Raw genomic sequence first — 57,484 nt, 5'->3', positions numbered from 1 at the left:
ACGACAATCGAGCAGTTTCAGCCGACCTGCAACCACTCGGCATCACGCACGCCTCTGATCACGGCACGCGCACCGTCTACGAACTGAGCGGTCAAGAAGGCTTGGACCTCTTCGCCGTTGTCGCCAACGGGCGTGCGCTCGATCCCGCGCATTTCTCTGGCCGACTTGTCTCCGTGCCTCTCGAACAAGTCGGGTTCGAAGAACTCACCCTGTCGCCGTGCGTCATCGAGCGGACTCCGAGTCGCATCGCGATGCAGCCCAGCGATGTCGTGCGGTTGAACTATGTGCTCGAGGGCTACCTCGATCTCGAGACGCGCGACGGATCGTTCCGGGCTCAGGCCGGGGAGCTTGTGGTGCTGCCCATGACTGAGCCGTTCCGCTTGACGCTCAGCGAACCGGCGAAATTCTCCGTCATCATCGTGCCCGTGCCGCTGCTCAAGATGTCGCCGGGAGATGTCGATGTGACCCGGGCGCGCGTGCTCCCCTCATCGCCGTTGAACGAATCGTTCATCGGCGTGTTGCGTGGCCTGTCGCAAGAGACACCCGATGATCACACCGTCGATGCCGAGCTCTTGTCACAGGCGCTGATCAACATCGCGATCGGCCTGGTGCGCGCCCGTGGCCGCGAGACAGAGGCGGACTCCGAAGACACGCTCATGCGTCGACGGGTCTACACGATGATTGAGCGCGAGTACGCGTCCGTTGATCTGCGCGTCGAGCAGATCGCGCAACGGCTTCGTGTGAGTGTGCGATACCTGCATCGACTGTTCAGTTCGGAGAACCGCACGATCACTCAGGCGATTCGCGCCCGTCGTCTCGAGGCGCTCCGTGCTGAGCTGTTGCGTTCAGAGGAGACATTCGAGGTCATCGCGAAACAGGTCGGCTTCGGGTCGACCGATGCCGCCTATCGCGGTTTCCGTGAAACCACGGCACTGACCCCGTCGGAGTATCGTCGCAACGGTCGCGCGCACCACTGCGAGTAGGTCGGAACGCGTCAGTCGGTGCCCAGCGCATGCGCGATGAGCACTTCGGCTGCGGCGCGCGCTTGCCGTGCGGCTGCAGGGTCGCCGCTGATCGCCGCGGTGCTCTGCGCACCCTCCGCGAGAATCGAGAGCTGCGCCGCGAGCATCGGGGTGCCACCGGCGTCGCCGACGAGTGCGGCCATATAGGTCTGGAACGACGCCTTATGGTCGTGCACGATCTGCGCGACCGAGGCGTCGGTGCCGCTCAACTCTCCGAACGCGTTGATGAACGCGCAGCCGTGGAAGCTCGGGTCGCGGAACCAGCCATCGAGGTAGTCGAACACGGCGAGCAGGCGCGATCGCGCGTCGGGTGCGGCCCGCGACACCCGGTTCGAGAGCCCGCGCTCCCACTCCGCATGCTTTCGGTCGAGCACTTCGGCGACCACAGCATTCTTCGACGGAAACAGGGTGTAGAGCTTGCGCAACGATACCCCGGCGGCGCTGCGCAGCTCGTCCATTCCGACGGCCGCGTAGCCCTTCGCGTAGTACAACCCTTCGGCTGCGCGCGCCACGCGCTCTCGGACTTCGGTTTCGGACATGCGGCCAGTCTACTTGACACGAGAACGCGCGTTCTCGTACAGTGAACCCCGAAGCGAGAACGATCGTTCTCACTCGACAACTGGCACGCGAGGAGCACACCATGGGCACTATCACCGTCGGCACCGAGAACTCCACTCCGATCGAGCTCTCCTACGAGGATCAGGGCTCGGGTCAGCCCGTCGTGTTGATTCACGGCTACCCCCTGAACGGCCACAGCTGGGAGCGCCAGACCCGTGAGCTTTTGGCCGCCGGCTACCGAGTCATCACCTACGACCGGCGCGGGTTCGGTGCGTCGTCGAAGGTGCACTCGGGCTACGACTACGACACGTTCGCTGCCGACCTGAACACGGTGCTCGAGACGCTCGACCTCACGGACGTCGTGCTGGTCGGGTTCTCGATGGGAACCGGCGAGCTCGCACGGTACGTCGGCACGTACGGCCATGAGCGCATCGCCAAGCTCGCCTTCCTCGCCTCGCTCGAGCCGTTCCTAGTGCAGCGCGATGACAACCCCGAGGGGGTGCCGCAGGAGGTCTTCGATGGCATTTCGGAGGCGGCGCGCGGTGATCGGTACGCCTGGTACACGCAGTTCTTCTCAGACTTCTACAACCTCGACGAGAATCTGGGCACCCGCATCAGCCAGGAGGCCGTGACCAGCAGCTGGAACGTCGCGACCGCGAGCGCGCCGGTTGCCGCCTACGCGGTCGTGCCGACGTGGATCGAGGACTTCCGCTCGGATGTCGACGCGGTGCGCGAGAGCGGCAAGCCGATCCTGATTCTGCACGGTACTGCCGACAACATCCTGCCGATCGATGCCACCGCGCGCCGCTTCTCGAAGCTGGTTCCTGATGCGCAGTACGTTGAGGTCGAGGGGGCGCCCCACGGCCTGCTCTGGACGCACGCAGACGAGGTCAACGCGGCGCTCGCGGCGTTCCTCGCTCAGTAGCCGGGGTCAGCTCGGAGCGAAGGGCGGGTCGATCAGCAGGTCGACCCGCTCGGTCAGAAACGCGTCGAGGGTCGGCGCCCCGGAGAGCGGGGCTCCGGCCCGCCACCGCACGCGCACCTCGCCGGAGTCGAACCCGACGGGCAGCTCGGAGGCGAGGGCGAGGATCGCCTCGGGTGACGCTGGGTCAAGCGGGATCGGCACGGCGTCGTAGTTCACCTCGGTGCCGGCCGTGTAGCCGCCGCGCAGCGCTGCCGCGGCGATCTCTCGTCGCTCCTCGCGCGAGACCGACTGGTAGCCCGGCCGGCCGCGCTCCGCGGCGCGGGTGGCGTGACCGAGTGCGAAAAGTGCGCCATTCGCGTCGAGCAGGAGCGCGCCGAGTCGCCAGACCGAGCCGAGGGGGCGCATAGTCGGGGGCTTCATCCGCAGGAAGCCTCGACGCGACGGCACGTACTCCGCCAGCTCCTCCGGCGCGATTGCGGCGTCATGGAGTCGAGAGGCAGCGTCGCGAGCCGCCGCTTCGGCGCGTTCCGCCGCCGCGCGTACCTCCGTCACTTCGACCACCGGGCCAGTGTAGCCCCGCTCACCCACTAAGCTCGGCCTGATGAGCAGTTCTTCGACGGCGCAGCGTTTCACGCGGGGCGCCATCATTCGCGCGATGTTCCTCGTGCTGATCGGGGCGACGGGCGTGAAGCTCTCCGCCGTGTTCGCGGTCGGCCTGTTCGAGCCGCTCGGGGTGCTCGGTACGAGCTCGATGCGTCTCGCGATCGCCGCGGTCTTCCTCCTGATCATCTTCCGCCCGAAACTGCGCGGCCGCACGCGCGCCGAATGGCTGGGCATCGTGCTGTACGGCATCGCGATGGCCTCGATGAATGCGCTGCTCTACCTCGCCGTCGACCGGTTGCCGCTGGGCATCGCGACGACGCTTGACTTCCTCGGCCCGTGCGCCGTGGCGCTGCTCGCTTCGCGACGCCTGCGCGAGGGGCTGCTCGCCGTTGTCGCGCTGCTCGGAGTCGCGCTCGTCGCGGGGTTCGGCGGGCCGCTCGATCCGCTCGGCATCGTGTTCGGACTGCTCGCGGGCACCGCCTTCGGCCTGTACACCCTGCTCGCCGCGCACGTCGGGCAGTCGGGCGGCGGGCTGCCGGGAGTCTCATTGTCGGTTGCGGTCGCGGCGATCCTGACTCTGCCGTTCACCGTCCCCACGATTCCGCTGATCCAGGCGCCGCACCTGCTGCCGCTCGTTGCGTCAGCGCTGCTCGGCACGGCACTGGCCTTCACCGTCGATACGCTCGCCGGCAAGCTCACCTCCGCGAGGGTGCTCGGCGTCTTCTTCGCATTCGACCCTGTTGTTGGCACGATCGTCGGTGCGATCTTCCTACACCAGCTGCTCACGCCGATCGCGGTCGGCGGCATTGTGCTGGTCGTCGCGGCGGGTGCCGGGATCGTCTGGCTGGCGGGCGCGGATGCCGAACGCCGTCGCCTGGAATACGAGCGAGCCGAGGGGAGCGCGGGGGAGCCGCCGCCCAGCGACGGGTCATAGACTGGCAGCGTGAGTCACGTAGCCGGTCAGGAGTCGCTCGAGGTCGAGCGCAAGTACGAGGTTGCCGCCGATCTGCCGCTGCCCGCAGCGGAGGCTTTCACCGCAGTCGGACTGACGGCTTCCGCGCCCGTGACCTACGCACTCGCGGCGATCTACTTCGATTCTCCGGAGCGCGATCTCGCCAGCCGGGGCATGGCGATGCGTGTGCGGCACGGGGGCAAGGATGCCGGCTGGCACATCAAGCAGCGCGGTTCCGATGGTGTGCGCGAGCTCTTCTGGCCGCTGAGCGATGAGATGCCGGCGGGGGTGCGCGAGGAGCTTGTGGCGCGCATCGGCGAGGCAGCAGGTTCGGTAGTTCCGGTCGCCGAGCTCAACACGGAACGCGCGGTCGTGGTGCTTTCCGATGAATCGGGGGCCGAAATCGTCGAACTGGCGGACGATCGCGTCGAAGCGCTCGATCGCGTCGCCGATGTCGCTCGGGTGTGGCGCGAGTGGGAGGCGGAGGTGCTTCCGGGCGCCGACGCCGCAGTGCTCGACGCGGTTGAGCCGGTGCTGCTCGCCGCGGGAGCGCGAGTCTCGCTCAGCCTCGCGAAGATCGCGCGTGCGACCGGAGCGCTGATCTCGATGGCTCGCGCGCACGGTGCCGACGCGTCGCAGATCGCTGCGCTCGAAGACCTCGACCGTGCCGACCGCGCCGCAGCGCGCGCGGCAGGACTCATCCCATCGTCCTCGGACGCCGAAGAAGGAGCATCCCGTTGAGCCCGACCCCTCCGCCCCGCACGCCTCGAGGCGCGGGCAAGCGCTCGCCGGGCGACTCCGAGCCGCCCTCGCCCCGAGCGCGGCGCAAGCAGATCATCGTCGGCCTCGTCATCGGGGCAATCATGGGTGTGGTGCTGGGCGCGCTGACGCAGTTCTGGCTGTGGCTGCCCGCCGGTCTGGCCATGGGGCTCGCGACCGGCGCCATCATGAAACCGCCTGCCGACGAACGCTAGCGGCGTCACGTGACGGTGCTGATTCCGCACGTAAATCGGGGCTGAAGTGGTGGATTCCGCTCACATTGCCTGAAAAGTGCGTGTTTTCGTGTCATCTGACCGACTGGATCCATGTACAGAATCCGAGCAATGTGCAAGGATCGAATCGGACATCGACGACGAGGACGACATGCACCCCACTATTTTCGAAACCCATCGACCCGACGAGCACGTGATCGATGCGTCGCTCGCCGACACCCGTTTCTCCTGCTTTTGGACCGACGATGTCGAGCACCAGGCACCGCATCACCCCGAGCTCAGCGGGGAGCAGCGAGTCGACGACGCGGTCGTCGGTGGAGGGTTCGCCGGGTTGTGGACGGCGATCAAGCTGAAGACCGAGCACCCGGAGCGCCGTGTGGTGCTCATCGAAGCCGTGCGCGTGGGCTGGGCGGCGTCGGGCCGCAACGGCGGATTCTGCGAGGCGAGCATTACGCACGGCGAACCGAACGCCGAGTCGCGCTGGCCTGACGAGACCGGCACGCTGCGCCGTCTCGGGTACGAGAACCTTGACGCGATCGAAGCATTCATCAGCGAGCACGGGCTCGACGTCGATTTCGAGCGCAATGGAGCCCTCTCCGTGGCGAACGAGGCCTATCAGGTCGACTGGTTGGGCGAGAGCGAAGACGAGCACGTCGTCACGCTCGATCGTGACGCGGTGCAGGCGCGCATTGCCTCGCCGACCTTCCTCGGCGGCGAGTTCTCGCCGTCCGAGAATGCGAATGTGCACCCGGCGAAGCTCGCGCTCGAGCTCGCCCGGCACGCCGCGGAGATCGGCGTCGAGATCTACGAGGGCTCGCCGGTGAAGAATCTCGAGGGTTCGGCCGAGTCTCCGATTCGCCTCACCGTCGCGAACGGCAGCACGGTGACCGCTGAGCGCGTCGCGCTCTGCACCAACGTCTTCCCGTCGCTGCTCAAGCGGTACCGGTTTCACACCATCCCGGTGTACGACTACGTGCTGATGACCGAACCGCTGACCGATGAGCAGCTGGCGTCGATCGGGTGGGAAGGACGCGAGGGGCTGTCTGACCTCGCGAATCAGTTCCACTACTCGCGGCTCACGAAAGACAACCGCATTCTCTGGGGCGGCTACGACGCGGTGTACCACGCAGGCGGGCGCATCAAGCGCGAGTACGAGGATCGGATGGAGAGCCACCGCAAGCTGGCGAGCCACTTCTTCACGACGTTCCCGCAGCTCGAAGGGGTGAAGTTCTCGCACCGTTGGGCGGGAGTCATCGACTCAAGCACACGGTTCTGCGCGTTCTTCGGGCAGGCCCACGGTGGCCGGGTGCAGTACGTGTCGGGGTTCACCGGTCTCGGGGTCGGGGCGACGCACTTCGCAGCCGATGTAATGGTCGACCGGTTCGAGGGCCGCACCACGGAGCGCACGCAGCTGCAGATGGTGCAGCAGATGCCGCTGCCGTTCCCGCCCGAGCCCGCTGCGTCGATCGGGGTCAACATGTTCCGCTGGTCGTTTGATCGCGCGGATCACAACGGGGGCAAGCGCAACTTCTTCTTGAAGGCCATGGACGCCGTCGGATTCGGGTTCGACTCGTGAGCGCCCTGCTGCCCGGCGGGCGCAATGCCGCGGTGCCGGGGACGCGGGTCGAGGTGGAACTCGAAGCGGTCGACCCGACGGACGTGGTGTCGGGCGCTCCCGTGCAGGGCATCGCCGAGCTCGGCGCCGTCGGCGGTGCAGAACTGGGCATCTGGGAGCTGCGCGACGGCACCGTCACCGACACTGAAGTCGACGAGATCTTCATCGTGCTGAGCGGCGGGGCGCACATCGAGCTGCTCGAGGTGCCGGGTGCGCCCGAGGAAGTCGGAAGCGTTGTCGAGGTCGCCGCCGGCGACGTGATGCGCTTGGTCGCGGGCACCCGCACACGCTGGACGGTGCCAGATCACATTCGCAAGGTGTACGTCGCGGGGGAGTGATTCCTGAGCGTCAGCTGAGCGCTAAGATGTGAGATTGGCTGTGCGCTCGAAGGGGTGGCCGTACGGCTCCTTGCGATCCGGCACCCCGAAGGAGCCCGCGATGGCATTGACCTGGAAGCAGCACGGAGACGGGACGCACGTCGCGCCCGACGCGATCGTGCTCCCTGAGGAGCGGCTCAGCTGGCTCCGCACGATCGGCTTTGGCGCCCAGCACGTGGTGGCCATGTTCGGTGCGACGTTCCTCGTGCCGCTGCTCACCGGCTTCAGCCCGACCGCGACGCTGTTCTTCTCGGGTCTCGGCACGCTGCTCTTCCTGCTGATTACGGGCAACCGCCTGCCGAGCTATCTCGGCTCCTCGTTCGCCTTTATCGCCCCGATCATGGCGGCGACGGCGGGCGGTGATCCTGAGAACCCCGATCTCGGCCGCGCCTCGTTCGGCATCCTGGCGATCGGCGTGCTCATGGCGATCGTCGGCCTCATCGTCAACCGCTTCGGCACGGGGTGGATCAACGCCCTCATGCCGCCGGTCGTCATGGGCGCCATCGTCGCGCTGATCGGCTTCAACCTCGCGCCCGCGGTCAAGAACAACTGGAATGCGACGGAGCTCTCGGGCTGGGTCGCGCTCATCACTATCACCGCGGTGCTGCTCATCACGGTGCTGTTCCGCGGGCTCGTCGGCCGCCTGTCGATCGTGCTCGGCATGGTCGTCGGCTACATCGCTGCGGCACTCATGGGCGAGGTCGACTTCTCGAAGGTGGGCGACGCCGCGTGGATCGGCTTGCCGTCGTTCCACGCCGTCGGCAACCCGTTCGCTGACCCGACGCTGTGGGGGCTGCTGCCCGCGTTCCTGCCGGTCGTGCTCGTGCTCATCGCCGAGAACGTCGGCCACGTGAAGAGCGTCGGGCTCATGGTGAACCGCGACCTCGACCCCGTCACGGGGCGGGCGCTGCTCGCCGACGGTGTATCGACGATGCTGGCCGGCTTCGGCGGCGGATCGGGCACAACCACGTACGGCGAGAACATCGGCGTCATGGCCGCGACTCGCGTCTACTCGACGGCGGCGTACTGGGTGGCCGGCATCTTCGCCGTGCTGCTCAGCTTCTCCCCGAAGGTCGGCGAGATCATCTTCTCGGTGCCCGCGGGTGTGCTCGCCGGCGTCACGGTTGCGTTGTACGGCCTCATCGGCCTCATCGGTGTGAAGATCTGGATCGACAACAAGGTCGACTTCTCCAAGCCGATCAACCAGTTCTCTGCGGCGGTGCCGCTGATCGTGGGCATCGCGGACTTCGGTCTGCAGATCGGGTCGGTCGTCTTCAACGGCATCGCGCTCGGCACGATCGCCGCGGTGCTCGTGTACCACGTGATGCGCGGGCTCGCGAAGCTGCGCGGCGGCGAGGTGCAGGTCGTCGATCCGGTGGTGACCGGCAACACCCGCGACTGACCGTCCCTGCCTCGGTCGATGCGGGGCTGAGCATTCGCACCGAAGGCACGCGGCGCGCCGCGAAACTCCGGGGAATCAGCGCCGATTCCCCGGAGTTCGGCCTAGGGTGGCGGTGTGTGGAGTGTAGATCGGTTACGGCGACCTGAAAAGGGACGCGGCGCGGGAAGCGCCGAGTCCACGGCAGCGCGCGCGAACGGCGCCGATGACGCGTCGGCCGACGCAGCACGCAACAGTTCGTCGCCCGACGCCGGCACTGCCGCGGTGCAGCCGCGCAGCGAAGGCGCGCTGGCCACGGTCCCGAAAGCTCAGCCCCAGCCCTCAGACGTTCTCGCATCGCAGCCCGTCGGCCCGGTGTCGCTCGTCGATTCGTACGCCGACGAGCACGCCGAATGGCGACGCGAGCTCGCGAGTATCGGCGGGCGCAACCCGCTGCTGCACTTCGAAGACGAGACGGCGAACCGCATCGAGCTGTCGACGACGCACCCCGGCGGGCTGCCCCAGTTCATCACGGGCAACAAGATTCTGCTTTCCGCGTTGATTCGCGACGACTTGGCGCTGCGTCACGCTCGCGCCGCCGCGGGCCGCGTGACCGACAAGGCGATCGAGATGCGCACCGTGCGCGGTCTCGAGACCACGAACCTCGGCGTCGGCATCGCGAAGTGGAACTTCGAGGGCGAAGACTTCTGCGCCCCGATTCTGCTGCGCCCCCTCGCCATTCGTCGATACGGTCGCGACTTCGAGCTCAAACTCAAGCAGTTCCCCGTCGTGAACTCCGAGCTGATTCGCGTCATGCGCGAGCAGTTCGGCATCAACGTCGACGCCCGCGCACTGATCGAGTTGTCGCAGTCGGAAGGCGTCTTCAAGCCGCAGCCCGTCATCGATCGACTGCGTCAGATGGCCGCGGGTGTGCCGGGGTTCGTCGTGCAACCGCGGCTCGTCGTCTCGTCGTTCCACAACGTCGGTCAGTCGATGGCGGCCGACGCCAAAGACCTCACCTCGCCCGTGCTCGCTGCCGTCTGCGGCAATGAGCCGGCGAAGCGTCAGCTCGACGCGGCGTATCGCCCCGTGTCGGCGACGCCGCCAGACGACCGCTCGCCCGACACCGACCGCGCGCTCTATGACGCCGACGCCGAGCAAGACGATGTGCTTGCGCAGATCGACGCCGGGCACTCCCTCGTCGTGCACACGCTCCCCGGTACCGGCGGCACCCAGACCGTCGTGAATGCGCTCGGCAATCTGGTGCGCGCCGGCAAGCGCGTGCTGGTCGTCTCACCGCGCCGCGCCACACTCGACGGCATCACCCATCGGCTTGCGCGTGTTGGTCTCGCCGGCCTCTCGGTGAGCCCGCGGCGCCTGCGTCGCAACCTCGTCGAATCGATCAGCCGCAACGAAAATGCGCGCGGTGAGCAGCTGCGCGATGTCGATGAGGCGCTGACGCGTCTGCGCGGTGTGCTGCTCGACTACCAGAGCGCGCTCGCCGAACCCGACCAGCGTTTCGGCGTCTCGCCGCTCGAGGCGCTCCGCACGCTCACGACGCTCTCGCTCGACGAGCACCCGCCGACCACGACGGTACGCCTCGACGATCAGGCACTCGGCCAATTGACCCTCGACCGCTCGGCCGTGGCCGAGTCGCTGACCGAGGTCGCGCGCCTCGGTCAGTTCCAGTACGGTCCCGAGGATTCGCCGTGGTACGGCGTCAGCTTTGCGACGACCGAGGAAGCGCGCACCGCCTACGGCACCGCGGTCGACCTCGCCGAGTCGCAATTGCCACGCCTGATCTCGATGTCGAACGAGCTCGTGGGGCAGACGTCAATGCGCCCCTACGAGACGATCGCCGAGCTCGGCATCTACCTGCGACTGCTCATGGGCATCCAGGAGACGCTCGACCGGTTCACCCCCGCCGTGTACGACCGTTCGCTGACCGAGGTCATCGCCGCGCACGCCCCCCGCGGCGACGAGATGTCGACGGCGAATAAGCGACGCCTGCGCAAGCTCGCTCGCGAGTACGTGCGCCCGGGTGTGCACATCTCTGACATGTACTCGCGGCTGGTGCAGATTCAGCAGCAGCGCGTGCTGTGGCAGCGGTACACCACGGTGGTCGGTGCTCGCCCCGAGGTGCCGCTCGGCATCTCCGACGTTGTCGTGGCGTACCAGTCGGCGTACCAAGATCTGGACGGGCTCGACCGCGTGCTTGGCACCACCACTGACGCGAGTCGCCTGAAGAACCAGTCGCTCGCGCAGCTCGCCAGCCGTGTTTCAGACCTCGCCCGCGAATCCGAGGTGCTCCAGAACATTCAGGAGCGCACGACGATCGTCGAGCAGATGCGCGCCGCTCACCTCGAACCGTTGCTCGAGGATTTGTCTGCTCGTCACGTGCCGGCAGAGGACGTCGCCGCCGAGCTCGAGCTCGCCTGGTGGCAGTCGGTGCTCGAGCGCATGCTGCAGTCGAACCCGGCGCTGCTGAGCGCGAATACGAGCGTGGTCGATCGACTCGAAGCCGACTTCCGGCTCGTCGACGACGCGCACTCGGGCGCGAACGGCGCGCTGCTGGCCGCTTCGCTCGCCGATGCCTGGCGCGTCGCGGTGCTCGACCACAAGCAAGAGGCGCTCGCGATGCGTGAGGCATTGCGCAGCGGCTACGTGTCTCCGATTTCGCTCGCGCAGCGCGCACCGCATCTGCTCGGCGTGCTTGCGCCGGTGTGGACGATGTCGCCGTACGAGGTCGCGATGCTGCCCGATTCGATGCGCTTTGACGTCGCCCTGGTGGTCGATGCGGGGGCGACGACGCTTGCCGAGAACCTCGGGGCGATTCGTCGGGCCGACCAGGTGGTCGCGTTCGGCGACACGATGACGCAGACGCCGTCGCACTTCGAGATCTCGGTCTGTGCCGATGCGGGGGCGGATCGCGGGGCCGACGATGCCGATGCACTGCATCAGCGGTCGGCGTTCGCCCAGTTGGGTGCGGTGCTGCCGACACTGACGCTGACCCGCAGCTACCGGGCCGGCGGTGAAGACCTGACGAATCTTGTCAACACCCGCTTTTACGATGGTGCGATTCACTCGCTGCCGTGGGCCGGAAGCTTCTTGGGGCACTCGAGCCTGACGTACGAGTTCGTGCGCGGCGGCCAGGGGCTGCCGGATCAGCAGACCGGTGCGGTCGAGAGCACCGATGCTGAGGTCGAGCGCGTCGTGCAGCTCGTGCTCGAGCACGCGAGCGACCGGTCTTCGGAGTCGCTGATGGTGATCACCGCGAGTGAGCGCCACGCGGTTCGGGTGTATCAGTCCGTGCTGCAGGCCTTCTCGAAGTTCCCGCAGTACCGCGACTTCCTGCTCGGTGAACGGGCGGAGCCCTTCGCGGTGCTCACGCTCGAACAGGCGACCGCTCAGAGCCGTGATCGCGTGATCTTCTCGATCGGATTCGGGCGGACACCGCACGGACGTGTGCTGTCGAACTTCGGCGGGCTCGGTCGCCCGGGCGGCGAACGACTGCTCGCCGTTGCGATGACGCGTGCGCGCCGCGCGATGACGATCGTCAGCTGCTTCAAGCCCGAAGATCTCGATCGCAACCGTCTGAAGCACGGGGTCGTCGAGCTCGCGGAGCTGCTCGGATTCGAGCACCCCGAGCCCGAGGCGCCGGCACTTCCGGCGGAGCGCGATCCGATGCTCGGCGAACTGGCGGATCGCCTGACCGCACTGGGCTTGACGGTCGCCATGGATTACCGCGGGGCGATCCCGCTCGTTGCCTCACTCGGTGAGCGCGCGATTGCGATCGATCTCGACCTCGGCGCTGCAGGTGAGTACCGTGGCGACAGCTTGCGCGACACGTTGCGCTTGCGGCCCGCGGTGCTGCGACGCCTCGGGTGGCACTACCACCGCGTGCAAAGCTTCGATCTGTTCGCCGACCCCGATGAGGTCGCGCTGCGGATCGCGCGCATCGTCGGCTACGACGCGGGGGAGAGCGCGACCGCGTCGGAGGTCGGGTGACCCCGGAGCGCGACGCCACACCGCGTCGCGCTTCGCGCCGAGCGTCGCGCCCGGCTCCTGACGGAGTCGACCCGCGCCCGTCAGAGCATCCGCTTGACGCTCGCGCGGCGGAAGACCGCCCCGAGGGCTGGGGTGAAGACGGTGCGCAGAAGCCGGGTGCGCCGAGTTCGCGCGACGCGGCGTTGGTGCGGGATCGCCCACCGCACTGGGGGTAACCCGCGTCGGCAGCCGCCGACAGTCGGGGCTACGAGCCTGAGCCGGAGGACGTCGAGGTGCTGGAAGACGAGGAGCCCGACGACCCCGAGGCTGATCCGGAACCGGAACCGGTGCCCTGCGAACCGGCACGTGAATCGGTGCGATAGAACCCCGACCCGTTGAAGGTCACCCCGAGCGACCCGAAGACCTTGCGCAGTGTTCCACCGCACTCCGGGCAGACGGTCAGCGCATCATCGGAGAACGACTGATAGATGTCGAAGGCGTGGCCGCACTCGGAGCAGCGGTAAGCGTACGTAGGCACAAGTAGGTATTCTACTCGCCATTACTCCGTGCCGAAGCGTCGCAGCGACGTCGCTGTCACCACCCCGTCGACCGGGATGTCGTGGGCCTCGCGGGGGAGCCAGGGGTACAGGTCGTCGTCATCGACGACTGCGAAGATCGGGGGCCGTGGAGTGATCACTTCGAGCGCGCGGTCGTAGTAGCCCAAGCCCCACCCGAGTCGCGTGCCCCGATCATCGACGGCGCACGCCGGAATGAGCATGAGATCGACCGCGGCGGCCGCAGCCGCTTCGAGCCGGGGTCCGTCGGGCTCAGGGATCCCGTGCAACCCGTTCACGCGATCGCCGGTGTCGACGGCCCACGCGAGCCGGTGGCCTGGCAGTGAGACCGGCAGCAGCACGCGCACCTCAGACGCCCGTGCCCACGCAAGGAACCCCTCGGTGTCGGGCTCGCTGCCCAGTGGCGCATACGCGGTCACCGAGCGAGCGCCGGTCTCCGCGATGAGCGCGGTGAGCTGCCGAGTGAGGCCGTCGCGGCGGCGGCGGCGCTCAAGCGGAGTGAGTGCATTGCGCCGCGCACGCACCTCCGATCGGACCTCGATCTTGGCTACACGCGTGTCGCTCGACATAGCACTCAGCATAGGCGCCGGGCGACGGGTGATATCCGCGGCTTTGAGTGCGCAGGAGGTACGGATAGGCTGGCGGTCATGACTGATACGCGCGCGACGCAGCAGAGCACGGTGACGAAGGCCGTTGTTCCGGCCGCCGGCCTCGGCACCCGTTTCCTTCCGGCCACGAAGGCGATGCCGAAAGAGATGCTCCCGATCGTCGACAAGCCGGCGATTCAGTACGTCGTCGAAGAGGCCGCTGCCGCGGGCCTCGGCGATGTGCTCATCATCACGGGGCGCAATAAAGACAACCTGCTGAACCACTTCGATAGCGTTCCCGAGCTCGAGTACACGCTCGAGCGCAAGGGTGACGAGGGCAAGCTCGGCAAGGTACACGAGTCGAGCGAGGTCGCCGAGGTGCACTTCTTGCGCCAGGGGCAGCCGCTCGGGCTCGGTCACGCGGTCGGCCGCGCACGCAGCCACGTCGGCAACGAGTCGTTCGCCGTGCTGCTCGGCGACGACCTCATCGACCCCCGAGACCCGCTGCTCGATCGCATGATCGCCGAGCACGATGCGCGCGGTGCGACGGTCATCGCGCTCATGGAGGTGCCGCCGGAGTCGGTGCACCTGTACGGCTGCGCAGCGGTCGAACCGACCGATGACCCCGACGTCGTGCGCATCACCGGCCTCATCGAGAAGCCGGCCCCCGAAGAGGCGCCCTCGAACCTCGCGGTGATCGGTCGCTACGTGCTGCGCCCCGAGATCTTCGACATCATCGACGAGCTGCCGCCGGGGCGCGGTGGCGAGATTCAGCTGACCGACGGGCTCAACTACTTGGCCGAGGGCAAGGGCGAGGGGCCGGTGTACGGCGTCGTCTTCCGCGGCCGACGCTACGACACGGGCGACCGCGCCGACTGGATTAAGGCGAACGTGCTGCTCGGTGTCGACCACGCGGAGCTCGGTTCGGAGATCACCGACTGGGTCATCGAGTTCGCGGATCGCCTCCGCGGGCAGCGCTCGGAGAGCTGACCGCACGTGCCGCTCGGGCGGGTGATCGAAGATCCAGGCGTCCTGTTCGCAGGGAAGGTCGGCGTACGCATCATCCGGTGGGGTGATGCCGAACCGCTGCGTCGCCTGCTCACCGACAATCGCGAGTGGCTGCAGCGCTGGGAGGCCACGCACCCCTCGGGGCGCAGTGTCGTCCCGGGTTCGGTGTCGATGCGGCCGACCGTGCGCGTGCTGCGTAAGCAGTTGCGCAGTGGCAGCGGCATGCCCTTCGTCGTCACCTACTATGGCGAGGTCGTCGGGCAGCTGAGCGTCTCGGAGATCAGTGGTGGGGCGCTGCAGTCGTCGCAGATCGGGTACTGGGTCTCGCAGCACGTGGCAGGCCGCGGTATCGCGACGACCGCGGTCGCACTCGTGATCGATCACCTCTTCACCGAGTTGCAACTGCACCGCGTCGAGATCTGCATTCGGCCGGAGAACGGCCCATCGCTGCGCGTGGTCGAGAAGCTCGGCCTGCGGCACGAGGGCCGTCGCCCCGCGTACATTCACATCGACGGCGCTTGGCGCGATCATGAGAGTTTCATCGCGCTGCGTGAAGAGGCCGGAGCGGGCTACGTGGCTCGGCTGGGTGCCGCCTGACGTTCGCGCCTCGGTGCTCGGGCACTCTGCACCCCGCTCCCTGATCGGAACCCGATTTCGACCGCAATCGCGGCGCGGCGAGGAGATCGCCTGCGGCGAACGCCGTACAGTGATCCCCATGACTGGCGGAGTACTCGGTGGGGGCGTGATCTTCGTGGTCGCTGCGCTCCTCTGGGGAGCCGTGCTCGTTCCGTCGTGGATGCGGCGACGCGAGTTCCGCGCCGCCGAGAAGAACGCACTGCGGTTGCAGCGCACGCTGCGCGTGCTGGCCGAGGCGAACGAAGTGCCCCAGGAAGTGCGGCTCGAGGCGACAGCGCGCGAAGCGCTTGCGCACGAGAAGATGCTGCGCAGTGCGCAGCGACGGCAAGACGCGGAGCGCGATGCGGCGCTCGCGGAAGCGGAGGCAGAACAGGTGCGAGCCGAGATCAGGGCGCAGCAGATGCGCCGCAAGCAGGCCGCCGCACAGCGCTCGGCGAAGGTGCGCCGCCCGATTGCTCGCCGCGTGCGTGCGACCGCGGCGCTCGGCGCACTGCTGGGGGTTGGCGGGGTGCTCGTCGGAGCCGGTTTCGCGGTTGCCGGGAGCGGTGCCGGCATGCTGCTCGGTGCGCTCGCGCTCTTCGCCGCCTCGAGTGGTGCGCTGGTGCTGCTAGCACCGGGTCGCAACCGCGTGCACACGATTCCCGCTGAGCAGGTGACGACGGCGATCGCGACCGCGGTGGTCGAGTCGGCCCCGCAGCCCGCACCCGAGGTCGACCCGTCGGTCGCCGCGGCTGCGCACGCCGAAGCGCAGCGCGCTGCTGCTGAGCGCATCGAGCGCGCTCGCGCACTGGCTCGCGCTCGCGCCGAGCGCCCCGCGCAGAAGGTGAACCAGACGGATTCGATGCTGCTGCGCGAGGTGCGGCAGCAGCTGGCGCAGTCGGCGGCTGAAGCGTCGCCGGCACGCGCTGCGGCGACGGCCGCCGCTGAAGAGCACCAGCGCCAGCAAGAGCGCGCCCGTGACGAAGAGCGCCAGCGCGCCGCGGTTCGGGCGCGTGAAGTGCAGGCGCAGCGCGACGCGGCGAGTGACCGACTGCGCCGCATGGGCGTGGTCGGCGACACTGCCGAGGGCCTGCCCGATCTCGACGCCGCGCTGCGTCGCCGTCGTAAAGCGAGCTGAGGCGCCCGAGATCCTCATCACACGTATGTTAGGTTGAACTTACCTGCACACGTGCTCCTTGAGGTCTCCATGGTTCTGCTCTCCGCTCCGTACGCGCCCCCCGCGCCGACCACTCCGGTGACGGCTCCGGGTCAGTTACTGGCGCCGGCAGCAACTCCGGCTCGGATGCATCGCGCGGCACCCCGCGATGCGGCGCGTGAGGTCCCGAGGCACTTTCTTCTCGCCACGAGCGTGCTGCAGCCAGACCACGGCCTCGCTTGGCCCCCGCACCGCCACGTCGAGCACGAGCTGCTCTGGACCGACAGCGGCGTCGCACACATGGTGGTCGATGGGCGGCAGTGGACGGTCACGCCCGGGGTCGGCGTCTGGATCCCGGCAGGCGTGGAGCACGAGGGCTCAACCCGCGACCGCACGGCGGTGCGCGCCACCTATTTCGCGCTCGACAGCTGGACGAAGACGTGGCCGACGACGACTGCGGTGCGCATCCATCCTGCCGTGCGGCAGCTGCTGATGCATCTGAAGCACGCGGCCATGAGCGACGTGCAGCGGCTGCGCGCTCAGCAGGTCTGCATGGACATGCTCGAGGCGACGGAGTCGGTGCAGCTCGACGTGCCGTTGCCGGGGGACGCGCGGCTCGCCCCGTTGGTTGCGCGCGTCATCGCGGACCCAGCCGACGATCGATCGCTCGAACAGTGGGCGAGCGACATTAATCTGACGGCGCGCACCGTGAGTCGAATCTTCGCTGCCGAGGTGGCGATGAGCTTCGCAGCCTGGCGCCGGCTCGTGCGCATGCAGGCGGCGATCGGCGCCCTCGCTTGCGGTGTTCCGGTGAAGACGGTCGCAGGGCAGGTTGGGTATCGCACGACGAGCGCGTTCGTCGCGGCCTTCCGCAAGGTCGTGGGGTCGACCCCGGGCGACATCGCGGGCCAGTTGTGAGGTGCCCGATGGGTGTCCGGATCGCGACACCGCCTGTCTCCCCGCACCCTCCGGGGCCGCGTAGCGTCGAATTCGTGCGCTGACGCGCGCCCGGGTCGCCGCGCCGCACGGCGTTCCCGCGCGATCCTGCGCCGAAGCGAACAGCATCTCCCCCACCACCAATCCGCACGGAGCCCGATCCACGTTGAGCGACACCCTCACCCGCCCGAGAGCGACGACCGTGGGCCTCGCGTCGGGCAACGCGTCGCGGGCATTCGTGCTCTGCGTAGCACTGGCGGTGCTCGGCGCGGTGGCGATCCTGAGCATCATGGTCGGGTCGCGCGACCTCGGGTTCGACGTCGTGCGCGATGCCGTCTTCGCGCCGAGCGGCGATGAAGCGCAGTTCGTGATTCTCGACCTGCGCATTCCGCGCACGGTGGTCGCGATCGTGGTCGGGGCGGCGCTCGGGGTGTCGGGCGGGCTGATTCAGGCGCTGACCCGCAATCCACTGGCCGATCCGGGCATTCTCGGGGTGAACTCGGGCGCTGCGTTCGCGGTGGCCGTGGGCATCGGCGGCTTCGGCGTCGCATCGATCTCGGGCTACCTGTGGTTCGCGTTCGCCGGGGCGCTCGCGGTGTCGGTCGCGGTGTACGCCATCGGTGCGGCCGGCCGCGGGGGAGCGGACCCGCTGCGACTCGTGCTCGCGGGCGTCGCGCTCGGCGCGGTGCTCGGGGGACTCACCAGTGGCCTCACGCTGCTCGACCCGAAGGCGTTCGACGCGATGCGCAACTGGGGCGCCGGCACCGTGGTGGGGCGCAGCCTCGATGTGGTGCTTCCGGTGCTGCCGTTTCTCGCCATCGGGTTCGTGCTCGCCGCGGTCGTGGCGCGCTCGCTCAACGCAATCGCCCTCGGTGAAGACCTGGCGGCCGCGCTCGGGGCCAACGTGCTGCGCACCCGCATCATCAGCATCATCGCGATCACGCTGCTCGCCGGCGGCGCCACTGCGATCGCCGGCCCGATCGGGTTCGTTGGTCTCATGGTGCCGCACGTGGCGCGCTGGTTCGTCGGCCCCGACCAGCGCTGGATTCTCGCGTACACCGTGGTGCTCGCGCCGATCCTGCTGCTCGTCTCCGACATCGTCGGGCGCCTCGTCATGCGCCCGGCCGAGATTCCGGTCGGCATCGTGACGGCGTTCGTCGGCGCCCCGTTCTTGATCGCGCTGATTCGGCGCCGAAAGGCGAGTGGGCTGTGAGCGAGGTGCAGGATCGCGTGGACTTCGGGCGCACCGTGCACCGGTGGCAGGCCCGCGGCGTCTGGCTGTGGATCGACGTGCGCTCGGTCGTCATCGGCGTCGTGCTGCTCGTGGCGTGCGTGGTGCTCGGCGTGCTGGGCCTGGTGTTCGGGGAGTACCCGCTCAGCCTGAGCCAGGTGGGCCACGCGCTGTTCTCAGGTGTCGACGACTTCACGCGCACCGTGGTGGTGGAGTGGCGCATGCCGCGCGTGCTCGCCTCGATCGTGTTCGGCGCGGCACTCGGCGCGAGTGGTGCGATCTTCCAGTCGCTGACCCGCAATCCGCTCGCGAGCCCCGACATCGTGGGCTTCTCGGCGGGCGCGTACACGGGCGCGCTCATCGCCATCATCGTGCTCGGTGGCACCTACCTCGAGGTCGCGGCGGGGGCGTTCGCCGGTGGGCTCGCGACGGCGCTGCTCGTGTACGTTCTCGCGTTCAGCCGCGGCGTGCAGGGCTTCCGACTCATCATCGTGGGCATCGCGGTGTCGGCGATGCTCGGCTCGGTGAACACGTGGCTGATGCTCACCGCCGACCTCGACCAGGCGCTTATCGCGGCCGTGTGGGGTGCCGGGTCGCTCAACGGCATCACGTGGGCGCAGGCCGGTGTCGGCAGTGCGCTCGTGATCGTGCTGCTCGCCCTGGCGCTCGTGCTTTCTCGCCCACTGCGGCAGCTCGAGCTCGGCGACGACGCCGCGCAGGCGCTCGGGGTGCACGTCGAAGCGGCCCGCCTCGCGCTGATGCTGGTGTCGGTGGCGCTCATCGCCGTGGTCACGGCGGCGGCCGGGCCCATCGCCTTCGTGGCGCTCGCCGCGCCGCAAATCGCGCGTCGCGTGACCCGCGTTGCCGGCGTCTCGATCGGGGCATCCGCACTCATGGGCGCCGCGCTGCTCGCCGCCTCAGACTTCGTCGCGCTCCACGCGCTCCCCGCGATGCTGCCGGTCGGCATCGTCACGGTCGTGATCGGCGGCGTCTATCTCATCTGGCTCCTCATCCACGAAGCACGGAGGCGACTGTGACGTCCCCAGACTCTGCACCTGCCCGCCTGCGCGTCGAGGCGGCGCGCATCGGCTACGACCGGCGGGTCATCTCTGATGACCTGACGGTCGCGATCCCGAACCACTCGTTCACGGTGATTGTCGGGCCGAACGCCTGCGGCAAGTCGACGCTGCTGCGCGCACTCTCACGGCTGTTGAAACCGCAGCAGGGCGAGGTGCTGCTCGACGGCAAAGCGATCTCGACCTACAAAGCGAAGGAAGTCGCGAAGCGCCTGGGGCTGCTGCCACAGACCTCGCTCGCGCCCGACGGCATCACGGTCGCCGACCTCGTCGCGCGCGGGCGCTACCCACACCAGGGGCTCATTCGTCAGTGGACCGACGACGATGAGCGCGCTGTGGTCGAAGCGATGGCGGCGACCGGGGTGACCGAGCTCTCGCCCCGACTGGTCGACGAGCTGTCGGGCGGGCAGCGACAGCGCGTTTGGGTCTCGATGGTGCTGGCGCAGCAGACTCCGCTGCTGCTGCTCGATGAACCGACCACGTTTCTCGACATCTCCCACCAGATCGAGCTGCTCGAACTCTTCACCGACCTGCACCTCGCGGGCAACACGCTCGTCGCGGTGCTCCACGACCTCAACCACGCGGCCCGCTACGCCACGCACCTCATCGCGATGAAAGACGGTGCGATCGTGGCCGAGGGCGCCCCCGCAGAGATTGTGACGGCCGATCTCGTGCACGAGGTGTTCGGGCTCGAGTGCCGCGTCGTACCCGACCCGGTGACGGGCACCCCGATGGTCGTGCCGCTCGGCCGCGATCGCAGCGGCACCCCGTCTGCGCGTCCGGAACGCGACGCGTCTCGTCCGCCCAGCGTCGCCGCGGCTCCCTAGCGTGGATCGTGGCGCTCCGCGCCGGTACCCCGTCTCCGAACGACCAAGGACTGACATGACTCTCGCTTCACCCTCTGCGACCCGCACTACCGCGCGCCCCGCCGTGCGCCGTGCGATCACCGCCTCGCTCGCCGGATTGCTCTCGGTCGGGCTGCTCGCGGGCTGCTCCGCGGAACCGTCTGCGGAAGCCGCAGGGTCGGGCGGATCCGCCGAGACCATCGATTTCTCGTACGAGGGGTACGAGGCCACGATCCCGGCAGAACCCGAGCGCGTGGTCGTGCTCGACAGCCGCAGCGGGCTCGAGATGTCGCTGCTCGCCGACTACCCGATCGTGGCGACGGCGTTCGATGACGACAGCCCCCTGTCGCCGCTCGTCGGCGACGATGCCGCGCACCTCAAGAACACGGCGTTCGACCTGAACCGCGAAGAGATCGCCTCGTACAACCCCGACCTCATCGTCGTGGGCTCGGGCTGGGCGAACTACTACGAGGGCGAAGACTTCAAGCTCGACGAGATCGCCCCCGTGCTCGCGGTGAACGACGGCCTCGATGTCGCGGGTGCGTCGGCCGACGACCCGTTCGTGTCGATGACGGATCAGCTCACGCTGCTCGGCCGAACCGACGAGGCCGACGAGGCGATCGCGGGCTACGAAGACGCAGTGGCGGATGCGAAAGAGCGGATCGGCGATCGCGTCGCGGGCAAGAGCTTCGTCGCGATCCACACCCCGACCGACAACTTCACCGTCGTCACCGGCGACTCGATCTACCAGGTGGTGCTCGCCGACCTCGGACTCACGGAGTACGAGAACGCCGAGATCACCGCCGCGCCCGCGAACCAGAACGGCGACGGGCACATGCTGAGCTTCGAGAACGCCGTCAGCGCGCTCGGCGGCGCCGACATCGTGCTCGTGCTGAAGGCGGAGGAAGACATGGAGCTCGATCCGCTGCTCGCCCGCGTGCCCGCCGTGGAGGCCGGCCACTGGATCGACGGCAACCTCGCGCAGCGCTTCGGCTTCGCGCTCACCTACACGAGCTTCGTGAACGATATTGCCGATAGCGTCGAGGCATTCGACAACTTCTGATCCGGGTTGCGCGGCGGAGCGCCGCAGCGCCCTGGCCCCGCCCTGAGAGGACCCCATGACCGACACCGCGTCACCATTCCCCGCATCGTACGTGCCCCGCATTCACCGCGCCGAGGTGGTCGAGGTGCGGCGTCTCGGGCCGGGAATGGTGCGCGTGGTGTTCGGCGGCGACGACCTCGTCGACTACCCGACCACTGGCACCGGTGACGAGTATGTGCGCATGTTCTTCCCCGACACCCCCGACGACGAGGTGCGGCTGCCGTTCATCACGTCGCTGCGCGGCTGGGACTACGCCGAGGGGGTCGAGCCGTCGGAGATGCGCGTCTACACGATCCGCGCGCATCGGGCGGGGCAGGTCGACGTCGACTTCGTCGTGCACGAGGGCGGGATCGCCGCCGCGTGGGCGCTCCAGGCCAGGCCCGGGCAGGCGGTCGGCATCAACCCACCGTGTGGGCTGTACGAGCGGCCGGATGATCTCAAGCGACAGATCCTCGTTGCCGACGAACCCGGCCTGCCGGCCGCCCTCCGCCTCGCCGAAGAGACCCCCGACGACGTCGAGACTGTGCTGCTGCTCGAGGTGGGAGACGCCGAGCGGCGTCTCGTCGCGGCCGCCGAAGAGGTCGAGTACCGCTGGCTCGACGGCTCGGGTAACGGGCACGCCGACAGCCGCGTGCTCGACGCGCTGCGCGAGCTGAACCCCGACGCGTCGACGTACGTCTGGGTGTCGACCGAAGGCCGACTGAACCGCGCCGTGCGCAAGTACCTGCGGCACGAGCAGCAGTTGCCCGCTGCGAACTACAAGTGCGTGGCCTACTGGCAGGAGCGCGCCGAGGCGTGGCGTGCACGTCTCGACGCGCTCGGGCCGGCATTCACCGAGCGTGTTCAGGCGCTGCGATCTGACGCAGATAGCGACTCGGAAGAGGTCGTCGACGCGGTCGAGGCCCTGTACGAGGCCGCAGGCCTGTAACTCGGGTGGTGCCTAGAAGCTGACCGTGAGGTACTGGCCCATCGCGTACGAGCTCACCTGGACCGACTTCGAACCTTCTGCGGCACCTGCCCAGTCGTCGCGCCAGTTGGTCGCCGAGATCGTCGCCGTCCAGTTGCCTGCGATGTCAGCGGTCGCGCTCGTGCCGCCCAAGCCGTAGATGAGGTTGACCTGCGTGCCCGGCGTCGCGGTACCCGAGATGACGGCACGCTTCGCCGCGCGATCGACCGATGTGGCCTGTGCGGTGAACTGCACCGTGCTCTGCGCGCGGTCGATCGTGACGCCCGTGTAGGAGCGTGCGTCGTTCGTCGGAGCGCCGACGGTGCGTGCGCGGAACGTATTGTCGCCGTAGGTGCCCGTCGCCGTTGCGCTCCAGGCGCCCTGCGCGTTCGACTGCACGGTTGCAACGCGCACGTAGCGACCGGCTGCCGCGCGTTCGACGTAGACCGTCGTGCGCGCCGCGGCCGTGCCCGAGAGCTGCACCTGCTGGGTGTCGGGCTGCACGGCATCGACCTGGATAGTCGGGGCGCCGGTGGTCGAAGCCACCGCCGAGATGCCAGAGGTGGCGGTGCTCGGCGCGGGCGCGACGGCGTTCGCAGGGAGAGCGATGCCGCCGGCGAGCGCGGCTGCGAGGACGCCGGTGGCGCCGATACGGGTGATCTTGTTCACGTGAGATCCTTCGGTCGTGCCGCACCCAGTGCGGCGATGGTGACGTGAGGAGGAAGCGGGCGGGGTGCCGCTTCCTCGCTCTCGAAGGTATGGTTCAGCGTGCGGCCGTCGAATCGACCAATTGGTTGATGTTTTGAAATTTCAGTTACGAAAGTAGGGATTTGGCGTGGGCGAACCTGGATGTGACGCGAATCCAAAACTCGTCATTCTTTGGATTTGAAAATTAAGTATTAACAAATTGCATAGCGTGAACTATGCTCAAGTTACCCTCTGACGGTGCGGGCACAGCCGCAGCGTTTCAACTGCCGGAGGTACGCCCTGGTCCCAGCACGAGCGGCGAGCCACCCGAGCAGTTCTGGGTGGCTCGTTTTGTGTGATCCACCACCTGTCTTGCGCTTCGCCCAGATGCGCGTCTATCAGCGCTCCCACGGAGGCGGCACCGGCGTGCGAATCGTGCTGTATCGCAGCTCGCGATCATCGAGCGCGACATTCTTCAGCCACTCCGCGCGCCCGCGCTGCGAGAAGCCCGCGTCGCCGGCACGATCGTCGCTCGTCGAAAGGAGGTATCCGCCGCGGCCACCGCCCGAGACATCCACGGGCACGCCACGGTAGGAGCCACGCGTGCTGACGTGAAAACAGGTGAACTGCCCGTTGCGCTCGATGGGGTGGTAATAGCCAGTCTTGCCGGGTCGTCGGGTGAAGCCGGGGGCCGGCGTGAGAGACCACAGCGACCAGCCGAATGTGCTGGTCACCTGATACTCAACGCCATCGAGTCGCGAGTGCAACCCCGATTGCAGCGGGCGAGGGGCATCGGATCGGCGGGTCACCCGGCTGCCGATCGCGCGGCTTCGGTGAATTGCGCGGAGCGACTCCGCGAGCGCATGCGATAAAACTCAAAGGTGCGGGTGCCGCGCGTCCAGCTCGGCCTGGTGTGGGGGGCGGGGTCGGTGCGTGCTCCGAGCGATTCCTCGAGGTACGCGAGCGTCAGTTCGTAGGCAGCGTCGTCTGACTTCGGCTTTGCGCCCGTTGGCACCGAACTCGCATCGAGATACAGGTGCGCCCGCACCGTGCCGTCGGGGAGAAATCGTGCCAAGGTGCTTTGCGAGTAGCGGGCTGGTTTGGGCCAGAACTCGTTGCTCTCAGGCTCGGTGCCCGAATCGATGAGTTCGTGAGCGAGCAGCCACGCGACGCCCGGATCGCCGGCAAGCCAGTCGGCAGCCGCCGCCCGCACGGCCGCGAGTGAGAACTTGCGCTGGAAGTCGAGAGTGAACTCATCGCCGCGGCATCTCATCTTGAACTCGAACGAGCCGAGATCCCAGTGCTTATCGGTGCCGACGGCTTTGCCGGCCGATCGCGAGATTGCGGCACGCAAACGTCGTTCACTCGCCGCATCGTCATCACGACCGGTCACCTGGAACCGGGTGCTCACGCGTGGGCTTACCGCATCGTCGTCGTCGAGACCATCGTTGTACTCGATCTTGCGAGGAAGCCCCGAAGACTCGAGCAGGTCGCGCAGATCCTCCTGCGACGACACCTCGTCGTGCCAGATCGTCGCCGCAAGTGCTGGCAACGCGGTCAGTACGTCATCGAAAGCCACCGTTTTCCCCATGCACAGCAGGTTACCCGCGTGCGGGGAGGCGCAGGGCGATTCCTTGGCTCACCGCGAATGCGGCGACGTCGATGGCGAGCACTGATGCGGCGAGGGCGAGCACCCACTCGCCCGCGAAGAGGCCCGTCGCTGCGAGAGCGAGGCTCGCCGCGATGTTGGCGACCATGACGAATTGGGTGGCCTGTCGAATTGGGCGATGCACGTGCGACCACCAGACGTATCCGCCCCACGCAGCGGTGAGCGCGCCGATGGCGACGAGCACTGGGAGGGGGAGTGCGACGCTGCCGGCGGTGAATGGCGCCGTGGCGGCCACGAGTACTCCCAGAGCGATGCAATAGATCGCGTCGATACGCAGGCTGAGGCGGGCGAGGCGGTGACCGGTCATAACTCGATTCTGCCTCAGACGCGGGCTGGGTGGCCATGCGGTGAACGAGGAGGTGCATCGGTCAGGATTCGAGAAGTTGCCCGCCGGGCGGCCGGTTAGCCTGGCATCACCAACGTTGACCGAAGGGGGACCGAATGCCGAACACAACCGAGACGCTTTCCGCCGAAGAGCGAAAAGCGATCAGAACGCGCGCCGCAGAACTCAAGAAGCGAGAGAACGGCGACGCCGAGGTGCGCAAGATCATCGAGGCGATGACGCCCGACGAGCAGATCATCGCGCTCCGACTGCACGAAGCGATTCTCGAGGAGGCGCCTCGGCTGCAGCCGAAACTGCGCTACGGTCAGCCGGCGTACTACCTGGACGGCAAGGTGCTGTGCTTCTTCATGGCCGCATCGAAGTACCAGACGGCCACGTCGACGTTCGGCTTCGAAGACGCGACGCTCATTCGCGATGGTGGCATGTGGCCGAGCGCATACGGCATTCTGGAGCTCTCTGACGCGGACGCCACGCGGCTGTTGAACCTGGTGAAGCAGGCGGTGGGGTAACGTTTAGCGCCGGCGAATGTTCAGGCACTGGGTAGCCTGGCGGCTGCATGCGATGGCGATGGTGTTTCTGAATGTCAGCGCCTGGCTAGGGGGGAATTGGCGAGGAGTTCGCGTTCTTCGGCGGCGGTCAATCCTGCGCGGCGGGGGCGATCGCGACCCCGCGAGAGCTCGTCAGCGAGAACGCGGATGAGCGTGTCTTGCAGCGATCGCGGTCGACCTCCGGTAGCGATGAAGGCGGCTCCGTCGCGCTGTGCGAACCCGGCAGCTTCTGTCGGCAGCCACAGCGGAAGCGACCGTGAGCCGGCCCAATACTGCACGCCATCGTCGAGAAGCGTCTTGTCGTCCACGGTGATCAGACTGCCGTTGAACTCAGCAACGCGACCTGCCGCACGAAAAAAGTCGTCCATCGTGTGGGCCGGGCCGACGGCATTGACGGTTCCGGTGATCCGGTTGGCGCCGGCCGTCACGATCCATGCCGCGAGATCGGCAACGTCGATGTACTGCACGAATCGCCGATCCGTCGTCGGAACGAGTACCCGCCCGCCTCGGTGCAAACGAGCGGGCCAATAGCCGAACCGGTCGCTGGGGTCGCCGGGGCCGGCGATCAGGCCAGGACGGGCGATGAGCAGGCGGTCCTGGAGGAGCGTACGCGAGACGCGTTCAGCGTTGACTTTGGCGTCCGCGTAGCGTGTGAGATCCCGGGGCTCGACCACCTCGGCCGACTCGTCGTCTCCGGGTGTGCCGTCGTCAGCATACACGGACACGGTTGAGACGAGCGTCCAGTGCGCCGCGCGGGGCGCCAGCGCGTCGAGTGCGGATTGAACGAGCTGCGGTTCTGACGCGAGCTCCACGACGTCATCCCATTCACCCTTGACCCGGTCATAGGCACCCGGAAGACTGCGGTCGGCGCGCACGAGCTGTGTGCCGTCAGGAACGTCGCCCGATTCGCCGCGCGCGAGACACGTCACTTCGGCTCCACCGTCGCGCGCCGCCCGCGCGACCTCGCGCCCCAACCATCCGGTTCCACCCAGTACCAACACGCGTCTCATACGTACGAGTTCACGGCGTTTAGCAGCTTCGCACAACGGGCTTCGCTCTTGGCGCAGCGCAGCGGGCGCGCAAAGATTGAAAAAAGGCCCGCTTCGCGAGGAAACTGAGGCGCTATCTAGTGGCTCTGAGGGGAATCGAACCCCTGACCTTCCCATTGCGAAGCGGTTCGCGCCCGGGGGCCTTTATGATTTTCCGGTTCGAGCGGTGAATGAGGTGTCACTGCGTGGTGATTGTGCCTGTCGCGGGCACGATCCGGGCATGGGCGAAGATCCACCGTCTGAAGCGCACTGGGTTTAGTTCCGACCTTTATACGAGGATAGGAACACGATGCCCAAGAAGTATGACCCAGATTTGAAGGCCCGTGCGGTTCGCATGGTGACCGAAGCGCTTCCAGATCACCCGAACCCGACCGGCGCGGTCCGACATGTCGCCGCGCTTCTCGGTATCGGTGACGAAGCCCTGCGCACCTGGTACCGGCAAGCCCAGATCGATACTGGCGCGAAGCCCGGCGTGAGCTCCGATATCGCTGAGGAAAACCGTCGCCTGCGTCGAGAGAACGCCGAGCTGCGCAAAGCGAACGAGGTCTTGAAAGCCGCGTCGATATTTTTCGCGAAGGAACTCGACCACCCACGAACGAAATGATCGCGTTCATCGACGAGCATCGTGATCGTTTCGGGGTCGAGTTCATCTGCCGTGTCCTGCGTGCGGCGGTTCGTGGATTCCTCACCTCGCGTGGTTATCGAACAGCGAAGCGGCGGCCAGTGACCGACAGGTGCGGGACGAGTGGCTGGTGCCCGAGATTCGGCGTCTGCATGCTGAGAACTACAGCGTGTATGGAGTGCGGAAGATGCACGCTCTGCTGCAGCGTGCGGGGTGGGTGATCGCTCGGGACCAGACTGGAAGGTTAATGCGGGTCGCCGGTGTACAAGGGGTCACCCGACGCGCGAAGACGTACACGACGAAACGTGATGCTGCGCAGGATCTGCCGGGGGATCTCGTTAATCGCGCCTTCACGGCCGGTGCACCCAGATGTTTGTGGGTGGCCGATATCACTTATGTGGCGACATGGTCTGGGTTCGCGTACGTCGCGTTCATCGTTGATGTCTTCTCCCGCAGGATTGTGGGTTGGAACGTCGCGTCGACGCTGCGAGCTGATGTGCTGCCTTTACAGGCGCTTGAGATGGCGGCGTGGGCGGCGGGCGGGGATCTTGCCGGAGTCACGCATCACTCGGATCACGGGTCGAATTACATGTCGATCGTGTACAGCGATCGGGTGCGGGAACCCGGCGCGATGCCCTCGACTGGGACGGTCGGGGATAGTTACGATAATGCGCTCGCGGAAACGGTGAACGGGTTCTACAAAGCAGAGCTGATCCGCCGGCGCGGCCCTTGGCGGACTGTCGAGGAAGTCGAACTCGCGACGCTTGAGTACGTGTGGTGGTGGAACCACCGGCGGCTGCACGAAGCGCTCGATTACCGGACCCCGGTCGAGGCCGAGGAGAACTACTACGCTGAAACCCGTAATCCCGCGATAGCGGTGCGCTAACCGGAAACCGGTGCGGAACTAAACCCAGTGCGCTTCATCCAGCTGCTCACCTGCCGCGAACATACCATGGACGATTCCATTCTTGAGCGCGATGTAGGCGTCCTCTCGCAGCGTACGGCGGGCAAGGTGACGTTCTGACCCGTTATCTATAGGCGTTGGTACTCCATATCTAAATGTGAAATGCTTACCGATGCTCGCTCCGGCACATTCGCACGTGGCCAGCGGCATTTCTTGGCGTGAAAGCAATCCAGAGGTATCTGTTTCTGCTGCAGGTGACAGCTCAGGGCCCATACACCCGCCTCGCTATGCGCCTAAGCAAAATCGGCATTCCCAAAAGGCGATTGGGGTTCGAAAACTCGCGATAAACCAGCATAATCTGCGAGAAGAAGCGCATCGGAGGAGGCATTAAAAGAGCAACGAACAAATGAAGGTCCATCAGAGTCGGTGTTAGCCCCAAAGCGCGCCCATTGAAATCATTTGACTTCAAACCGCCAGCTAACTCGGCTTCCTTTGATCTGTCTCATAAGTGAGTCGTGTTGGCGCAGATATCGGAGGCAACGGAAAATTGTCTATCCTAACCCGCAGTACGTAGTCGTAGAGGTCGTGCACCAGGGATACTGCTTCGAAACGATCGCGGGCGCTAATGGCCGCAGATAGTTCTTTAAGTGTGATTTGAAGAGTTTTCGGGTTTCTTCGGATGCGGAGATAGGTGAACCCTAGGGCGACTGCGGGCCACTTCTCCGAATGCGCGCGTTGAAGGTCCGAGTTTCCAGCGACGCTTGCGAGCCTCTCGAACAGGCCCCATACTGCAACGATTGCCGCACCCTGCTCTTTGTAGGAATCCGTCCATGAGGCGCTCGCGTGGTTAGCGAGCTCTGCTAACTCTTCGATCTGCGCGTCGGTGGCTTTGAGGACACCTAACTCAGTCGCCACACCAGAAAGACCTGCAAGTTCAGCGACGACAACGAGGAACCATCCTGAGTTCGGCGTTATAACTTTGGGAGCGTGATTGCGCTCGATCTTCACAAGCCGCTGCAACCGCAATAGGCCAACCACTTCTCGAGCTGTCGCTGCAGCGATCTCGTATGTGCGTGAAAGACGAAGTGCTGAGACACTTTCGCCGGGTTTCAGTTCACCACTCAAGATCTTCGTCAGAACATCACGGGCGACCTCATCCGTCCGCGAAAAAGATGGATTGCCTGTTACCATTGCCCCTCCCGCCCCCGTTTCGCCGATCATTGACGTGAGAATAATGCGAGGTGTACTCACTGAACAAGCGTAAATTCTCACGGGTGATGTAGTCCCGTTTGATTTACGTGTTCCGAGACAACAGGAGGGCTGGGAGGTACCGATCCCATGGGAGGCACCTCCCAGCCCTCCTTGCCAGACGTTAGGAATTGTCCTCGGACAGAGAACCGACTTCGCCCTGCACGGAATCGGTTGTATCTTCCTTCCGACGCCGAGCGATGAACATCACTCCGGCGGCGATCAACATCAACGCAAGGAATCCTCCGCCCATAACGAGCACTCCGTTGGAGCCGGTGGTCGCCAGTTGTCTCGCTTTATCACCCCCTCCGGTTGGGGTTTCTGAAGTCTTCTCGTCATCTCCCTTTGAGGCACCGGGAGCTGGGTCGATGTTGGTGTCGAGCGCGGGAACACCGGACAGCCACGACAGCGCATGATCAGTTACCAGCGTTTGGGCAGTTGCGCCGTCCTGATTATTTTGGGCCGCGTCGTCGGCTTGCACGGAGGCGTTGACTTCGAGCTGTCCGACCTTTACGACGTCCTGGTGGTTGATCGTGGTGGACTCGCCCGGAGAGAGCGGTGCCTCAAGAGCGAACTGTTGGTGACCGGCTTGATCATCAGAGATCACCACGTTGTGGAGCGTGCGCGATCCTGTATTGGTGACCAAGTAACTCCACGTCACTTCCGCTCCCTCGGGATATTCAGGACCTGGGGAGCTCACCACCACTTCCTCGTCCAGGAAGATCGAAATACTAATATCGCTGAGTGACGGAAGCAAGACCTCTGCGGTGTCAGTTGCGGACACGATGGCGCGATCCACTGGGTGCTTCCCTTCTGCCTGAACATTGAGTTGGACGCTGCCTGAATCAATATCTGCTTGGGAGAGTATGGTCTCAGTCCGTACCGCTCGCATCGCACCGGGTGCCAACGTTGCCCATTGTCCAATGCTGTCCTCGGCGTCTGAAAGGACGACGTCCTGAAGAGTCACGATGCTGTCGTTCTCGACCGTGACGGTCCAGTCAACGACCGCACCGGCCTCAATATTTCCTCGGACGGCACCCTGCGCACGTACGTGCACAGACGCTTGGGATCCGATAAATATCTCCACAGAATCGCGTGCTTCTACCACAGAGCCTGTGATGTCAATCCCGGAGGCAAATGCATTAGTTTCAATGAATCCCCGATCCACGTCGGCCTGCGTAATGGCGTATTCCACGGTTGCAGATACTGTTTCACCGACTTTTAGCTCTTCCGAGGCACCTGGCCATACGATCTCAGGGTCACTCATCCCCTCGAGTAGATCGGCGATCTGCACGTCCGTGAGAGTGGTGCCATGGCTCGTATTCGTTGCCGTGATCTCAAAGGGGATCACGGTCCCGACGTCAAGAACTTCCTCGGGCAAGACGGGCGTTTCGCTCAAAGTGATGGCGGAGGTAACTACACCGCGGTACCAACTTTGATCCGTCGCAGAGACCGGACCGTGTGGGCGCGGCCCCGCCTCGGTGCCGACCACGTTCGCTTCGACCGTTTGCTCGTTGAACTCGGCCACGCTGTTCACGAGGATGTCGACGCTCTCGCCGGGGGTAAGACGGTCGATGGTCTCCACCGGGTTGTTACCGGGAAGGTTGTCACCGACCTCAATATCTGTCAGCGTACGGATACCGGTATTGGTGACACGGTACGTCCATGCGACCTCATCGCCCGTCATCACGTCCGGACCCGGCGGAGCCTCAATTTTCTGGCCTTCAAGCAGGATCTGCAGACCAAGCTCGCCGGCAACCGGAAGGAGCACCTCCGCGGAAGCCGTGTCGGATACCACGCCACCATCAGCGTGGTGGAGGCCGGAGACCGAGACGGTGCGCTTCACCGCTCCTGCGTCGATGTCTGCCTGCGTCAGCGTGGTCTCAGAGCGAACAATGCTCTGGGCACCCGGCGCGAGCGCATCCCACGAACCCAATTCGTCGTCATCCTCGGTGAGCGACACATCGCGGAGGGTAGGACGTCCGGCGTTCTCGACCACGATCGTCCAGTCCACATGCGCACCGACGGCAATCTCACCGCGCACGCTTCCCTGAATGTCCACCTTCACCGCAGCAGCCGACTTGATGTCGACCGTGACGGTGTCTTGGGCAGCGACATTTCCGAGAACCTCATCCACGGCTGTCACGGAAGCAGCGTTCGTGATGTGACCGCTGTCGATGTCCCGCTGGGTCAGCGCGTAGGTGGCCTCGCCTGTCAGGCTCTCACCCGCTGGGAGGATTCCATTGTCGCCTGGCCACGTGAGGGTCAGTTCGCCCAACCCTTCGAGCTCGTCAGACAACGTCACATCGTTCAGCGAGCCCGCTCCGGCGTTCGTTGCAGTGAAGCGGTAAGTGAGGGTCGATCCCACTTCGAGGTCTCCGGCTGGCAGGCCGACCTGCTTGTCGAGCTCGATCTTTGAGTACACGGTCTGGTATCCAAAGAGCAGATCGTCGCGGTCGCCACCCAAGGGTAGTTGCATAGGGCCGGCGATGTTATCACGACGATCTTCCCATCCCACAGTCTGACGGTGCGAGTTACCCGGCAGCGTGGTTGGGTCAATGATCACTTCGTAGTCAACGGTCGAGACGAGATCGCCCACGAAGAATTCACCGTCTTCACTGGTGCGCACCGATGTCACCTCGTCGCCTGCAGCCGTGCGGACTGCGACATCGACGTTGCCGAACCCCGCTTCATTGGGCTGCCGCACGCCATCGCCGTTTCGGTCATTGAACACCACGCCACCGGCGCCTGACGCGACCACCGACGTTTGAGAAACCTCCGTGTTCAACCGGACGGAATCTGCACCAAAGTACGCGTCCGCTGAGTTCCGGTATACGTCGCCGGCCTCTTGACCAGCGATCCGCAGTTCCATGCGGAGCCCTCCGGCAGCCGCTGAGACAAGCTTCGGATACTGTACCCGAACGGCGGTTACCGCCGATAGATCTATCGAATCTTGCAACGTCGACCACGTGACTTTGTCTCCGGGTGCAAGACCGATCAGCGAGGGGTCGTCAGTGGTGACCTGGATCACGCCATCATCGCTGCCCAACAGGCGCAGACTGTCCAGCACCGCGGTGCCGTGGAACGAGGTTCCGGAGTCATCGCCGACGTGTGGAAGCACATTGAGGAAGGTAACCGGGCCGTCAAAGTTGCTCTTAGTGAAATTGTACCAATACGTCGTGAAGTCAATTAGCTCTGTGGCTCCATCGACCTCAGCACGGCCCGCATCACCGGCGACGGTCAGCGTATCAACCTGAAGAACATTGACTGAGACGTCTTTCGTCAATGAACCCGACTTTGCGACGCTCTGCACCGTGCCATCACTCGCATTCGACCAGTGGTTGGGCTTAACTGGTTTCTGGAAGGAAACCTTGGTCGTGTAATTTGCCGGTTTCGTGGCTGCTGGACGGTCCCCAGGCAGCTCGACAGCCTTCTTCGGGGCCAGAACCAACTGCGCGGGCGCCGCATCGTCCTGCGTACCAGGCATGCCGTCCGCACCATAGTCTGGTTCTGTAAACGACACGACATCCCACGATTCGCGCACTGCCGAGAAATCGATCGCCGTCGACGCGGAATCGATCTCCAAGGTCAACTGGATATCGTCCAGAACGATGGGTTCAGCGTCAAGTCGGGTTCCGGGAGCACGACGGAACGACAACCCTGCGGTGAAGTCAACGGAACTGCCACCGGCAACGGTTGAGGGGTTCGCGGTGTGCTCGATCGCGGATGAGTACAGTTCTACGCACGCGCTTGCGGAAGTTGCCACCTTTCCGGTCTCTGCTGCCGTCAAGAACTGGTTCACCACGATACATTCTCCGGCACCGGCGACACCAGTCAGCGGCACTTGGACATCGAAGCGGAAATCATTATGGTTTGCACTTTCGGTGCCCTGCTTCCAGGGGCCATCGAGGTACAAAACACGCACGCCGGCAACAAGTTCAGGGCCACCCGCGGCAGTCACGGTATCTTCCCACAGGTTCGCGTCTGGACTGTCGTGATTGGTTCCGGCAGTGTACTGAACACGGTACGAGGATGAGGGAATACGGCCAAGCGATTGCCCGGAACGGGTGCCCACGCCAATCGCGGAGGAGTCGAGCACAAACTGCGCCTCCTCAGGGTTCCAGAACTGGTACGAAACCAGATCGGTGAGGCCCTCGCTTCGCATCTTTCCAGTCGCCGTGTTGTACATCACACGCGGACTGAAGCTCGCGTGAGCAAGCATCTCTGCTTGTGGTGCGACCATGGCCCCGGTCACATCCGGCCATGACGAATCATTCAGGACTGGGTAGCTGGGGACGCCAAGTCGGTAGTCGGCAGCTTTGAGTCGCCCCTGCGCAGGCCGGACTTCCCAGTTGTCCTCCTGCTTGTTTTGGGTCAGCAGGGCGTAGCCGCGACCATCGATGTTGCCCGTGATCGGCTCGCCACCGTTCGTCGTCCACACTGGGCCGGTGAGCCAATAGTTCACGCGGACCGCGTCTGCCGCTTTCTCCGGGACCTCATCGCGGGGGTACCACAGTAAGGGTCGAAGCCAAGTTTGAGTCGTCGCAGTGTCCTTCACTGGAAGCGAAGTCACCCGAATCGTAATGACTTTCTCTGTCACATCTACGATCTCAGCATTGGGGCTGTCCAGAGTAACGTCGCTGGCCTTAGGGCCGTCATATGTCATCTGCACGTCGAAAGGCACGTCGATATTCATCGGGCGTCGCTGCCCCGGCTCAAGGTGGGAATTGAAATAAACGTAGGTGAGCAGTGGAATCGCGGGCTCCTCACCCGAGCCGAAGTCATGCGTCGTCTCGCTCTGCGAGGCTCCGTTGTTCATGCTCAGCCGAGCAGAGTACTCGCCCACGAGGGTGAGAGCACCCCCGTCAACGGAGTGCTGCCCGGTTCCATCGGTGTACAGCACACGCGCGTCGTAGACCTCACCGGGTGTTGCCGTGTAGCCGCTCGCCGTCGCGGTGAGGCCGTCGAGGGTGACGAGCGAACCGGTCGGGATCGACATCGTCGCACGAACCGTGCGGCCGTCATCGTCTAGTGCATAGCTGGATGAGAAGTAGCTCGAATCATTCACGAGCTTGATGAGCGACCGCTCGTCCCACTTCCACCCCTGAGGGAGTGTTTGTTCCACAACAGCGTCGTTCACGCCCTCACTGCCAATGGACCAGGTGAACACCGCGCTACCTGCTGTCGCGATGAGGCCATTGGTGTTAGAAGGATCGACGGTGCCGGCTGCGCCGTCATCGGTGATCGTAAGCTTAAACTCACTGATCTCGCCGGTCGCGTCCAGCGTCTCCGCAGCGGCCGCGAGCGGTGTCGCCAAGAGGCCGCCAACGAACACCGCCAACGTGGTGATCGCTGCGAGCGCGCGGCGCGCGCGCTTCTTGGGTGGGCAAGTTGTCATTTGTTCCGGTTTCTGTTCTCGAGGTGTGCGCCGGGTGCGCAAGCTTTTCGGAGTGTTGTCAGTTACGTTGCTCATTGGGGTCCGTCCAACGTGTTGCCAGGAAACATCTCTTCCGAGACTGAAATTCCTTCTTGCCATACGACATGGTTTCCGCGGCCCTCGATATCCATAACCTCGATCTGATCGAGAGTGACCCTGTTCTCGCTGCCACGCAGGATGAGGGACTCCGTCCCGTCACCGGTCACCTCAATTGAGGAGGCCGCCACAGTCACACTCGCGCATGAGCCCACGAGGTTGACATTCGTTCCCGCGTCCTCAAGAAAGACATCGCGGTTCGCGCAGTGCACAGTCGCGGGTTCGGAGATGGGAGGCGTGGGCGGGCTAGATACGCTGCAAGAGGTGAGCCAACCTGCCGCCACAATAGTCATAGCTGTGTGACGTCGTTTCATTATATTTCTCTCGAGTAGCATGCAGAACTAGTGCGATACATAAAATATTTCAGTCAGTTTCATGCTAAATGCCCGATAGCCCGGACGTCGAGCCGGTCAGCCAGGATTACCTAGCAATCCCCGCGCAGGCGTACGCGCATCGCACCCCTCGGAGCGCGAGCCAGCGTCTCGTACGAGCCGTATGCCCGTGCGGTTGACATTCAACATGGCTGATTTTTGCTGGCTGGTAAGGCTGAACCTATGCCCCCTCGCCGCCCCAGAGGGTTCGTTACTGACCGGCTCCGCCTCTCTGCCCACGGAGCCGCCTGAGCCGACCACCCCACCAAAAGAAGGAGCCAATGCAGCGCCTGGTCTCAGTCACGGCCCCAGCCTCAAAACGGCAACTGACGCACTCCCCGCTACGGGATCGTCGGACATTGTGCAATCTAGTGCCCTGATGCCATCGCTCGTCGCCGCCGCTGCGGGGGCGACGCTCGCCGGCGCCCATTGCTTTCGGGTCTGACACCCCAGGGGTGATCTCGCGCTCTTAGCTCTATTTTGTGGTCTCGATCGTGAACAGACCGGGGGCAACTACACGAGCTTGAGCAGCGGGGGATCGGGTTTAAGGCAGTCACGCAGGGCATCGACACGACGACGCCCCGTGGTCGCCTGTTCTTTCATGTGCTCGCGGCGATTGCGGGGTTCGAGCATGACCTCATCGTCGAACGTACTCAGGAGGGTTTTGCCGCTGCGCGAGCTCGCGGCCGCGATGGTGGCCGGCGTCCGAATATGACAGACGCGAAGATCAAGCTGGCCCGCGCGATGTGCGGCAGTCAGGAGTACACGGTGCAGGAGGTCGCTGACACTTTCAACGTGACGCGGCCGACCTTTTATCGGCGCCTTGAGCGCATCTGGCCTGGACTAAGCGGGCTACTGAGGCATGGGGCACATGGTGTTGCAAGGTGGGACAAACGTCTGAAGGTCTCCGGTGAATGAGAGCTTCAAGCGGTCCATTCATTAAAGACCTTCACGGTTGGTATCACGCCGGCGGCGTCAGGAGAGTGATGCCTAGCAGTAGCGCCACTCGCCTGTGAGGATCAAGACATTTCCCCAGGTCTTCTGCTGGCAGGGACTCAACGTTGCGCGTCCGAACCATTGGGGAACCGCGCTGCCCCTGACCTGGATGCGAACGTTGGGGCTATTGCAATTCTGTACGACGAAGCCATCCTGGCCGCACCAAGCGTTTATTCCGCTTGGCTGGCTGCTGCACGGACCCACAGGTGCGGAGATCGTTGCATCTGTCCCACAGGTGCGGAGATCGTTGCATCTGTCGCGTTTTTGCATGTCTTCGCACGCGAGCTCCGCTGCGATTGCGTCACCGTCAACGATCGCCTGGTGCATGTGCCCCCAACCGTGAGTGAGCATTTCCCAGTTGGGTTCACGCTGATCGACGGTAATGCTGTATTTGAAACTGAGGGACGTGACGGCCCAGTCGGCGACCAGCTTCAGCGTGGGGTTCTGGCACCGCTCGATCATGAGCCGGTAGTACTCGATCGTGACGTTCATATGGGTACGTGCGTCACCCGCAGTGATTGCCGCTTTCGCGCGCTTTACGAGCTCGACGATCTGAGCTCGGGTGGGGTCGTCGAGCTCGGGCACGATCGAACGCAGAACGCCGCCGAATACGGTACCCACGGTCTGGATCGCGTAGATCACGTCTTGCGGTGTTGGGTCGACCACGCGAGTATGCGTTTGCGCGGCGATTTCGACGAACCCTTCAACCTGCAAGGCGATGATCGCCTCGCGGATCGGGGTGCGGGAGATCCCGAGCCAATTCTGCAGGCTCGCGTCATCGAGTTGCTCGCCGGGCGCGAGGGTGCCGTCGAGTATCGCGGCGCGGATCAGATCGTGCGCTTCGTCGCGGAAGAGTCTGCGGGCGATCTTGGGCTTCGACGCAAAGGGTTTGGGCATATCTCAAATCCGAATGTGCTATATCGGTTAAAGCTTCAGGCTCGGCTCCGATGGAGATACATAGGCCAGTGGCGATCGCTCGGACACAAAGAAAGCCCAAAAATGATCGTTTTTGGGAAGGTGGACCGGGCTCGGGGGCGAGGAAGTGCACTCGGAGATTGGAATAGGGATTCCCAAAATGCCTCCCGAAACCATTTTGGCCCGAAACTCACGTTCGGTGGTTTTTGGGAAATCTGGTAGTATTGGGATACCCGCTCACCCGCGAGAGGATCTGATCATGGCATCTCAAGTCTCACCTGCAGCTGCAGAAACCCGGCGCCGGCGTCGCGTCGACGAAGCGATCCACAGCGGGGAGATGGAAGGGTTGAGTGTCGACGCTGACACTCAGCGTGACGCGGGGGAGTACATCGCCGGGAAGATCGACTCGAGCGAATTGGTCGCCCGAGCTCGAGCCCGCTATGGCCTCGCCGGAATTCGTAGACCCGTATCTGGATCCAGCGACGGGGTTTCTCAAGCACCTCACGTCCGCACGCACCGCGGCGGAGCTCGCACAAGCCGAAGGTGCGCTGACGTTCACCTGTCTAATGGAACTTGGCGATCATCCGTCGGCGCCCACGAGCGATCTCGCTGAGTTCCAAGCGATCCACCGCCACCTCTTCCAAGACGTTTATGCCTGGGCAGGGAAGCTGCGCACGGTCGACCTCTGGAAGGACGCCGACGGCGAACCGTTTGTTCCGAGCTCGCTCATCGAACGAGCAGCAGATTTCGCCGCAGGGGAGCTGCAGTCGGAGGGGTCACTGCGTGGACCCGAGCACGAGGCCTTTGTGTCACGGCTCGCGTTTCACTATGACCAGTTCAACCACATCCATCCGTTCCGGGAAGGCAACGGGCGCACCCAGCGCGTGTTCTGGGAGCGAATCGCGAATGACGCCGGCTGGCAGCTTGATTGGCGATCGGTGCAGGGCAGCACGAACGACGAGGCGCGCCGGATCGCAGCAGAGCGTCGAGACTTTGCCCCGCTCGAGAGCATGTTCCGCGGCATCGTGTCGCCGTTCGCTACCGATGCCGGCGCTGCAGACGGAAAACAAGCTGAACAACTCGCTCGTCTCGCATTTCCGGTCGCAGCAGCGCGGATGTTCGACGAGGACCGTACGGAATCGTCGACCGCTTCGCCGCGCAGCGCGAGCTCGATGGCCGTGATCAGGACGAAAGGAGCATCGAGCGATGAGTAGCATCATCGGTTACGCCCGCGTCTCTCGAAAAGACCAAGACCCGGCTGCGCAAGAGGCTGAGCTCCGTGCTGCAGGTGCCATCCAGGTGTTCGTCGACCACGCCGAATCGAGTCGCACCAAGGACCGCCCTGAATGGGTGGAGTGCCTGAAGTGCTTGCGCGACGGCGACACCTTGATGGTGCGACGGCTCGACCGACTCGCAGGCACCGAGAAGATGGCCATCGAAGTCATCACGGACTTGCACGAGCGCGGCGTAAACATCAAGAGCCTGACCGAGCCCGACATTGACACTACGACCCCGATGGGGCGCGCACTGTTCGGGATCGTCGCGGTGTTCGCGCAGCTCCGCGTTGACACGATTCGAGACAACACCCGCCGTGGCCTCGAGCACGCCCGCTCCGAGGGGCGTATCGGCGGCCGGCCCACGGTGATGACGCAGGAACGTATCGACGCGGCGATCGCCATGCGAGCGAACAAAAAGAGCATCGTGCATATTGCGGGAGTGCTTGGCGTCGGGAAATCATCGGTTTCCCGGGCGTTGGCGAAGGTAGACGCGGATAGCGCGGCAGCTTAAACCGAGTACGAATCGGATCCTGCGGGCATGAGTGCAGCTTTCCTTTCGGGGGTCGGGCCGCGGACTTCAATCCCTATGCATGCGTTCTCGGTTCCCGGCGCATTGGTGTGTGTGGGATCTCATCCTCGAGGAATTCCTCGCCGTGCTGTAGGAATCCGAAACGGGCGTACCATTCCGTCAGGTACGATTGCGCATCGAGAACGATCGGGCGGTCAGGCGTCCCTTTGTCATGGGCAGTTACGGCCGCTCGCATGAGCGCTGCAGCAAGGCCACGACCCCGCCAGGCAGGAGCGGTTGCTACCCGTCCAATGCGCGTGGCTTCATCTTCTTGCAATACGCGCAAAGTTGCGGCTATGCGTGCGTCAGCTGCGGCTCCTTCGACCTCGGCCCAGAACTGCTCGGCTCCCGGCTCTAAGTCGCTTCCGTCGAGATCAAGATACGGACACGCTTGTTCGACGACGAACACCTCAGACCGAAGCCGCGCAATCGCGTACAGCACAGTGGCCTCGAGTTGCGCAGCGTGAGCACTGCGTTGCATCAGGCCGGGAGGGAGCGAAGGAGTGGCAGTGTCAAGATTCGTGTAAGTCATTTTGGGTCCCTCTCGTTCAACGACGTCAAACCAATTCAAACTGCGCCTAGACATTAAACGCTAGCATTTTGTATTGGGTTCGCACTCACCTTCCTCCTCCCCGATTTTGTTCGTGATCGGTACCGCAACTTAGCGCCAGGAGCGCGAGACTGTGCCGGGGGAGCGTCGCGTCTGAAAGCGACGGGCGCCGGCAAACGACACCCCCGAAGCGGCGACGAGAGCTGCGATAAGAGCACAAAACTGAGTGATGCCCTGCGATCCCGTAGCGGCGAGTTCCTGCGGGGGAGCTGCGGGACTGGCTCCGCGACCGAGATTCGCGGCCACACCGCCTCTTTCTTCAGGTGGAGTGATCGGCGACGGCGGTTCCGTGGGCAGGTAGGCGGAGCCGGTCAATCTGGACTGCCGCAGGCCGGTACCTGGGTGCTGGGCATCGATCCAGTCCACCGTCGTGAAGGTCGACGTATTAACCGGGGTGGCGGGGGACCAGCTCAGCGCGACAGTAGCTGATTCTCCGGGGGCAAGTTCAATCGACTCCCGTGCAGCAGTCACCCCGCGGCGGTTGAGGTTGTCTACATTCGTGATCTGCGCAGTAGCGGGCAATTCGGAAATGTTGCGCACGGTCACGCTTCCGGGAATGGTGTCGCCTACGAGAACACTTCCGAAATCGAGATCGCTGACTTCCAACGGAAGCGGTTCGATCAGGGGCTGCACCCCGGTTCCTGACAGTGTCCGAGCGAACCAGCTCGTGCCGAAACCTGGCACGTCGTAGTCGATTCTGAGACCCCAGAAGTCTTCGATCGGGCCGACCTGCTGCGGGGCGAACGTGATCGGCAGGTCGTACGTCTGGCCTGCGGGGACGGTGACTGGGAGCTCCGCCGCTTCTGCGAGCGTGAACTCCGGAGCGGTAAAGGTCGCGCCGGAAACCGTGATGTCGATGGCCGTTGGATTGCTGAGGGTGAGACTTCCCGTCCCTGAATCACCCACCGCGACTTCGCCGAAACTCAGTTGTGCCGCTTCGAGCGCCCGGATGCCGACGAACAGGTACACCGGTCCCGGGACGGTGACGCCAAATGGCACTCCGGCTTCATCGATGGCGCGTGCGCTCGGCGTCCACTGCGCAGCCGAGTTTTCGAATCGTTGCGGGGTGTACGTGTAAGTCCATGTGCAGGAGTCCCCGGCTTGCATCACGAAAGTATCGACATCCGTGCCGCTCCAGGTAGCGCATACTCCAGCGAATCGTGACCAGAACGGATAATCAGGCCCGCCTGACTCGAGCTGACCCCATGGCTGAGTCACCTGGATCCGGGTATGAGCAGTGAGGGTGGTCTCGGTCGTGCCGGAGTACCCGAGCGGCACCGAAAGTTCAGGTCTGGTCTCACTGATCGAAAATAGCTCATTTTCGAGCGGGACGGCTTCTGCTCGATCCGCTGGGATCGTCACGCCTACCGCCGCGCACACGAGCACCGTCGCGACCACCAGTGAATTCCGGAATCTTAAGTTCATTCGCCAGCTCCCTGGGAGTAGTGAGTGCTCATTTCGGATAAAGATACCAAGGGCCCGCGAGCGGAGGACAAGTAGGCAGCTTGCTGGATCGTGTAGATATCGTCGCTAGCGATCGGAGTAACCTCAGGTGTGTGCGTTTGTGCGCTGATTTCTCAGAGGCGCCGACGGGGCGCCATTCGCTTCCAGGCTCACACCTCGCTACTACTTACTGCGCAGAAAAGAGGACAGATCGTCGCGCCGACGCCTGCGAAGTGGCGAAGCGTGCTGCAAAGAGAGCACTACTTTGAATGTTCAAAACTGAGAAGGTATCCAAGTGCTTCTTTGACAGTCCCCGTTCAGGCCTTGGTATCGATGGTTTGATTGGGCGTGCCGACGCCAGTGATCGTACGCTGTCGTGTGAACCGGTAAATGTTTCGTTGCGCTCTCAATTTGCTGCGGCAAGGCACTTGTCGACGATTTCCGGCGGGGCATCGACGGGCATCTCCGCAGGCATGCCTGGTTTTGGATCGGCTACGTCGTAGCCGGAATCGCGATAACACTGAGCAATCTTCCGTCTGGTGTCCTCGGACCGTGGAGTGCCCAAGTTACGGGTTGGAGGGTTGCCCACCTCTTTTATGCAGGTTGGCGCGGCCTCGGAGAACCCGTCGTCCGGGTTGAGTGACATTGTGGATGGCGGGGTATCTGGGACGTCAACTCCTTTTCCCCTCATGCATTTTGCAAACTTGAGGTACCAGTCGTCGTATTCCGAGGTGGATTGAGGATTCGCGTTCCGGTCGGTGGATGTGGCGCCATTTTGTGAATTGGTCGAATCTGACGCGGGAGCGCAGCCAATCAACCCGAAGACGAGGACTGGGATTGCGGCGCATGCGACGGCGCGTACACGCGGTGATGATGGGGCCATTGTCTCTCCTAAAGATTCGTGCTGAGGTTTGCCGAGATGTGCCATCTCACTCCGAAGCGCTGTTTCGTTTCTCTATCGTGTGAAGGTCGCCGTTCGCAGGGGCGAGTGATTGAACCTGCGCGTATTCGGCTGTGGACACGATAAGGCCGTCACCGGGCAGCCCGGCTGTCTAACATCTGCCGAAGTTGGCCGTTAGGCACTTCGGTGCCAGATGTTCGATCGCCAGAGCAACAGAAACGTCACTTATTCGCGCCGATTTCGCAGAGGAAGTGACGGGGTGCCAATCGCTGCTAGGTTCACACCTCACTACTACCTACTGCGCAGAAGGGCAGATCGTCGCGCCGAACTCAGTTTCGGGGTGATAAAGAAGCGAAACCCGCGGCTGTATTGAACTGGACTTGCCGCTGATCCGGCGGCCCTAAGCTAAAGGAATTCTCGTGCGGTTAAGAGGCATCAAGCTCGTTCTCGGTATGGTCGCGATTGCGTGCGTCAGCGCTCTCGTTCTAGCAAATTTGCAGAGTGGGCTCAGTAGAAATGCGCTTTCACCTGCGCAGAATCGGGAGTGCTTCGGGTGCTCATGCTTGGCCGTGTGCACGGAATCGAATACCGCACGATGATCACACCGGAGAATCGCTCGTCGGAAACGCAGTGGCCTCAGCGCGTTCATGAGCTCAGGACAAGTGCACCTCGGGAAGGTCTGGCAACGCCATCCAAACTGTGGCAGCTCGAAGTTACGCATGCCGCCGGGCATACCGATCTGACGCTGCGGCGGCTGCGCCGAAATCAGCGGCGCGCCGTTGACGCGGCAATTCGGTACGCCGATGAAGCCCTCGGCAGCGGTGACATCGTGCGTGCCGTATCGTTCATCGAACTCGCGTGCGCTCTCGCAGATGACTCTGCGGGGTGCTGATCGGTGACCAATCAGCAACCCGCAGCTGCTCGCTATGCCGGGCAGTAGTTCAGGTCATCACGGCCCGGAATTGTCGCGACGAGGCAACCGGCAGCGACGCCCGCTGCCTCTTGCGTGCCAAAGTTTGCCGTCACTACCAACGCCCCCTTGCCGAATGTCGTGCGCTGTACCTGGTCGGTTACTCGCTCGAAAGAGGTCAGCGGCTGGGTGCCCGCTGCATCCTGCAGCTGCGCGAACACTTCCTGCATCTCGGCGAGCTGCGCACCATGCTCTTCGAGCACACGACCGTCGAGAGCGATCACGGCTGGGGTGTTATAGAGCATGTTCGTCAGAATGCGTTGTTCCGTGAGCCCGGCGAACTTGTAGAGACCCATCTCCCAACGATCCGTCGAGACCACCGAGTCGTGGAGCACGGTCTCGTACAGCGGGACGCGGTACTCAGGCGCGAACATCGCAGTCGCGAGTGCTTCCGGGAGCTCAGTGGGCTTGAAGAAGAATCCTGGCCGTTCTTTCGGCCAGTACCCTCCCCACTGCTCACGGTTTTTTTGGAATTCCCATATCGCGTTAGTCAACGACGTGCTCGATCCGTGTGAATAACTCAGCGATCCGTTTGCCCACGACGCCGCGGTCTCTGAGCCCAATACGAGCGGTGAGCCCGATGAGTATGTTCCCTGCGCGAGTGCGAGCATTCGGGCCTTTCGGCGTTCGCGATCCTGAGCTTCGGTCTGCGGATGCTCGGGTGAGTAGTCGCGGAAGAGTTGACCGACGGCGTCGACGTCGAGGAAGTACGACGAAGCTCCATTGCTCGTGAACTCCTGCACCCGCTTCGAGAGCGCACCGTCGGACTGCTCCGCAGTTTCAAGCGCCGCGGTACTGACATAGCATCCCCGGCCGCCGAACCCGGTAACGGGCTCACCGTTACTGTCTCGCACGCAACCATTCGGCCAGATGTCTCCGGGCCAGATCGACGACTCGGTGTCCGCGTCTTTGGGATCCTGCGCGTTGTCCCATGTGTCGTATGGCGCGACCAGGTAACCGGCTCGCTCCGCAGCAGCGACGGTCTCGGCACTCATCGGTGAACCGTCGGCGTCGTAGCCGAGCCAAGCCCGTTCAATACCGAGCTCCTCGAGACGAGCGACCAGCTCCGCGTCGCGTCCGTCCCCCCAGGTGTAGGCGTGAATCGCACCTAACAATCGCTCCGTCTCAGGGTTGACGGCGATCTTCGAGTCGAGCGTGACGATTCCCTCACCGTCAAGCAGATGCTCCCGATAGTCCTGAGCTGCCCCAACGGGATTTCCATCATTCGCGCCCATCGAGATGGAGTATTTTCCGGTGCCACGATCCACGTCGAATACATGTGTCGCGGCCGCATGGATGCGTCCGTCCTGCGTAGTGAAGTCGAGACTCGTGCCGATATCGGAATCGACGAAGTAACTCACTCCGGAGTCGGCGTATGTCGTTCCCCAGAACGGCATGGTGAGCCCGCCGGCAAAATCCCAGGAGCTGCCCACCAACCCGGTATCAGCGTTATTCCAGAAGGCATCATCAACGGGAATCGACTGCCCTTCACCGTTAGGAAACTCAACCGACTGAACCTTCGGGTCCCCCGCCGATTGAGGCCAAGTGAGTTGCTGCGTCCGATCCGATTCCAAGGAAATCGATGCACGCCCATCAACCTCTGAGACCCGCACGTGCATTGCGGCGTCAGGAAAGTCCCAAGTCGCTCCCTCGGGTTCGAGTTGGGGGCCAGATGCCTTCCCCAGTGATCCAGCAGCAGGGGCAGACCAGGTCTGTTGTTCCCCATCATGTGACGTGAAGAACACCTCGAGTGAGTCGGGCACAATCTCTGCGACTCCAGTGTCGAGCTCAACACGTACTCTCTCTCCGTCCCAACTGACGCGGGCGGCCTCGTTTCCCGCTTCAGGAAGCGCACAACTAGTAAAGGCGAGGGCTGCGGCGCTGCAAATGACGGAGAATTGAATAGTTCTTCGGTTTCTCATACTCCAGGCTTGCACGGATGAGTATAGAAATATGCCAAAATTTCATCCGCATCTTCTGTGACGAGACAACCATGCCTTCGGGGCGCGATGGAGCCACGACACCGTGGAGTTTCAAACTTTGGGTACCAAGCGGGCGGTCACGAGCATTTAGTCAAATGCGGGTGACAGCCCGCTTGCTATAGGGACCGAACGGGATGAGTTTTTGATGCTTCGCGTGCGGTTATGACTTTAATCCCGTGTCGGATGCCGCTGTGGGGAACCGCGTTTCTCCTATCGCAGCCATCCTCGTCGCTTGATGTACCAGAGCGGGCTGATCGCGGCGACCAACGTGAGAATTGTTGTCACGAGGAATCCGTGTTGTGTGTTGAGTTCGGGCATCCCGGTGAAATTCATGCCGTAGAACGTTGCAATGAGCGTCGGGGGATCGAGGCCGTGCGCTCGACGAAGGTGATCGAGCCGCCCCCGCCCTTCTGGTGACACTTGAATCCAGTGGGCTTGTAGTTCGTTCGTAGTCTCGAAATCTGTTTTCGTGCTCATTCTATATCTCAATTCTTTTCGTGTGGAGTGATGGTGACAGGTATTAGCAGGGGTTGAACGGGGAAATGGAAGAACTGCCCGCGCAATCCCATGGAGCAGTGGGAACGTCCTCGAGGAGAGGGGCGGCGTAGTGAGAAGCGAGGAGCGCGAGGCAAATGAATAGATATAGCGACACGGTGAAGCTGATGGCCTGCCATTCAAGCGTGGGCTTCCGCCGACGCCGGCTGTTCATTGCCTGCTGCATGAATTTTTGGGTCACGAAATGTCCTTTCCCATGCTGCGCGAGCGCAGCGTGAACGATCTGCCGGTATCGGCCGGCGGAGAGAGGTATCGGCGCCCTGACGTTCCCGCACTCCACGGACCCCGCTAAATCGAGGATCCTCTCAAGTGCCTGCACGAAGGCGAGCGCCCCCGTGTGCGCGCATACGGGCATAGCGAGCGAGGATGCTCACATACCGTGAGGGTGAGAAGCGACCGTTAAACGGCGCGCCAGCGCGAGACAGCGCAGCCGCGGCCGTTGCAAGAATGAGGAGGTTCAGCAGCCATGCAACTCACCTCCCGCTGTCGAGTGCGCGAGTATCAACCAGAGATCAGAACGCGGCCGGGCAAACCGCTGTCCTTGAGGCTGCCGGATGCGAGAAAGTGTTTGTGGATCACGCGTCTGGAAAGCTAGCGCGGCGGCCGGCACTCACCGAAGCGCTCGGTTACCTCCGCGACGGTGACTCTCTGGTGGTGACAAAGCTCGATCGCCTCGGACGCTTGGTGAAGAATCTGAAAGAGATCGTCGACGAGCTCGAGCAACGGGGGATTGGGCTGAAAGCCGTCACCCAAGGAATCGACACCACGACTCCCGGTGGCAGACTGTTCTTCCACATGCTCGCCGCAATCGCAGAGTTCGAGCACGACCTCATTGTCGAACGCACCCAGGAAGGGCTAGCCGCTGCGCGAGCTCGCGGCCGCAACGGTGGCCGGCGCCCAAAGATGACGGACGCGAAGATCAAGCAGGCGCGGGCGATGTACGACAGTAAGGAGCACACCGTGCAGGAGATCGCTGACACGTTTAACGTGACCCGACCCACGATCTATCGCTACCTCGAGCGAGACGCCCGGTAACTCGTTGCATCAGATGCGGCTCCTTTAGTGGGTATCATTCCGGGCAGGCTATTCGTGCACCTCCACTTCAGTTGAGAACTGAGGCCGCCGGCCCGGGGCTGGTGCTCGTTGAGCGATCGTCTAACGGGCACGAGCTTGCAAAGCATTCGTAAAAGGTGATGGGCGCGAGACTCAAGCATCGTGAGGTCCTGGGCAAGTGACGGACCGGTGTGAGTCGGGTGCCGAGTTTTTCTAGAGCAGTCAGCAGTGAGTTTGGCAATCCGCCGATCGAGGCGCTGGCCCATGCGGGTCAGCTGGTAACCGCGACCTATCGGTAGCTAGCTTGGGGATGAAGCCCGCTATCCGAGAGGAGTAGCAGAGCTGAACAGTTCCCGCGCAGCAGCAATAACGACATCTGCTCGTTCATGTGGCAAGTAATGCCCGGCGTCCTCGATCGATGCAATGTGGACCGATGGCGGCGCTCCTGCGAGCAAACCCATCGGAATGCGGGGATCCTTAGCACCCGTGAGTAGTTTGATCGGTACGTCTGAGGTTTCGGGTCGCCGCTTCAACATACGTGGCATTTCTCTCAGAATGTACTGCCACAGCACCTACTGTACTGCTCGGGCACTATGCGCAGCTGCCGCTGACTGTTCCGCCAATTCCTCTTCGCTCCACGCGTTCGGCGACCCCGCTTCATATCTTAAGAGGGAGCGAGTAAAAGCTGGACAGTGCCGACCTACCCACTCGCCCACGTACGGGTACTCCAGAAACGCTGTATACCAAAATCTCCACGCATGAAGGAAATAACGGCGACGCAGCATCCGAGGATGGAACATGTTCAGGGCGAGCAGCGCTTTGACGCGGTCCGGCGCTCGTTGCACCAGGCGGAATCCAACCTGCGCGCCGAGATCGTGGCCAATAATTCGAATGTGCGTCACCCCGCGTGCATCCAACAGCATCAGAACGTCTTCAGCAAGACCGTCAAGATCGTAGCCTTTTCGCGTGACAGTCGAACCACCGAAACCGCGTATGTTTACGCTCAACACTCGGTGATCGGCGGCGAGAGATGCCGCGATTGGATCCCATGCGTGAGCATTTTGTGGCACGCCGTGCAAGAGGAGCACCGCCGGACCTTCGCCCCGTTCGATGAGGCGCAGGGTTGCGGCACCACCATGACGGTTGGTGACAGAAATCGAATGCACGGATTCCGGCGTAGCTGGAGTCAGCATGTTTCTAGTGCGCTATCGGGACGTAGTGGTCACGTTCATAAACCATCACTATTCGTTTCCAGGCACGGCAATGATTGTTTTTCCGGCAACGCGCGAGACCGGATTGAACGCCTCAGCGGCTTCCGTTAGCGATCGAACCTGCGCAATATTTGTTCGTAGTCGCCCGTCGGTGACGCGGCTCGCGATCTCTGAGAGTTGAGTGCGGTTCGCCTCGACCACGAAGAGAATTGCGCGACCATCTGCGGGCTGCCGAGAAGGCGGGCCGGCGATTGTCACCAGGGTCCCGCCTGGGCGCAATAAGTCGAGGGACCGGTCGCCGATCTCGCCACCGATCACATCGAAAACTAGCCCGACGTGTCCCGTGTCCTGGAGGTCATCAGCACTGAGGTCAAGAAATTCGTGCGCACCGAAACCGAGTGCATTTTGGCGGTCAGTGGTTCGCCCAGTTCCGATGACGTGCGCACCTGCCTCACGAGTAAGTTGCACGACGATCGAACCAACTCCGCCTGCCGCTCCGTGCACGAGAACACTCTCCCCGGTACTGATGCGGCCGTGGTCGAAGAGGCCCTGCCACGCGGTAAGCCCAGAGATCGGAAGACTCGCTGCGGTGGCGTAGTCAAGATCCGCGTGAAGGGGTGCGAGGTTCCTGGCTTTGACTGCAGCGAACTCGGCAAGAGTCCCATTCCGGGTCCAGTCTGCGAGTCCAAACACCCGCTGACCTACGCTCAACCCTGTCGTGCCGTACCCGAGCTCGGCGACCACGCCCGCCAATTCGTGGCCAGGAATACTGGGCGTTCGGTCTCGTCCTGCCCGATCAGTCCAGGTCCCTGGCCATTCCAATTCCCCGGGCGTAAACCCCGAAGCATGGATACGAACGATGACGTCGTTCTCCGACGCGTGCGGATACGGTTGCTCCTCAAGTCGCATGTCAGTCGTTCCCGCGTTTCGATCATTCACAACGATTGCCTGCATCGTGCGTCCTATTACTTGGACTCACTAGTTAGACGACGCAGGCACCATCCTTGTCAGGTTGAGTGCCATGAACGAAGTTTTTCAGGGTTCCATTGGATGAGTACCTCAGTGGCTACCGCCCCTGAGTCGCTCGGGACAAGTTAAAGGACACCGCTGGTTGTTCCCTCACTTACAAACTCGGCGAGGTTTCCGGCAGGGCCGCGCGTGATGACGAGTGTGGTCGGAGCCTGTCGAGCAAGTACCCCGATGATGAAACGTGCGACCTTGTCGGGCCCGTAGATCGGGTTTCGTGCGGCACGCACGATGCCGCCTCCATCCGAGCGCAACACAATGTCCGGATGTAACAGCTTCACAAGTCCGGCTACATCACCAGTAGTGGCTGCTCGCTGGAACGCGATGAGGAGGTCATTGTTGGCTCGCGCCGATGGGCGCGGTTTGCCTGCGACCCGGGTACGAGCTGAGGAAGCGAGCTGGCGTACCGCTCCAGGGGAACGATCTCACACTTCGGCGATGTCCGAGATGGGGTAATCGAACACGTCTCGAAGTACGAACGCGACGCGCTCGGCGGGTGACATTTCCTCCATGATCGTTAGCAACGCCATCCCTAACGACTCATTTTCCAGAGCTTTCTCGGCGGGATCCGCCGCGTCTATGCTGGTCGATGAAAAGCGGTGTGCGGGTACTGGCTCTGGCAGCCACGGGCCCACATAGAGGTCGTGCCGGCGGGACGCGCTTTTCATGAAATCGAGGCAAATCCGGGCTGTGGTCTTTGCAAACCATCCGACTGGGTTCTTCACGGCAGCACGTTCAGCGTCGAGGAGTCGATACCACCGCACAAAAGCTTCTTGAACCGCGTCTTCGGCATCGGAGACGCTGCCGAGGATCCTGTGCTGCAATTGCTGCTGCGGTTGTGTCATTTCTTCTGGTTTCTGGCTGTGCAACAACGGCTAGCGAGTCAACTGCCAGAGACACCGCTGACGTCATTGAGGAAGCAACTGATTCGCATGTTTCGTTGGAGCGGACATGTGCGATCATTTGGGATGGAGACCAGCCCCTTCCGCGAGCGATCGCGGAACTTGACGGGTTCGACATTCATACGATGAGTGAGGCGCAGTCCGATGACCTTTCTGAACTTAAAAACGAGTTCGACAGCATCAAGACTGACGCTGAACCAGTACTCGAAGAAGTAGTCAACCAACTAGCTGTGTATCTAGCCATGATCAACAATTCGTCATGGCCGAAGGACAGAAAAACGACATCGCAAGCAGCGCCCGCGGTCTCGTTGTGCAGCTTTACTCGCGGTGTGCCGCCGTGCTCGACGTTCCACAGCTGCCCGCGTGGGAGGAACTTGCAGAAGGAGAGCGTGTGGCTGGAATGTCGACATGCGACGCAGCTTTCGAATTCATCGCAGGTGGCGACCCAGCCTTCATCACGACGGAATCGTTCGAACCAACGATGATCGATTGTTCGGATGAGGGCGAGTGGCGCGAAACTCTCGAGAAGTACCCACGGGCGGTAGAGAAGAGCCATTTGACGCGGTCTGAGATCGACCTGGCATATGAATCAGTCTGCAAGGTCTACCCGAGTAGCAAGGTTTGCTAGGCATCGCCATGATCGGTCCAGGGCTGCTCAGTTGACGCCCCGGAAGCTTAAAGACGACGTTTATCTGCAGGGGCAAGAGTTATGGTTGGGCGGATCGAATGTCTCCGCCTAGGACTTCGCTCGAGTCGACTTCGACGATGTTGGTCTGACGATTTACCTAGAGGTGCACGACTGACGGGTACTCGCAGACCGCGCAATACACGCCCGCGCAGACGAGCGAGATTGCGAAGGCTGTCGCGCCGATAAGAAGCATGCCCATTCCGGGCCGTCGGATAAGCGCTCCGGCTGTTCGAATCATGCGGATGCTCCCGAGTCCGACTTCCAAGACGGCGGCGCCCAGTCGGTGCCAGAACCGGGGAGAAGATGCATGTCTTCGCAAGCGAGCTCCGCAGCGATTGCGTCACCGTCAATGATCGCCTGATGCATTTGCTCCCAACCGTGTGTGAGCATGTCCCAATTGGGTTCACGCTGATCGACGGTGATGCTGTATTTGAAGCTGAGCGACGTGACCGCCCAGTCGGCGACCAGCTTCAGTGTGGGGTTCTGGCAACGCTCGATCATGAGCCGGTAGTACTCGATCGTCGTGTTCATGTGCGTGCGTGCGTCGCCCGCAGCGATCGCCGCTTTCGCGCGTTCCACGATCTCCACTATCTGTGCTCGAGTGAGGTCGTCGAGATCGGGCACGATTGAACGCAGAACGCCGCCGAATACGGTGCCCACGGTCTGGATCGCGTAGATAACGTCTTGCGGGGTCGGGTCGACCACGCGAGTATGCGTCTGCGCGGCGATCTCGACAAAGCCTTCGACCTGCAGAGCGATGATCGCCTCGCGGATCGGGGTGCGGGAGATCCCGAGCCAATTCTGCAGGCTCGCGTCATCGAGTTGCTCGCCGGCCGCGAGGGTGCCGTCGAGTATCGCGGCGCGGATCAGATCGTGCGCTTCGTCGCGCAGGAGTCGGCGGGCGATCTTGGGCTTGGATGCATTGGGAATGGGCACATCCATCACTCTACGGTGCCAGCGGCGCCTGCGTCTGGAGAGCTCTGGCATTCATGTGGGCCGATAAGCCCCCATTGCGAAGGGCACGAAGCGAAAGAAAACGGGCCCCGTTTCACGAAGAAACCGAAGCCCTAACCGGTGGATCTGAGGGGAATCGAACCCCTGACCTTCTCATTGCGAACGAGACGCGCTACCAACTGCGCCACAGACCCTAACAGCGCTTCACTCTATCAGTCGTGCTGAAGCGATGTGAAATCGCAGTGCCCCGTGCGGCCCTACACTGACGGGGTGGCCCCTGCGATTTGGCTTTCCCTGCTCACGGCATCGGTGGTCATCAGTTTGACGCCGGGAGCCGGCGCGATCAACACGATGTCGAACTCGATGACCTTCGGTTGGCGTCGATCGATCTGGGGCATCGCGGGGCAGCAGCTCGCTCTGCTGGTGCATCTCGTGATTGTCGCCGCCGGAGTCGGGGTGCTGGTCGCCGGCAGCCCGGTGCTGTTCAACGTGATCCGGTACGCGGGGGCCGCGTACCTCGTCTACCTCGGCGTCCGGCTCATCCTGACAAAGCCCAGCGAAGCCGTCGACACCGGCGAAGACGCCGTCGATTCGGGTGGGCACTGGCCCATGCTGCGTCGCGGGTTTTGGGTCAACCTGCTGAACCCCAAGGCGATCGTCTTCTTCCTCGCGTTCGTGCCGCAGTTTATCCGGTCGGATCTGCCGCTCGCACCCCAGTACGCGCTGCTGGCGGCGACCGTGGTGTGCGTCGACATTGCCGTCATGTGGGGGTTCTTCGCCGTGGCGGCCCGCCCGTTCCGACGGTACTCGGCGACGACGCGCGGTCAGCGCGTACTCAACAGCGTCTTCGGTGCGCTGTTCATCGGAGTCGCCGCGCTGCTGGCCTTCATTCACTGAGCCGTGCGTGCCCGTGTCGCCGGGGCGACAGCGAGCCCGCGCGATCCGCTAAGCTTGATCGGGTTGGCCCCTATAGCTCAGCGGTAGAGCTACGGACTTTTAATCCGCAGGTCGTAGGTTCGATCCCTACTGGGGGCACCAACACCACACGAAACGGCCCCGCTCCCGGATGGGAGAGCGGGGCCGTTTCGTTGTGCGGCGGTTCAGTTGCCGAAGGCATCCTTCGCGGTGTCCTTGGCCTTCTCGCCGGCACTCTTGAGGTCGCCCTTCGCCTGGTCGAGCTTGCCTTCGGCGACCTTCTCGTCATCGCCGGTGACGCGACCGACGGCTTCCTTCGCGTTGCCCTTCAGCTTGTCAGCTGCGGCAGAAATCTTGTCCGATGCACTCATACTGATCCTCCTCAGGAGTTCGGGAACATTCTCGGTGCGAGAACACCTTCCACCCTGCCATCGATCGGTTCACAGCCCCAGGGGGTTGCAACCCCGGCGACCTGTCTGCAACGCGACGCCGTTCTGGTGCGAGTTGTTCCTTCCAGGATACCGCTCAAGCCCGCGTGCGACATGTGCGCACGCGCGACAACGGCGGCGTAGACTCGCGTGGTCTGTCACCCCTGAACTTGAGAAGAGGCCGATGTCCCGCGATCACCAGCGCCCCGTGCTGCAGCCGAGCTTCACCTTCGACTGGATCATCGGTTCCGATGAACCCGGAGCAGCTCAGCGCCTCGCCCAGGAGACCTCCTGGGCGCTGCTCGATCGGGTGCGCCGCGTCGCTGACCCCGAAGTGGTCGAGCGCGTCGTCGGCCTCGCGGCGGGCTCGGGCCTCGACGACATTGCGGAGCTGTGGGCGGGGGAGAGCGCGCACTCGCTCGCGGGCCTGCTCTGGCGCCTGTACCTGCTGCGTCGCGTGGTCGATGCTGATCCTGCCGGATCAGCCGACCTCTTCCGTCGCGGCGCCGAGGTCACCGTCACGATCGACCCCATCGTCGCGGGCGCCGTCGAGCCGGTGACGCCCGACTCGATCTCGCACCTGTGCGACACGATCTTGCGCGGAGTCTTCGCCGGTGATCTCGGAGGAGCGCTCGATCGCGCCGCGAGCTACTGCCGCATCATGTCGCTCGGCGCCGCCGATCTCGCGGACGCGCGCGACGTGCTTGACGACGCCCACGCCGAAGAGCTGACGCGGCGCGCGCTGCGCTACTCGACGCTCGCCCACGATCTGCACGGCGGTGCCCGCCGGTGGCGAGACGGCACGCTCTCGTAGCGCCGCAAGTCGCACCCCGCACGCCGCTCCGCCACCCATCCGGATCGGGGTAACTTTGGGCCGGTGCGGGCCGCGAAATTCGCCGCTGTACTGGTCCGAAGTTACCCCAATCGCAGCGTTCGCCCTCCGCTGACGCCGCGCCGACGCGGCCCAGAGCCCGTTTGATAAACTGATGCACGCCGGGCCGCAGTAACCCCGGGCTCCAATTTTCGCCGCTTCGAGCGGCCTTCCGCCGAGAGGCGTTTCTGCGGCTCGGTCTTTGCTGCCAGGCGCCGCTCGTCATTGCGACGGCTGCCCGCCGCAAACCGGTCGCGATCTCGAAACACGCGCGTTCTAAGCTCGGGGTATGAGATCTCCGCTTCAGCACGCAGACGGCATCAACTTCTCAACGCGCAAGTGGGTGCGCCCCGAAGACATGAACGCGAACGGGTCGCTCTTCGGCGGCAGCCTGCTCAAATGGATCGACGAAGAAGCCGCGATCTACGCCATCATTCAGCTCGGCAACCCGCACGTGGTAACGAAGCTGATCTCGGAGATCAACTTCGAAGCGTCGGCACGCGAGGGCGACCTCATCGAGATGGGGCTCGTCGCCACCGAGTTCGGTCGCACGTCGCTCACGATGCGCGCGGTCGTGCGCAACATGATCACGCGAAAGACGATTCTTTCGATTGAGCGCATCGTGTTCGTGAACATCGGCCCCGACGGCAGCCCGGCGCCCCACGGTTACACCGAGATCACCTACGATCGCGACCGCATGCCGACCGCTGACGAGATGCCGAACCGCGGCGACAACTGAGCGGGGAACGCGAAAGCCCCGGTGCAGCCATCGACTGGCGTGCACCGGGGCTTTCGCGATCCCGAGCTCGGATTTACCCGAAGCGGCCCGAGACGTAATCTTCAGTGGCCTGCACCGACGGGGTCGAGAAGATCGTCGAGGTGTCGTCGAACTCGATGAGCTTGCCCGGCTTGCCGGTGCCCGCGATGTTGAAGAACGCCGTGCGATCCGAGACGCGCGACGCCTGCTGCATGTTGTGGGTCACGATCACGATCGTGTACTCCTGCTTGAGCTGATCGATGAGATCCTCGATGGCGAGGGTTGAGATCGGGTCGAGCGCCGAGCACGGCTCGTCCATCAGCAGCACGTCGGGCGACACCGCGATTGCGCGTGCGATGCAGAGACGCTGCTGCTGCCCGCCCGAGAGGCCTGAGCCCGGCTTGTCGAGGCGATCCTTCACCTCGTTCCAGAGGTTCGCGCCGGTGAGCGACTTCTCGACCAGTGCGTCAGAGTCGCTCTTCGACATGCGGCGGTCGTTGAGGCGCACGCCGGCGAGCACGTTCTCGCGAATCGACATCGTGGGGAACGGGTTGGGGCGCTGGAACACCATGCCGACCTGGCGGCGAACGAGCACTGGGTCGACGCCCTGCCCGTACAGATCTTCACCGTCGAGCAGCACCTCGCCCTCGACGCGAGCGCCGGGGATGACCTCATGCATGCGGTTCAGCGTGCGCAGGAAGGTCGACTTGCCGCAGCCCGAGGGGCCGATGAAGGCGGTGACGCTGCGGGGCTCGATGTTGATCGACACCCCTTCGACCGCCAGGAACTTCGAGTAGTAGACGTTGAGGTCGTTGACCTCGATGCGCTTCGACATGGTGATTCTTTCGTTCGGGAGTCGGTGTGGGTCTGCAGGGCCGCGGGCTAGCGGCCGAACTTCGGGGCGAACCAGCGGGCGATGAGGCGGCCGAGCAGGTTGAGTGCCATGACGATGAGGATCAGCACGAGGGCGGCGGCCCAGGCGCGGTCGATGAACGCTTCGGCCGGGTTGCCCTGGTTCATGAACTGCGTGTACACGTAGACGGGCAGCGACTGCATGCGGTCGGAGAAGAGGTTGTAGTTCATCGATGCCGTGAATCCGGCGGTGATGAGCAGCGGGGCCGTCTCGCCGATGACGCGTGCGATCGACAGCATGATGCCGGTGGTGATACCCGCGATCGAGGTGGGCAGCACGACCTTCATGATGGTGCGCCACTTCGGCACACCCAGCGCGTATGAGGCCTCGCGCAGTTCGTTGGGCACGAGACGCAGCATCTCTTCGCTCGAACGCACGACGACCGGGATCATCAGCACGGAGAGCGCCACGGCGCCGACGATGCCCATGCGCACGCCCGGCCCGAGGAAGAGCGCGAACAGTGCGTAAGCGAAGAGACCCGCGACGATCGAGGGGATACCCGTCATCACGTCGACCAGGAAGGTGATGGTCTTCGCGACTTTGCCGCGCCCGTACTCGACCAGGTAGATCGAGGTCATGAGACCGAGCGGCACCGAGATGATGGTGGCCGCCAGCGTGATCAGCAGCGTGCCGACCATCGCGTGGAGCGCGCCGCCGCCCTCACCGGTCACGTTGCGCATCGATGAGTTGAAGAACTCCGAGTCGAAGCGCGCGACACCGTTCGAGATCACCGTGAACGCCACGGAGACGAGCGGCACCATCGCGAGCAGGAAGGCTCCCGACACGATCGCGGTGATGAAGCGATCCATCGCCTGGCGCGAGCCCTCGACGGTCGCCGACATGATCGTGATGACGATCACGTAGGCGATAGCGCCGACCAGGATCGCCCCGACGGGCGAGAACTCGGCGCCGCTCGCCGCAGCGAGCAGGCCGAAGAGCGCGAGCGAGGCAGCCAGGCACGCGGCGAGCACGACCCACGGCGTCGAACGCGAGAGCCGGTTGCCGGCGAGGGAAGACCCTGCACGGACTGGGCGAACGGTGATGGCCACGGAAGTGGTCCCCTCTTGAGTCGGTTCGGTCGTCTGAAGCATCAGTTCGCCGCCGAGAACTCGGCGCGGCGGCTCACGATCCAGCGAGCCAGCGCGTTCACCAGGAAGGTGACGACGAACAGGATGAGGCCGGTGGCGATCAGCACGTTGATGTTCTCGCCGTAAGCCTCAGGGAACGACAGCGCGATGTTCGCGGCGATCGTGGAGGGGTTCTCGGAGGTGAGCAACCGGAAGGTGACGAGGCCAGTCGCCGAGAGCACCATGGCGACGGCCATCGTCTCGCCGAGCGCGCGGCCGAGGCCGAGCATGGCGGCCGAGACGATGCCCGGGCGACCGAACGGCAGCACGGCCATGCGAATCATCTCCCAGCGAGTCGCTCCGAGCGCGAGCGCGGCTTCCTCGTGCAGGCGGGGTGCCTGCAGGAAGATCTCGCGGCAGATCGCCGTCATGATCGGCAGGATCATCACCGCGAGCACGAGTGCTGCGGTCAGGATGGTGCGGCCGGTGCCGCTAACGGTGCCGCCGAAGAGCGGGATCCACCCCAGGTAGGTGTTCAGCCACTCGAAGATCGGGCGGGCAGCCGGCGCGAGCACGCCGATACCCCAGAGGCCGAAGACCACGCTGGGAACCGCGGCGAGCAGATCGACGATGTACCCGAGCACCTGCGCGAGCTGGCGGGGAGCGTAGTGCGAGATGAACAGTGCGATGCCGATGGCGAGCGGGAGCGCGATGAGCAGCGCCAGAGCCGCGGCCCAGACAGTGCCGAAGACGAGCGGGCCGACGTAGGCCCAGAAATTGCTGGTGAGCAGCGAAGCGCTTTCGTCGGTGGCGACGAAAGCGGGAATGCTCTGCACGATGAGGAAGATGGCGACGGCGGCGAGCGTGACGAGAATCATGCTGCCCGCGAAGACCGCGGAGCGTGAGAACACGCGGTCGCCGAGGCTGAGCACCGGCTTGGCAGGGGCGGAAGTGGCGGTCACTGTGTCTCCGAGGTAGAGGGGAGAGGGAGTCGAGGGTGGTCGAGGGAGCCCGACCTGCGG

General features: G+C 64.1%; 52 protein-coding genes, 2 tRNA genes and 3 pseudogenes (1 of these 57 cut by a window edge). 31 read left to right on the top strand and 26 right to left on the bottom strand.

Annotated features, from left to right (window positions below):
* A protein-coding gene (locus CH42_RS05935) for an AraC family transcriptional regulator (RefSeq protein WP_053352296.1) crosses the window boundary here: on the top strand, positions 1 to 983 show its 3' portion. The gene continues 7 nt to the left of window position 1, outside the view; 983 of the gene's 990 nt are visible here — the last part of the coding sequence; its start codon lies off the left edge, out of view; it ends in the stop codon at positions 981 to 983.
* 11 nt (positions 984 to 994) lie between these two features.
* Here CH42_RS05935 and CH42_RS05930 read toward each other — a convergent pair whose 3' ends face one another.
* A complete protein-coding gene (locus tag CH42_RS05930) occupies positions 995 to 1,561 on the bottom strand; it encodes a TetR/AcrR family transcriptional regulator (RefSeq protein ID WP_053352295.1) in 567 nt (188 codons plus the stop codon).
* Positions 1,562 to 1,662: 101 nt separating this feature from the next.
* Here CH42_RS05930 and CH42_RS05925 point away from each other — a divergent pair, with 101 nt between their 5' ends.
* Positions 1,663 to 2,505 (top strand): alpha/beta fold hydrolase, encoded by an 843-nt coding sequence (locus CH42_RS05925; RefSeq protein ID WP_053352294.1) that lies wholly within the window; start codon positions 1,663 to 1,665, stop codon positions 2,503 to 2,505.
* Positions 2,506 to 2,511: 6 nt separating this feature from the next.
* Here the strand turns inward: CH42_RS05925 and CH42_RS05920 are convergent, their stop codons facing one another.
* Positions 2,512 to 3,066 (bottom strand): hypothetical protein, encoded by a 555-nt coding sequence (locus CH42_RS05920; protein WP_053352293.1) that lies wholly within the window; start codon positions 3,064 to 3,066, stop codon positions 2,512 to 2,514.
* A gap of 40 nt (positions 3,067 to 3,106) precedes the next feature.
* Here CH42_RS05920 and CH42_RS05915 point away from each other — a divergent pair, with 40 nt between their 5' ends.
* The 8 genes from CH42_RS05915 (at position 3,107) to CH42_RS16340 (ending at position 12,645) form a co-directional block, all read left to right on the top strand.
* Positions 3,107 to 4,042, top strand: a complete 936-nt coding sequence (locus tag CH42_RS05915; protein ID WP_239683962.1) for an EamA family transporter — start codon at positions 3,107 to 3,109, stop codon at positions 4,040 to 4,042.
* A 9-nt stretch (positions 4,043 to 4,051) separates the two neighbouring features.
* Positions 4,052 to 4,801 carry a CYTH domain-containing protein gene (locus CH42_RS05910; protein WP_053352292.1) on the top strand — a complete coding sequence of 250 codons (750 nt, stop codon included), beginning with the start codon at positions 4,052 to 4,054 and terminating at the stop codon, positions 4,799 to 4,801.
* A complete protein-coding gene (locus CH42_RS05905; RefSeq protein ID WP_053352291.1) occupies positions 4,798 to 5,034 on the top strand; it encodes an HPP family protein in 237 nt (78 codons plus the stop codon). The genes CH42_RS05910 and CH42_RS05905 overlap by 4 nt, the downstream gene beginning before the upstream one ends.
* A gap of 169 nt (positions 5,035 to 5,203) precedes the next feature.
* The gene (locus CH42_RS05900) at positions 5,204 to 6,628 is read left to right on the top strand and encodes an NAD(P)/FAD-dependent oxidoreductase (RefSeq protein WP_053352290.1); all 1,425 of its coding nucleotides are present in this window, start codon (positions 5,204 to 5,206) and stop codon (positions 6,626 to 6,628) included.
* Entirely contained in the window at positions 6,625 to 7,005 is a 381-nt protein-coding gene (locus CH42_RS05895) for a cupin domain-containing protein (RefSeq protein WP_053352289.1), read from the top strand. The genes CH42_RS05900 and CH42_RS05895 overlap by 4 nt, the downstream gene beginning before the upstream one ends.
* Before the next feature lie 100 nt (positions 7,006 to 7,105).
* Entirely contained in the window at positions 7,106 to 8,446 is a 1,341-nt protein-coding gene (locus CH42_RS05890; RefSeq protein ID WP_053352288.1) for a uracil-xanthine permease family protein, read from the top strand.
* 261 nt (positions 8,447 to 8,707) lie between these two features.
* Positions 8,708 to 12,430: an AAA family ATPase gene (locus CH42_RS05885; RefSeq protein WP_053352335.1), complete on the top strand. Its 3,723-nt coding sequence runs from the start codon at positions 8,708 to 8,710 to the stop codon at positions 12,428 to 12,430.
* A complete protein-coding gene (locus tag CH42_RS16340) occupies positions 12,427 to 12,645 on the top strand; it encodes a hypothetical protein (RefSeq protein WP_156322483.1) in 219 nt (72 codons plus the stop codon). The genes CH42_RS05885 and CH42_RS16340 overlap by 4 nt, the downstream gene beginning before the upstream one ends.
* A gap of 29 nt (positions 12,646 to 12,674) precedes the next feature.
* Here the strand turns inward: CH42_RS16340 and CH42_RS05880 are convergent, their stop codons facing one another.
* Both CH42_RS05880 and CH42_RS05875 read right to left on the bottom strand, forming a co-directional pair.
* Positions 12,675 to 12,947 (bottom strand): FmdB family zinc ribbon protein, encoded by a 273-nt coding sequence (locus CH42_RS05880; RefSeq protein ID WP_053352287.1) that lies wholly within the window; start codon positions 12,945 to 12,947, stop codon positions 12,675 to 12,677.
* A gap of 21 nt (positions 12,948 to 12,968) precedes the next feature.
* The gene (locus tag CH42_RS05875) at positions 12,969 to 13,553 is read right to left on the bottom strand and encodes a 5-formyltetrahydrofolate cyclo-ligase (RefSeq protein ID WP_053352286.1); all 585 of its coding nucleotides are present in this window, start codon (positions 13,551 to 13,553) and stop codon (positions 12,969 to 12,971) included.
* 78 nt (positions 13,554 to 13,631) lie between these two features.
* On the opposite strand from CH42_RS05875, the gene CH42_RS05870 reads away from it, so the two are divergent.
* The 9 genes from CH42_RS05870 to CH42_RS05830 all read left to right on the top strand — a co-directional run bounded on the left by CH42_RS05870 (position 13,632) and on the right by CH42_RS05830 (position 22,468).
* A complete protein-coding gene (locus CH42_RS05870; RefSeq protein ID WP_053352285.1) occupies positions 13,632 to 14,561 on the top strand; it encodes a UTP--glucose-1-phosphate uridylyltransferase in 930 nt (309 codons plus the stop codon).
* 21 nt (positions 14,562 to 14,582) lie between these two features.
* A complete protein-coding gene (locus tag CH42_RS05865) occupies positions 14,583 to 15,176 on the top strand; it encodes a GNAT family N-acetyltransferase (RefSeq protein ID WP_239683960.1) in 594 nt (197 codons plus the stop codon).
* 118 nt (positions 15,177 to 15,294) lie between these two features.
* Positions 15,295 to 16,332: a hypothetical protein gene (locus CH42_RS05860; RefSeq protein WP_156322482.1), complete on the top strand. Its 1,038-nt coding sequence runs from the start codon at positions 15,295 to 15,297 to the stop codon at positions 16,330 to 16,332.
* Between the two features lie 231 nt (positions 16,333 to 16,563).
* Positions 16,564 to 17,268: a helix-turn-helix domain-containing protein gene (locus CH42_RS05855; protein WP_162231069.1), complete on the top strand. Its 705-nt coding sequence runs from the start codon at positions 16,564 to 16,566 to the stop codon at positions 17,266 to 17,268.
* Positions 17,269 to 17,452: 184 nt separating this feature from the next.
* On the top strand, positions 17,453 to 18,499 hold the full coding sequence (locus tag CH42_RS05850; protein ID WP_075205259.1) for an iron chelate uptake ABC transporter family permease subunit: 1,047 nt from the start codon (positions 17,453 to 17,455) through the stop codon (positions 18,497 to 18,499).
* Entirely contained in the window at positions 18,496 to 19,554 is a 1,059-nt protein-coding gene (locus CH42_RS05845; RefSeq protein ID WP_075205258.1) for a FecCD family ABC transporter permease, read from the top strand. Before CH42_RS05850 ends, CH42_RS05845 begins: the two co-directional genes overlap by 4 nt.
* Positions 19,551 to 20,420, top strand: coding sequence for an ABC transporter ATP-binding protein (locus CH42_RS05840; RefSeq protein WP_169780605.1), 870 nt, complete (start codon positions 19,551 to 19,553; stop codon positions 20,418 to 20,420). Before CH42_RS05845 ends, CH42_RS05840 begins: the two co-directional genes overlap by 4 nt.
* A 55-nt stretch (positions 20,421 to 20,475) precedes the next feature.
* Entirely contained in the window at positions 20,476 to 21,501 is a 1,026-nt protein-coding gene (locus tag CH42_RS05835; protein ID WP_053352281.1) for an ABC transporter substrate-binding protein, read from the top strand.
* A 55-nt stretch (positions 21,502 to 21,556) separates the two neighbouring features.
* Positions 21,557 to 22,468: a siderophore-interacting protein gene (locus CH42_RS05830; RefSeq protein ID WP_053352280.1), complete on the top strand. Its 912-nt coding sequence runs from the start codon at positions 21,557 to 21,559 to the stop codon at positions 22,466 to 22,468.
* A 12-nt stretch (positions 22,469 to 22,480) separates the two neighbouring features.
* On the opposite strand, the gene CH42_RS05825 is transcribed toward CH42_RS05830, so the two are convergent.
* The 4 genes from CH42_RS05825 to CH42_RS05810 form a co-directional block, all read right to left on the bottom strand.
* Entirely contained in the window at positions 22,481 to 23,155 is a 675-nt protein-coding gene (locus CH42_RS05825; RefSeq protein ID WP_053352279.1) for a hypothetical protein, read from the bottom strand.
* A 416-nt stretch (positions 23,156 to 23,571) separates the two neighbouring features.
* Positions 23,572 to 23,907: a hypothetical protein gene (locus CH42_RS05820; protein ID WP_156322481.1), complete on the bottom strand. Its 336-nt coding sequence runs from the start codon at positions 23,905 to 23,907 to the stop codon at positions 23,572 to 23,574.
* 71 nt (positions 23,908 to 23,978) lie between these two features.
* A complete protein-coding gene (locus CH42_RS05815; RefSeq protein WP_156322480.1) occupies positions 23,979 to 24,764 on the bottom strand; it encodes a hypothetical protein in 786 nt (261 codons plus the stop codon).
* A 10-nt stretch (positions 24,765 to 24,774) separates the two neighbouring features.
* Positions 24,775 to 25,149 (bottom strand): hypothetical protein, encoded by a 375-nt coding sequence (locus CH42_RS05810; protein ID WP_053352276.1) that lies wholly within the window; start codon positions 25,147 to 25,149, stop codon positions 24,775 to 24,777.
* A 134-nt stretch (positions 25,150 to 25,283) separates the two neighbouring features.
* On the opposite strand from CH42_RS05810, the gene CH42_RS05805 reads away from it, so the two are divergent.
* Complete coding sequence (locus CH42_RS05805) at positions 25,284 to 25,694, top strand: DUF1801 domain-containing protein (protein WP_053352275.1); 411 nt, start codon at positions 25,284 to 25,286, stop codon at positions 25,692 to 25,694.
* A gap of 74 nt (positions 25,695 to 25,768) precedes the next feature.
* On the opposite strand, the gene CH42_RS05800 is transcribed toward CH42_RS05805, so the two are convergent.
* Entirely contained in the window at positions 25,769 to 26,743 is a 975-nt protein-coding gene (locus tag CH42_RS05800; protein WP_053352274.1) for an NAD-dependent epimerase/dehydratase family protein, read from the bottom strand.
* A 328-nt stretch (positions 26,744 to 27,071) separates the two neighbouring features.
* Here CH42_RS05800 and CH42_RS05790 point away from each other — a divergent pair.
* Positions 27,072 to 28,290: pseudogene (locus CH42_RS05790) on the top strand (IS3 family transposase).
* Between the two features lie 495 nt (positions 28,291 to 28,785).
* On the opposite strand, the gene CH42_RS16335 reads toward CH42_RS05790, so the two are convergent.
* From CH42_RS16335 to CH42_RS17120, 3 genes are all read right to left on the bottom strand, one after another.
* Positions 28,786 to 29,529, bottom strand: coding sequence for an FCD domain-containing protein (locus CH42_RS16335; RefSeq protein WP_156322479.1), 744 nt, complete (start codon positions 29,527 to 29,529; stop codon positions 28,786 to 28,788).
* A 151-nt stretch (positions 29,530 to 29,680) separates the two neighbouring features.
* Positions 29,681 to 35,029, bottom strand: a complete 5,349-nt coding sequence (locus CH42_RS05785) for a DUF7507 domain-containing protein (RefSeq protein ID WP_156322478.1) — start codon at positions 35,027 to 35,029, stop codon at positions 29,681 to 29,683.
* Positions 35,026 to 35,382: a DUF3060 domain-containing protein gene (locus tag CH42_RS17120; RefSeq protein ID WP_368730400.1), complete on the bottom strand. Its 357-nt coding sequence runs from the start codon at positions 35,380 to 35,382 to the stop codon at positions 35,026 to 35,028. Before CH42_RS17120 ends, CH42_RS05785 begins: the two co-directional genes overlap by 4 nt.
* Positions 35,383 to 35,985: 603 nt before the next feature.
* Here CH42_RS17120 and CH42_RS05775 point away from each other — a divergent pair.
* Positions 35,986 to 36,378: pseudogene (locus tag CH42_RS05775) on the top strand (recombinase family protein); the annotation flags it as partial.
* A gap of 72 nt (positions 36,379 to 36,450) precedes the next feature.
* Here CH42_RS05775 and CH42_RS05770 read toward each other — a convergent pair.
* Positions 36,451 to 37,353 carry a GntR family transcriptional regulator gene (locus tag CH42_RS05770; protein ID WP_053352269.1) on the bottom strand — a complete coding sequence of 301 codons (903 nt, stop codon included), beginning with the start codon at positions 37,351 to 37,353 and terminating at the stop codon, positions 36,451 to 36,453.
* A gap of 178 nt (positions 37,354 to 37,531) precedes the next feature.
* On the opposite strand from CH42_RS05770, the pseudogene CH42_RS17070 reads away from it, so the two are divergent.
* The 3 genes and pseudogenes from CH42_RS17070 to CH42_RS05760 form a co-directional block, all read left to right on the top strand.
* A pseudogene (locus CH42_RS17070) lies at positions 37,532 to 37,798 on the top strand (antitoxin VbhA family protein); the annotation flags it as partial.
* Positions 37,799 to 37,811: 13 nt separating this feature from the next.
* The gene (locus CH42_RS05765; protein WP_053352268.1) at positions 37,812 to 38,585 is read left to right on the top strand and encodes a Fic/DOC family protein; all 774 of its coding nucleotides are present in this window, start codon (positions 37,812 to 37,814) and stop codon (positions 38,583 to 38,585) included.
* Positions 38,578 to 39,159 carry a recombinase family protein gene (locus tag CH42_RS05760; RefSeq protein WP_053352267.1) on the top strand — a complete coding sequence of 194 codons (582 nt, stop codon included), beginning with the start codon at positions 38,578 to 38,580 and terminating at the stop codon, positions 39,157 to 39,159. Before CH42_RS05765 ends, CH42_RS05760 begins: the two co-directional genes overlap by 8 nt.
* 73 nt (positions 39,160 to 39,232) lie before the next feature.
* Here the strand turns inward: CH42_RS05760 and CH42_RS15945 are convergent, their stop codons facing one another.
* The 4 genes from CH42_RS15945 to CH42_RS05740 form a co-directional block, all read right to left on the bottom strand.
* Positions 39,233 to 39,697 carry a GNAT family N-acetyltransferase gene (locus CH42_RS15945; protein WP_075205265.1) on the bottom strand — a complete coding sequence of 155 codons (465 nt, stop codon included), beginning with the start codon at positions 39,695 to 39,697 and terminating at the stop codon, positions 39,233 to 39,235.
* A gap of 180 nt (positions 39,698 to 39,877) precedes the next feature.
* A complete protein-coding gene (locus CH42_RS05755) occupies positions 39,878 to 40,933 on the bottom strand; it encodes a choice-of-anchor D domain-containing protein (protein WP_162231066.1) in 1,056 nt (351 codons plus the stop codon).
* Between the two features lie 2,161 nt (positions 40,934 to 43,094).
* Complete coding sequence (locus tag CH42_RS05745; protein WP_053352264.1) at positions 43,095 to 44,573, bottom strand: glycoside hydrolase; 1,479 nt, start codon at positions 44,571 to 44,573, stop codon at positions 43,095 to 43,097.
* A gap of 759 nt (positions 44,574 to 45,332) precedes the next feature.
* A complete protein-coding gene (locus tag CH42_RS05740; RefSeq protein ID WP_082309311.1) occupies positions 45,333 to 45,599 on the bottom strand; it encodes a CorA family divalent cation transporter in 267 nt (88 codons plus the stop codon).
* Positions 45,600 to 46,043: 444 nt separating this feature from the next.
* Between CH42_RS05740 and CH42_RS05730 the strand changes: the two genes are divergently transcribed.
* A complete protein-coding gene (locus tag CH42_RS05730; protein WP_306455194.1) occupies positions 46,044 to 46,712 on the top strand; it encodes a recombinase family protein in 669 nt (222 codons plus the stop codon).
* 590 nt (positions 46,713 to 47,302) lie between these two features.
* Here the strand turns inward: CH42_RS05730 and CH42_RS15940 are convergent.
* From CH42_RS15940 to CH42_RS16175, 3 genes are all read right to left on the bottom strand, one after another.
* A complete protein-coding gene (locus CH42_RS15940; RefSeq protein WP_082309310.1) occupies positions 47,303 to 47,923 on the bottom strand; it encodes an alpha/beta fold hydrolase in 621 nt (206 codons plus the stop codon).
* Positions 47,924 to 47,971: 48 nt separating this feature from the next.
* Positions 47,972 to 48,895, bottom strand: a complete 924-nt coding sequence (locus CH42_RS05725) for an NADP-dependent oxidoreductase (RefSeq protein ID WP_053352260.1) — start codon at positions 48,893 to 48,895, stop codon at positions 47,972 to 47,974.
* 497 nt (positions 48,896 to 49,392) lie between these two features.
* Complete coding sequence (locus CH42_RS16175) at positions 49,393 to 49,812, bottom strand: sigma factor (RefSeq protein ID WP_053352258.1); 420 nt, start codon at positions 49,810 to 49,812, stop codon at positions 49,393 to 49,395.
* 316 nt (positions 49,813 to 50,128) lie between these two features.
* On the opposite strand from CH42_RS16175, the gene CH42_RS05710 reads away from it, so the two are divergent.
* Entirely contained in the window at positions 50,129 to 50,497 is a 369-nt protein-coding gene (locus CH42_RS05710) for a hypothetical protein (protein ID WP_053352257.1), read from the top strand.
* Between the two features lie 294 nt (positions 50,498 to 50,791).
* On the opposite strand, the gene CH42_RS05705 is transcribed toward CH42_RS05710, so the two are convergent.
* Entirely contained in the window at positions 50,792 to 51,493 is a 702-nt protein-coding gene (locus CH42_RS05705; RefSeq protein WP_162231064.1) for a GntR family transcriptional regulator, read from the bottom strand.
* 139 nt (positions 51,494 to 51,632) lie between these two features.
* Positions 51,633 to 51,705 (bottom strand) — tRNA-Ala (locus CH42_RS05700).
* 76 nt (positions 51,706 to 51,781) lie between these two features.
* Here CH42_RS05700 and CH42_RS05695 point away from each other — a divergent pair.
* Entirely contained in the window at positions 51,782 to 52,408 is a 627-nt protein-coding gene (locus CH42_RS05695; protein ID WP_053352331.1) for a LysE family transporter, read from the top strand.
* A 66-nt stretch (positions 52,409 to 52,474) separates the two neighbouring features.
* Positions 52,475 to 52,549: transfer RNA gene (locus CH42_RS05690), tRNA-Lys, on the top strand.
* Positions 52,550 to 52,611: 62 nt separating this feature from the next.
* Here the strand turns inward: CH42_RS05690 and CH42_RS05685 are convergent.
* A complete protein-coding gene (locus CH42_RS05685) occupies positions 52,612 to 52,797 on the bottom strand; it encodes a CsbD family protein (protein WP_053352255.1) in 186 nt (61 codons plus the stop codon).
* 241 nt (positions 52,798 to 53,038) lie between these two features.
* Between CH42_RS05685 and CH42_RS05680 the strand changes: the two genes are divergently transcribed.
* Together CH42_RS05680 and CH42_RS05675 are read left to right on the top strand one after the other, a co-directional pair.
* Positions 53,039 to 53,668 (top strand): hypothetical protein, encoded by a 630-nt coding sequence (locus CH42_RS05680; RefSeq protein WP_053352254.1) that lies wholly within the window; start codon positions 53,039 to 53,041, stop codon positions 53,666 to 53,668.
* 346 nt (positions 53,669 to 54,014) lie between these two features.
* Entirely contained in the window at positions 54,015 to 54,464 is a 450-nt protein-coding gene (locus CH42_RS05675) for an acyl-CoA thioesterase (protein ID WP_075201373.1), read from the top strand.
* Between the two features lie 73 nt (positions 54,465 to 54,537).
* Here the strand turns inward: CH42_RS05675 and pstB are convergent, their stop codons facing one another.
* From pstB to pstC, 3 genes are read right to left on the bottom strand one after another with little or no spacing between them, the layout of a single operon-like run.
* Positions 54,538 to 55,317 carry a phosphate ABC transporter ATP-binding protein PstB gene (pstB, locus tag CH42_RS05670; protein ID WP_053352253.1) on the bottom strand — a complete coding sequence of 260 codons (780 nt, stop codon included), beginning with the start codon at positions 55,315 to 55,317 and terminating at the stop codon, positions 54,538 to 54,540.
* A gap of 47 nt (positions 55,318 to 55,364) precedes the next feature.
* Positions 55,365 to 56,486 (bottom strand): phosphate ABC transporter permease PstA, encoded by a 1,122-nt coding sequence (pstA, locus tag CH42_RS05665; protein WP_053352252.1) that lies wholly within the window; start codon positions 56,484 to 56,486, stop codon positions 55,365 to 55,367.
* Positions 56,486 to 57,424 carry a phosphate ABC transporter permease subunit PstC gene (gene pstC, locus CH42_RS05660; protein WP_053352251.1) on the bottom strand — a complete coding sequence of 313 codons (939 nt, stop codon included), beginning with the start codon at positions 57,422 to 57,424 and terminating at the stop codon, positions 56,486 to 56,488. The genes pstA and pstC overlap by 1 nt, the downstream gene beginning before the upstream one ends.
* Positions 57,425 to 57,484 lie beyond the last annotated feature (60 nt).

Origin of the sequence: Leucobacter musarum subsp. musarum (genome assembly GCF_001273845.1) — a bacterium.
Lineage (GTDB): Bacteria > Actinomycetota > Actinomycetes > Actinomycetales > Microbacteriaceae > Leucobacter > Leucobacter musarum.
Note: the sequence above shows the minus strand (reverse complement) of the source record. Positions and strands in the feature narration are given on the sequence as shown.

Excerpts from the sequence above, each read along its gene's own strand:
- CH42_RS17120 (WP_368730400.1), bottom strand. The coding sequence starts at position 35,382 with ATGACTATTGTGGCGGCAGGTTGGCTCACCTCTTGCAGCGTATCTAGC.
- CH42_RS05680 (WP_053352254.1), top strand. The coding sequence starts at position 53,039 with ATGTCCCGCGATCACCAGCGCCCCGTGCTGCAGCCGAGCTTCACCTTC.
- CH42_RS05755 (WP_162231066.1), bottom strand. The coding sequence starts at position 40,933 with ATGCAAGCCGGGGACTCCTGCACATGGACTTACACGTACACCCCGCAA.
- CH42_RS05890 (WP_053352288.1), top strand. The coding sequence starts at position 7,106 with ATGGCATTGACCTGGAAGCAGCACGGAGACGGGACGCACGTCGCGCCC.
- CH42_RS05685 (WP_053352255.1), bottom strand. The coding sequence starts at position 52,797 with ATGAGTGCATCGGACAAGATTTCTGCCGCAGCTGACAAGCTGAAGGGC.
- CH42_RS05815 (WP_156322480.1), bottom strand. The coding sequence starts at position 24,764 with ATGGGGAAAACGGTGGCTTTCGATGACGTACTGACCGCGTTGCCAGCA.
- pstB (WP_053352253.1), bottom strand. The coding sequence starts at position 55,317 with ATGTCGAAGCGCATCGAGGTCAACGACCTCAACGTCTACTACTCGAAG.
- CH42_RS05875 (WP_053352286.1), bottom strand. The coding sequence starts at position 13,553 with ATGTCGAGCGACACGCGTGTAGCCAAGATCGAGGTCCGATCGGAGGTG.
- CH42_RS05710 (WP_053352257.1), top strand. The coding sequence starts at position 50,129 with ATGGCCGAAGGACAGAAAAACGACATCGCAAGCAGCGCCCGCGGTCTC.
- CH42_RS05870 (WP_053352285.1), top strand. The coding sequence starts at position 13,632 with ATGACTGATACGCGCGCGACGCAGCAGAGCACGGTGACGAAGGCCGTT.
- CH42_RS16175 (WP_053352258.1), bottom strand. The coding sequence starts at position 49,812 with ATGACACAACCGCAGCAGCAATTGCAGCACAGGATCCTCGGCAGCGTC.
- CH42_RS05740 (WP_082309311.1), bottom strand. The coding sequence starts at position 45,599 with ATGAGCACGAAAACAGATTTCGAGACTACGAACGAACTACAAGCCCAC.
- CH42_RS05800 (WP_053352274.1), bottom strand. The coding sequence starts at position 26,743 with ATGAGACGCGTGTTGGTACTGGGTGGAACCGGATGGTTGGGGCGCGAG.
- CH42_RS05770 (WP_053352269.1), bottom strand. The coding sequence starts at position 37,353 with ATGCCCAAACCCTTTGCGTCGAAGCCCAAGATCGCCCGCAGACTCTTC.
- pstA (WP_053352252.1), bottom strand. The coding sequence starts at position 56,486 with ATGCTTCAGACGACCGAACCGACTCAAGAGGGGACCACTTCCGTGGCC.
- CH42_RS15945 (WP_075205265.1), bottom strand. The coding sequence starts at position 39,697 with ATGCAACGCAGTGCTCACGCTGCGCAACTCGAGGCCACTGTGCTGTAC.
- CH42_RS16335 (WP_156322479.1), bottom strand. The coding sequence starts at position 29,529 with ATGATCGGCGAAACGGGGGCGGGAGGGGCAATGGTAACAGGCAATCCA.
- CH42_RS15940 (WP_082309310.1), bottom strand. The coding sequence starts at position 47,923 with ATGCTGACTCCAGCTACGCCGGAATCCGTGCATTCGATTTCTGTCACC.
- CH42_RS05760 (WP_053352267.1), top strand. The coding sequence starts at position 38,578 with ATGAGTAGCATCATCGGTTACGCCCGCGTCTCTCGAAAAGACCAAGAC.
- CH42_RS05725 (WP_053352260.1), bottom strand. The coding sequence starts at position 48,895 with ATGCAGGCAATCGTTGTGAATGATCGAAACGCGGGAACGACTGACATG.
- CH42_RS05765 (WP_053352268.1), top strand. The coding sequence starts at position 37,812 with ATGGCCTCGCCGGAATTCGTAGACCCGTATCTGGATCCAGCGACGGGG.
- CH42_RS05730 (WP_306455194.1), top strand. The coding sequence starts at position 46,044 with ATGCTCACATACCGTGAGGGTGAGAAGCGACCGTTAAACGGCGCGCCA.
- CH42_RS05925 (WP_053352294.1), top strand. The coding sequence starts at position 1,663 with ATGGGCACTATCACCGTCGGCACCGAGAACTCCACTCCGATCGAGCTC.
- CH42_RS05930 (WP_053352295.1), bottom strand. The coding sequence starts at position 1,561 with ATGTCCGAAACCGAAGTCCGAGAGCGCGTGGCGCGCGCAGCCGAAGGG.
- CH42_RS05860 (WP_156322482.1), top strand. The coding sequence starts at position 15,295 with ATGACTGGCGGAGTACTCGGTGGGGGCGTGATCTTCGTGGTCGCTGCG.
- CH42_RS05675 (WP_075201373.1), top strand. The coding sequence starts at position 54,015 with ATGAGATCTCCGCTTCAGCACGCAGACGGCATCAACTTCTCAACGCGC.
- CH42_RS05830 (WP_053352280.1), top strand. The coding sequence starts at position 21,557 with ATGACCGACACCGCGTCACCATTCCCCGCATCGTACGTGCCCCGCATT.
- CH42_RS05915 (WP_239683962.1), top strand. The coding sequence starts at position 3,107 with ATGAGCAGTTCTTCGACGGCGCAGCGTTTCACGCGGGGCGCCATCATT.
- CH42_RS05805 (WP_053352275.1), top strand. The coding sequence starts at position 25,284 with ATGCCGAACACAACCGAGACGCTTTCCGCCGAAGAGCGAAAAGCGATC.
- CH42_RS05900 (WP_053352290.1), top strand. The coding sequence starts at position 5,204 with ATGCACCCCACTATTTTCGAAACCCATCGACCCGACGAGCACGTGATC.
- CH42_RS05785 (WP_156322478.1), bottom strand. The coding sequence starts at position 35,029 with ATGAGCAACGTAACTGACAACACTCCGAAAAGCTTGCGCACCCGGCGC.
- CH42_RS05835 (WP_053352281.1), top strand. The coding sequence starts at position 20,476 with ATGACTCTCGCTTCACCCTCTGCGACCCGCACTACCGCGCGCCCCGCC.
- CH42_RS05810 (WP_053352276.1), bottom strand. The coding sequence starts at position 25,149 with ATGACCGGTCACCGCCTCGCCCGCCTCAGCCTGCGTATCGACGCGATC.